General features: G+C 68.6%; 41 protein-coding genes and 1 pseudogene. 23 read left to right on the top strand and 19 right to left on the bottom strand.

Annotated features, from left to right (window positions below):
• Positions 1–59 precede the first annotated feature (59 nt).
• The 4 genes from ACFQ7F_RS26615 to ACFQ7F_RS26600 form a co-directional block, all read right to left on the bottom strand.
• Positions 60–650 (bottom strand): malonic semialdehyde reductase, encoded by a 591-nt coding sequence (locus ACFQ7F_RS26615; RefSeq protein ID WP_383274959.1) that lies wholly within the window; start codon positions 648–650, stop codon positions 60–62.
• A gap of 239 nt (positions 651–889) precedes the next feature.
• Complete coding sequence (locus ACFQ7F_RS26610) at positions 890–1,156, bottom strand: exodeoxyribonuclease VII small subunit (RefSeq protein ID WP_383274956.1); 267 nt, start codon at positions 1,154–1,156, stop codon at positions 890–892.
• Positions 1,157–1,250: 94 nt separating this feature from the next.
• Positions 1,251–2,519 (bottom strand): exodeoxyribonuclease VII large subunit, encoded by a 1,269-nt coding sequence (gene xseA / locus ACFQ7F_RS26605; protein ID WP_383274953.1) that lies wholly within the window; start codon positions 2,517–2,519, stop codon positions 1,251–1,253.
• Between the two features lie 549 nt (positions 2,520–3,068).
• Positions 3,069–4,481, bottom strand: coding sequence for an APC family permease (locus tag ACFQ7F_RS26600; RefSeq protein WP_383274951.1), 1,413 nt, complete (start codon positions 4,479–4,481; stop codon positions 3,069–3,071).
• An 84-nt stretch (positions 4,482–4,565) separates the two neighbouring features.
• Here ACFQ7F_RS26600 and ACFQ7F_RS26595 point away from each other — a divergent pair, with 84 nt between their 5' ends.
• Both ACFQ7F_RS26595 and ppgK read left to right on the top strand, forming a co-directional pair.
• The gene (locus ACFQ7F_RS26595; protein WP_383274948.1) at positions 4,566–5,549 is read left to right on the top strand and encodes a 4-hydroxy-3-methylbut-2-enyl diphosphate reductase; all 984 of its coding nucleotides are present in this window, start codon (positions 4,566–4,568) and stop codon (positions 5,547–5,549) included.
• 35 nt (positions 5,550–5,584) lie between these two features.
• Positions 5,585–6,331 carry a polyphosphate--glucose phosphotransferase gene (gene ppgK, locus ACFQ7F_RS26590; RefSeq protein ID WP_383274945.1) on the top strand — a complete coding sequence of 249 codons (747 nt, stop codon included), beginning with the start codon at positions 5,585–5,587 and terminating at the stop codon, positions 6,329–6,331.
• A 38-nt stretch (positions 6,332–6,369) separates the two neighbouring features.
• Here ppgK and ACFQ7F_RS26585 read toward each other — a convergent pair whose 3' ends face one another.
• Positions 6,370–6,993, bottom strand: coding sequence for a DUF6542 domain-containing protein (locus tag ACFQ7F_RS26585; protein WP_383274942.1), 624 nt, complete (start codon positions 6,991–6,993; stop codon positions 6,370–6,372).
• Positions 6,994–7,190: 197 nt separating this feature from the next.
• Here ACFQ7F_RS26585 and ychF point away from each other — a divergent pair, with 197 nt between their 5' ends.
• Positions 7,191–8,279 carry a redox-regulated ATPase YchF gene (ychF, locus tag ACFQ7F_RS26580; protein ID WP_383274939.1) on the top strand — a complete coding sequence of 363 codons (1,089 nt, stop codon included), beginning with the start codon at positions 7,191–7,193 and terminating at the stop codon, positions 8,277–8,279.
• Positions 8,280–8,624: 345 nt separating this feature from the next.
• Here ychF and ACFQ7F_RS26575 read toward each other — a convergent pair whose 3' ends face one another.
• Entirely contained in the window at positions 8,625–8,816 is a 192-nt protein-coding gene (locus ACFQ7F_RS26575; protein WP_383274936.1) for a DUF397 domain-containing protein, read from the bottom strand.
• A gap of 10 nt (positions 8,817–8,826) precedes the next feature.
• Positions 8,827–9,672, bottom strand: coding sequence for a helix-turn-helix domain-containing protein (locus tag ACFQ7F_RS26570; protein WP_383274934.1), 846 nt, complete (start codon positions 9,670–9,672; stop codon positions 8,827–8,829).
• 221 nt (positions 9,673–9,893) lie between these two features.
• Between ACFQ7F_RS26570 and ACFQ7F_RS26565 the strand changes: the two genes are divergently transcribed.
• The 3 genes from ACFQ7F_RS26565 (at position 9,894) to ACFQ7F_RS26555 (ending at position 12,605) form a co-directional block, all read left to right on the top strand.
• Positions 9,894–10,382 (top strand): ATP-binding protein, encoded by a 489-nt coding sequence (locus ACFQ7F_RS26565; protein ID WP_383274931.1) that lies wholly within the window; start codon positions 9,894–9,896, stop codon positions 10,380–10,382.
• A gap of 848 nt (positions 10,383–11,230) precedes the next feature.
• Positions 11,231–11,380, top strand: a complete 150-nt coding sequence (locus ACFQ7F_RS26560) for a helix-turn-helix domain-containing protein (protein WP_383274928.1) — start codon at positions 11,231–11,233, stop codon at positions 11,378–11,380.
• Between the two features lie 40 nt (positions 11,381–11,420).
• Positions 11,421–12,605, top strand: coding sequence for a tyrosine-type recombinase/integrase (locus ACFQ7F_RS26555; protein WP_383274926.1), 1,185 nt, complete (start codon positions 11,421–11,423; stop codon positions 12,603–12,605).
• A 41-nt stretch (positions 12,606–12,646) separates the two neighbouring features.
• On the opposite strand, the gene ACFQ7F_RS26550 is transcribed toward ACFQ7F_RS26555, so the two are convergent.
• Positions 12,647–14,632 carry an N-6 DNA methylase gene (locus tag ACFQ7F_RS26550; protein WP_383274924.1) on the bottom strand — a complete coding sequence of 662 codons (1,986 nt, stop codon included), beginning with the start codon at positions 14,630–14,632 and terminating at the stop codon, positions 12,647–12,649.
• Between the two features lie 1,019 nt (positions 14,633–15,651).
• Here ACFQ7F_RS26550 and ACFQ7F_RS26545 point away from each other — a divergent pair.
• The 3 genes from ACFQ7F_RS26545 to ACFQ7F_RS26535 are packed head-to-tail and all read left to right on the top strand — an operon-like array spanning position 15,652 to position 21,757.
• Positions 15,652–17,397, top strand: coding sequence for an N-6 DNA methylase (locus tag ACFQ7F_RS26545; protein WP_383274921.1), 1,746 nt, complete (start codon positions 15,652–15,654; stop codon positions 17,395–17,397).
• Positions 17,394–18,605 (top strand): restriction endonuclease subunit S, encoded by a 1,212-nt coding sequence (locus tag ACFQ7F_RS26540; protein WP_383274918.1) that lies wholly within the window; start codon positions 17,394–17,396, stop codon positions 18,603–18,605. Before ACFQ7F_RS26545 ends, ACFQ7F_RS26540 begins: the two co-directional genes overlap by 4 nt.
• Positions 18,605–21,757, top strand: a complete 3,153-nt coding sequence (locus tag ACFQ7F_RS26535) for a type I restriction endonuclease subunit R (protein ID WP_383274915.1) — start codon at positions 18,605–18,607, stop codon at positions 21,755–21,757. Before ACFQ7F_RS26540 ends, ACFQ7F_RS26535 begins: the two co-directional genes overlap by 1 nt.
• A 9-nt stretch (positions 21,758–21,766) precedes the next feature.
• Here ACFQ7F_RS26535 and ACFQ7F_RS26530 read toward each other — a convergent pair.
• Positions 21,767–21,947, bottom strand: a pseudogene (locus tag ACFQ7F_RS26530) (DNA-binding protein); the annotation flags it as partial.
• Positions 21,948–22,232: 285 nt separating this feature from the next.
• On the opposite strand from ACFQ7F_RS26530, the gene ACFQ7F_RS26525 reads away from it, so the two are divergent.
• Entirely contained in the window at positions 22,233–23,003 is a 771-nt protein-coding gene (locus tag ACFQ7F_RS26525; RefSeq protein ID WP_383274912.1) for a DUF234 domain-containing protein, read from the top strand.
• 57 nt (positions 23,004–23,060) lie between these two features.
• Here the strand turns inward: ACFQ7F_RS26525 and ACFQ7F_RS26520 are convergent, their stop codons facing one another.
• On the bottom strand, positions 23,061–24,104 hold the full coding sequence (locus tag ACFQ7F_RS26520) for a transmembrane transport protein (RefSeq protein ID WP_383274909.1): 1,044 nt from the start codon (positions 24,102–24,104) through the stop codon (positions 23,061–23,063).
• Positions 24,101–25,099 (bottom strand): ABC transporter ATP-binding protein, encoded by a 999-nt coding sequence (locus ACFQ7F_RS26515; RefSeq protein ID WP_383274906.1) that lies wholly within the window; start codon positions 25,097–25,099, stop codon positions 24,101–24,103. The genes ACFQ7F_RS26520 and ACFQ7F_RS26515 overlap by 4 nt, the downstream gene beginning before the upstream one ends.
• Positions 25,100–25,530: 431 nt before the next feature.
• Here ACFQ7F_RS26515 and ACFQ7F_RS26510 point away from each other — a divergent pair, with 431 nt between their 5' ends.
• Positions 25,531–26,727, top strand: coding sequence for a histidine kinase (locus tag ACFQ7F_RS26510; protein WP_383274903.1), 1,197 nt, complete (start codon positions 25,531–25,533; stop codon positions 26,725–26,727).
• Positions 26,724–27,380 (top strand): response regulator, encoded by a 657-nt coding sequence (locus tag ACFQ7F_RS26505; RefSeq protein ID WP_383274900.1) that lies wholly within the window; start codon positions 26,724–26,726, stop codon positions 27,378–27,380. The genes ACFQ7F_RS26510 and ACFQ7F_RS26505 overlap by 4 nt, the downstream gene beginning before the upstream one ends.
• A gap of 78 nt (positions 27,381–27,458) precedes the next feature.
• Here the strand turns inward: ACFQ7F_RS26505 and ACFQ7F_RS26500 are convergent, their stop codons facing one another.
• Positions 27,459–27,722 carry a hypothetical protein gene (locus ACFQ7F_RS26500; protein WP_383274897.1) on the bottom strand — a complete coding sequence of 88 codons (264 nt, stop codon included), beginning with the start codon at positions 27,720–27,722 and terminating at the stop codon, positions 27,459–27,461.
• Between the two features lie 159 nt (positions 27,723–27,881).
• Here ACFQ7F_RS26500 and ACFQ7F_RS26495 point away from each other — a divergent pair, with 159 nt between their 5' ends.
• Positions 27,882–28,157: a chaplin gene (locus ACFQ7F_RS26495; protein ID WP_383274894.1), complete on the top strand. Its 276-nt coding sequence runs from the start codon at positions 27,882–27,884 to the stop codon at positions 28,155–28,157.
• A 73-nt stretch (positions 28,158–28,230) separates the two neighbouring features.
• On the opposite strand, the gene ACFQ7F_RS26490 is transcribed toward ACFQ7F_RS26495, so the two are convergent.
• Genes ACFQ7F_RS26490 through ACFQ7F_RS26480 form a run of 3 tightly spaced genes read right to left on the bottom strand, consistent with a single transcriptional unit; the run spans position 28,231 to position 30,187 of the window.
• Complete coding sequence (locus tag ACFQ7F_RS26490; protein ID WP_383274891.1) at positions 28,231–29,103, bottom strand: tyrosinase family protein; 873 nt, start codon at positions 29,101–29,103, stop codon at positions 28,231–28,233.
• A gap of 38 nt (positions 29,104–29,141) precedes the next feature.
• Positions 29,142–29,576 (bottom strand): tyrosinase family oxidase copper chaperone, encoded by a 435-nt coding sequence (locus ACFQ7F_RS26485; RefSeq protein ID WP_383274888.1) that lies wholly within the window; start codon positions 29,574–29,576, stop codon positions 29,142–29,144.
• 17 nt (positions 29,577–29,593) lie between these two features.
• Positions 29,594–30,187 carry a vitamin K epoxide reductase family protein gene (locus ACFQ7F_RS26480; protein ID WP_383274968.1) on the bottom strand — a complete coding sequence of 198 codons (594 nt, stop codon included), beginning with the start codon at positions 30,185–30,187 and terminating at the stop codon, positions 29,594–29,596.
• A 201-nt stretch (positions 30,188–30,388) separates the two neighbouring features.
• Between ACFQ7F_RS26480 and ACFQ7F_RS26475 the strand changes: the two genes are divergently transcribed.
• Positions 30,389–30,607: a hypothetical protein gene (locus ACFQ7F_RS26475; RefSeq protein WP_383274885.1), complete on the top strand. Its 219-nt coding sequence runs from the start codon at positions 30,389–30,391 to the stop codon at positions 30,605–30,607.
• A gap of 124 nt (positions 30,608–30,731) precedes the next feature.
• Here ACFQ7F_RS26475 and ACFQ7F_RS26470 read toward each other — a convergent pair whose 3' ends face one another.
• The 4 genes from ACFQ7F_RS26470 to ACFQ7F_RS26455 form a co-directional block, all read right to left on the bottom strand.
• Positions 30,732–31,235: a DUF5949 family protein gene (locus ACFQ7F_RS26470; protein ID WP_383274882.1), complete on the bottom strand. Its 504-nt coding sequence runs from the start codon at positions 31,233–31,235 to the stop codon at positions 30,732–30,734.
• Positions 31,236–31,561: 326 nt separating this feature from the next.
• Positions 31,562–31,840 carry a hypothetical protein gene (locus ACFQ7F_RS26465; protein WP_383274879.1) on the bottom strand — a complete coding sequence of 93 codons (279 nt, stop codon included), beginning with the start codon at positions 31,838–31,840 and terminating at the stop codon, positions 31,562–31,564.
• A 266-nt stretch (positions 31,841–32,106) separates the two neighbouring features.
• Entirely contained in the window at positions 32,107–32,709 is a 603-nt protein-coding gene (locus tag ACFQ7F_RS26460) for a hypothetical protein (RefSeq protein ID WP_383274876.1), read from the bottom strand.
• A 188-nt stretch (positions 32,710–32,897) separates the two neighbouring features.
• The gene (locus ACFQ7F_RS26455) at positions 32,898–33,137 is read right to left on the bottom strand and encodes a chaplin (RefSeq protein WP_383274873.1); all 240 of its coding nucleotides are present in this window, start codon (positions 33,135–33,137) and stop codon (positions 32,898–32,900) included.
• A 347-nt stretch (positions 33,138–33,484) separates the two neighbouring features.
• On the opposite strand from ACFQ7F_RS26455, the gene ACFQ7F_RS26450 reads away from it, so the two are divergent.
• From ACFQ7F_RS26450 to ACFQ7F_RS26410, 9 genes are all read left to right on the top strand, one after another.
• Positions 33,485–34,588, top strand: coding sequence for a DUF3344 domain-containing protein (locus tag ACFQ7F_RS26450; protein WP_383274870.1), 1,104 nt, complete (start codon positions 33,485–33,487; stop codon positions 34,586–34,588).
• A 35-nt stretch (positions 34,589–34,623) separates the two neighbouring features.
• A complete protein-coding gene (locus tag ACFQ7F_RS26445; protein WP_383274867.1) occupies positions 34,624–35,778 on the top strand; it encodes a glycosyltransferase in 1,155 nt (384 codons plus the stop codon).
• Entirely contained in the window at positions 35,775–37,262 is a 1,488-nt protein-coding gene (locus tag ACFQ7F_RS26440) for a sugar transferase (RefSeq protein ID WP_383274864.1), read from the top strand. Before ACFQ7F_RS26445 ends, ACFQ7F_RS26440 begins: the two co-directional genes overlap by 4 nt.
• A 98-nt stretch (positions 37,263–37,360) precedes the next feature.
• Entirely contained in the window at positions 37,361–38,662 is a 1,302-nt protein-coding gene (locus ACFQ7F_RS26435) for an O-antigen ligase family protein (RefSeq protein ID WP_383274965.1), read from the top strand.
• A complete protein-coding gene (murJ, locus tag ACFQ7F_RS26430) occupies positions 38,659–40,344 on the top strand; it encodes a murein biosynthesis integral membrane protein MurJ (RefSeq protein WP_383274861.1) in 1,686 nt (561 codons plus the stop codon). The genes ACFQ7F_RS26435 and murJ overlap by 4 nt, the downstream gene beginning before the upstream one ends.
• A 61-nt stretch (positions 40,345–40,405) precedes the next feature.
• Positions 40,406–41,134 carry a polysaccharide deacetylase family protein gene (locus ACFQ7F_RS26425; RefSeq protein WP_383274962.1) on the top strand — a complete coding sequence of 243 codons (729 nt, stop codon included), beginning with the start codon at positions 40,406–40,408 and terminating at the stop codon, positions 41,132–41,134.
• Positions 41,131–42,273 (top strand): glycosyltransferase, encoded by a 1,143-nt coding sequence (locus tag ACFQ7F_RS26420; RefSeq protein ID WP_383274858.1) that lies wholly within the window; start codon positions 41,131–41,133, stop codon positions 42,271–42,273. The genes ACFQ7F_RS26425 and ACFQ7F_RS26420 overlap by 4 nt, the downstream gene beginning before the upstream one ends.
• A complete protein-coding gene (locus ACFQ7F_RS26415) occupies positions 42,270–42,941 on the top strand; it encodes a lipopolysaccharide biosynthesis protein (protein ID WP_383274855.1) in 672 nt (223 codons plus the stop codon). The genes ACFQ7F_RS26420 and ACFQ7F_RS26415 overlap by 4 nt, the downstream gene beginning before the upstream one ends.
• Positions 42,942–42,946: 5 nt before the next feature.
• Positions 42,947–43,982 (top strand): GNAT family N-acetyltransferase (locus ACFQ7F_RS26410; protein ID WP_383274852.1); only part of this gene is annotated, 1,036 nt, incomplete at its 3' end.

Here is a 43,982-nt window from a genome sequence, read left to right as displayed (position 1 = left end):
GGCGATATCGCCGGGGCCCTCACTCGTACTACCTGTCTGGCTACTTGTCTGGCTGAGCTTTAGACGGTCTCGATGACCTGGTCGAACTCGAGGCGCGGGGAGCGCGGGAACCAGGCGTTCTCGGCCGGCTTGCCGATGTTGACGACCATCAGCGGGGTGTGGTCGCCGTCCAGGAACTCCTTCTGGACACCGGCGGCGTCGAAGCCGGTCATCGGGCCCGCGGCCAGGCCGGCGGCGCGCACGCCGATGATGAAGTAGGCGGCCTGGAGCGCGGCGTTGAGCTGCGCGGCACCTTCGCGGGCCGGGCGCTCCGAGAAGAACACGTCCTTGGCCTGCGGGAAGTGCGGGAAGAGCGCCGGCAGCTCCTCGTGGAACTCGTTGTCCGCGGAGAGGATCGCGACGAGCGGGGCGGACGCGGTCTTCGGCTGGTTGCCCTCGGCCATGTGCTGGACCAGGCGCTCGCGGGCCTCGGGGGAGCGGACCAGCGTGATGCGCAGCGACGACAGGTTGAAGGCGGTCGGGCCGAACTTGACCAGGTCGTAGATCGCCTGGACCTGCTCTTCGGTGACCGGCTCATCGGTGAAGGAGTTCGCGGTGCGGGCCTCGCGGAAGAGCAGGTCCTGTGCGGCGGGGTCAAGGACGAGAGACATGGATCAACCTTCTCGGTGCGTTGCGTGCTGTGCGTGCGGGGAGCGTGGATCAGCTTCCGGGATCGACCGTACGACGTTGCGGTTTAAGTTTCAACCAAATCGGCCGCTTGGTGATCCGCTTCACAACGCACCAGGTCCGGGAGCAGGGGTGGGAGCGGGTGCAGGTGCAGGTGAGTGCAGGTGAGTGGGGATGAGTGGGGGTGAGTGGGGTGGGTGCAGGTCGCGGGGGAGGCCCGGCCTCAGGCGTCGCCCTCGCCCTTGTCCTCGCCCTCGTCGCCGTCTCCGTCGGGCCCCGCCAGGGCCGCGTCCAGGCGGGCGCGGGCGCCGTCCAGCCAGCGGCGGCACACCTTTGCCAGCTCCTCGCCGCGCTCCCACAGGGCGAGCGACTCCTCGAGCGTGGTGCCGCCCGCCTCCAGGCGGCGTACGACCTCGATGAGCTCGTCCCGTGCCTGCTCGTAGCCGAGTGCGTCCGCCGGGCTCGTGGCCTCGTCCGTCTTGCTGGTCATGTGCCCACCCTAAATGTCGGTTCGTACGGCCTGTGCGGCTTGCGTGGCCTGTGCGCGGCCCGTGCAGCCTGCGCGTCCTGCTCGGCGGGTTCGCCTACTGGGCCTTCTTCGCTTTCTTCGCCTTCTGGGGTTCTACGGCTACGGCTGCGGCTGCGGGGGCTACGGCTCGTACGGTGAACTCGCCGTCGGCGACCCGTGCCCGCAGCTCCTCGTCGGCGGCCACCTCTTCCGCGACCCGCACCACCGAGCCGTCCGCCTTCTGCAACACCGCGTACCCCCGCTGGAGCGTCGCGGCGGGGGAGAGGCCCACCACGCGCGCGTGGGTGTGCGTCAGCTCCGACTCCGCGCGGTCCAGAAGGTGCCCGAGCGTGCGGCGGCTGCGGTCGACGAGCGCCGAGACCTGCTCCTCGCGCTCCTCGATCATGCGGTGCGGGTTCTCCATGGAGGGGCGGGCAAGGGCGTGCGCCAGGCCGCGGTCCTCGCGGTCGAGATAGGCGTCCATGCAGCGCCGGGCCCGGTCCCGCAGCCACCGCACGCGCTCGTACTCCTCGCCGACGTCCGGCACGACCTTCTTGGCGGCGTCGGTCGGGGTGGAGGCGCGGAGGTCCGCCACGTAATCGAGCAACGGGCTGTCCGGCTCGTGCCCGATCGCGGAGACGACGGGCGTACGGCAGGAGGCGACGGCTCGCACGAGCTGCTCGTCCGAGAACGGCAGCAGATCCTCCACGCTGCCGCCGCCCCGCGCCACGATGATCACGTCCACCGCGTCGAGCCCGTCGAGTTCCTTCACGGCCTGCACGACCTGTGGCACGGCATGCACACCCTGGACGGGGACGTTGCGCACCTCGAAGCGGACGGCGGGCCAACGGTGCCGGGCGTTCTCGAGGACGTCCCGCTCGGCGGCGGATGCGCGGCCGGTGACGAGCCCGATGAGCTGCGGCAGGAAGGGCAGCGCCTTCTTCCGGTCGGCCGCGAACAGGCCTTCCCCGGCGAGGCTCTTCTTCAACTGCTCGATCCGCGCGAGCAGTTCGCCCACTCCGACGGGCTTTATCTCGACGGCCCGCAGGGACAGCTGCCCCCGGGGCGCGTACCACTCGGGCTTGGCGTGGACGACGACTCGGGCGCCCTCGGAGACGACGTCCGCGACGGCGTCGAACACCTGGCGGTAGCAGGTGACGCTGACGGAGATGTCGTGCGACGGGTCGCGCAGCGTCATGAAGACCACACCGGCGCCGGGCCTGCGGGACAGCTGGGTGATCTGCCCCTCGACCCACACGGCACCGAGCCGGTCGATCCACCCGCCGATGAGCCGCGACACCTCGCCCACGGGCAGCGGGGCATCAGCAGACGTGTTCAAAGCCATGCACCGAGCGTATCGGCCCCCTCTGACAGGACCGGTTTCCCGCTACGACGAAACCCCGCCCACTGCTTCCCGCGCGGGCGACAGGAACTCTCCCACCCACCCGCCCATCACCCCGCGTCAGCCCCCGCTGCCGCACGGGCGACACGCGCTTCCCCATCCACCCGCCCACTACCCCGCGTTGATCGCCGCTGCCGCGTGGGGGACACGCGCTTCCCCACCCACCCGCGCCCATTACCCGCGTCAGCCCCCGCTCCCGCGTGGGTGACGCGAGCTCTCCCACCCACCCGCCCATTACCCGCGTCAGCCCCCGCTCCCACGCGGAGGACACGCGCTTCCCCACCCACCCGCCCATCACCCCGCGTCAGCCCCCCGCTCCCGCGCGGCACTCGCTCCCCGGGCTGTGCGCCTTCCGCCGCTCCCACGCTCAGGACTCGCCCGCCGGCCTCCGGCCTCCTCACCCGCTCCTACGCTGAGGACCGGACACGGGGTGCCGGGTGGGCGGGCGGGAGACATCCGCCGCGAAGCGGCGGTCCAGGGCACCCGCCAGGCCTAGGACTCCCCGCGCCGGGCCCGCTGGCCCAACAGCACCGCGAGCCCCACGACGAACCAGATCAAGCCCACCACCTGCGCGGACCCCGCAGCCTCCACAATCACCGCGACGGTGATAGCCGCCCCCAGCACGGGGACCACCAAGTGCCGCCACCAGCTCACAGCACCCCCGTGCCGCTGAACGGCGAACCACCCCACCACGCTCGCGTGCAACAACACGAACGCCGTCAACGCACCGACATTGACCACCGAGACCAGGTGATCCATCCCGTCGTCCCGCCGAGCCGCCCACACCGCCGCCACCAGCGTCACGACAGCCGCGCACAGCAGCGCGAGCCGCGGCGTACCGGAATCGGTCTTCGACAGGGCCCCGGGAAGCCGCCGGTCACGCGCCATGGCGTACAGCAGCCGCCCCGCAGCGGCCTGCCCGGCCAGCGCGGCGAACGCCGCACCGATCGCCTTGCTGACGGCCACCAGGTCATGCAGCCAGTCCCCGACGGCCGAGTCGACAGCATCGTAGAAAGCGGACCCTTGGGCAGCGGGCTTGGCCGCGAGCTCCGCGGACGACATCGGCTCCAGAAGCGCCACCAGATACGTCTGGGCGATGAACAGCACACCGGCGAGCGCCAGACAGAACAGCACCGCCCGCGCCACCTTCGCCGAGCCCCCCGTCACCTCCTCCGCGAACGAGGCGATCGCGTCGAAGCCCAGATACGAGAGCACCGCGACCGACACCGCGCCCACGACGGCGGCCAGCGCGAACGAGCCCTGCGAGCCGTCTCCGCTCAGCGGCGAGAGCCAGTCCCGCTGCGCCCCGTCCCGCGCCAGGACGACGATCGCCGACACCACAAAGACCAGAAGAACCACGATCTCCATGGCGAGGACCAGGAACCCGACCCGCGCCGCGGCCCGTACTCCCCACAGGTTCAGCGCGGTCGTCACCAGGACCGCGATCGCCGTCCACACCCACCGGGAGACGGAGGGCACCAGGGCCTCCATCGCGATCCCGGAGAAGAGATAGGCGACGGCGGGGATGAGGAGATAGTCGAGCATCGCCATCCACCCGGCGATGAATCCGGGGCCGTTGCCGAGCCCCGCGCGCGCGTAGGCGAAGACCGAACCCGCCTGGGGGACGACCTTCACCATCTGGGCGTAGCTGAACGCGGTGAACGCCATCGCGATCGTGGCGATGATGTAGACGAGCGCCACGGCACCGTGCGACTTGGCGTCGAGCGTCCCGAAGACTCCGACCGGCGCCATCGGGGCGATGAACAGCAATCCGTAGACGACAAGATCACGGAAACCGAGACTGCGGCGCAGGCCGTCGCCCTCGTCGGCGGTGCCGGGATGGGCGCCACCGGCCGTCGTGCCTGAGCTGCCTGAGCTGCCTGAGGTGTCGGAGTAACCGGACATCGTGCCTCCGTAAGTGAACGCAGGCCTCCAGTCTCCCCAAGAAGGCGATCTTTGACGCGCTGGGCTCGGCCTTACGATGGGGGCATGACTGCTTCGACTCCTGCCCGCCGAGTCCTGCTCGCCGCCCCCCGCGGCTATTGCGCGGGTGTGGACCGTGCCGTGATCGCCGTCGAGAAGGCCCTTGAGCAGTACGGGTCTCCGATCTATGTCCGCCACGAGATCGTTCACAACAAGTACGTGGTGCAGACCCTCGAGAAGAAGGGTGCGATCTTCGTCGACCAGACGGACGAGGTCCCCGAGGGCTCCATCGTCATGTTCTCCGCGCACGGAGTGGCGCCGACGGTCCACGCGGAGGCCGCCGAGCGCAAACTCGCGACGATCGACGCGACGTGCCCCCTGGTCACGAAGGTCCACAAGGAAGCCGTCCGGTACGCCAAGGACGACTTCGACATCCTCCTGATCGGCCACGAGGGTCACGAGGAAGTCATCGGCACGTCCGGTGAGGCGCCCGACCACATCACGCTCGTCGACGGCCCCGATGACGTCGCGAACGTCGAGGTCCGTGACCCGGACAGGGTCGTCTGGCTCTCCCAGACCACGCTTTCGGTCGACGAGACCATGGAGACGGTCGACGCCCTCAAGACCAAGTTCCCGGGCCTGATCTCCCCGCCGAGCGACGACATCTGCTACGCGACGCAGAACCGTCAGATCGCGGTGAAGAAGCTGGCCGAGGACGCCGAGCTGGTCATCGTCGTCGGCTCCAAGAACTCATCGAACTCGATCCGCATGGTCGAGGTCGCCCTCGACGCGGGCGCCCCCGCGTCGCACCTCGTCGACAACGCCGAGGAGATCGACGAGGCGTGGCTCGAGGGCGTGACCACGGTCGGCCTCACCTCGGGTGCCTCCGTGCCGGACGTCCTGGTGGACGGCGTCATCGAGTGGCTGTCCGAGCGGGGCTACGGAGACGTGGAGACGGTGAAGACGGCCGACGAGTCGATCACCTTCTCGCTGCCGAAGGAGCTCCGCCGCGACCTGCGCGCCGAGGCCGCCGAGCTGTCACAGAAGTAACGCGGGGGCCGGACAGTGGCCGTACCGTGGGTCGCATGCAGATCTTCGGTGTGGACATCGGCGGATCCGGGATCAAGGGTGCTCCCGTTGACCTGGACCGGGGAGACCTGGCACAAGAGCGGCACAAAGTGCTGACCCCGCATCCGGCCACGCCCGACGGCGTGGCCGACAAGGTGCGTGAGGTCATCGAGCACTTCGAATGGAAAGGCCCCGTGGGTGCCACGTTCCCCGGTGTGATCACCGGCGGCACGGCACGCACGGCGGCCAACGTCGACAAGAGCTGGATCGGCACGGACATCCAGAAGCTGGTCTCGGACCGGCTCGGCGGCGACGTCCCCGTCACTGTCCTGAACGACGCGGACGCGGCGGGCGTCGCCGAGATGCACTTCGGCGCGGGCCGCGGCCACAAGGGCACCGTCATCCTGCTCACCCTCGGTACCGGCATCGGCAGCGCCCTGTTCACCGGCGGCCGCCTTGTCCCGAACACCGAGCTCGGCCACCTGGAGCTGCACGGGCACGACGCGGAGAAGCGTGCTTCGTCCAAGGCCAAGGAGGACGAGGACCTCTCCTGGGAGCACTGGGCGCACCGCGTCCAGAAGTATCTGGCGCACGTGGAGATGCTGTTCTCGCCGGAGCTGTTCATCATCGGCGGCGGCGTGAGCCGCAAGTCCCACAAGTTCCTGCCGCTGATCAAGGACATCAAGGCCGAGATCGTCCCCGCGGAGCTGCAGAACAACGCGGGCATCGTGGGCGCGGCGATGGCGGCGGCGGAGGCGGCGTAGCAAGCCCGCCTCTCCGAAGCCCGCCCGCCCCCTGGGCCCTACGCCGTCGGCATCCGCCGCTTGGGCCCTCGCGGCCCGGTGGCGGCGGGGGCGCCGGCCCGTGCCCGCCGCCGCTGCGCCATGAGCTTGATCCTGCGCACGGTCACGATGAGAGCGGCGACCAGCGTCCCGCCGTACAGCCACCCCGCGTGCATCGCGAGCGAGGTGATCAGCCCCATGAAGTGCCCGCCGAAGCCACCGCTGCCGCCCGAGATAGGCAGGAGCCCGACGGCGAAGGCGATCGGCGCGGCCACCGGCGCGGTCACCAGGTCGGCCGGGCGTACCCAGAGCGCGGTCAGCGCGCTCACGGGCAGGAAGAGCACGCCGTACGCGACGACCGAACTGCCGAAGAGCAGCCACAGCAGACAGGCGAGCAGGAACATCGTCGCGGCGCAGAAGAGCCCGCTGCCGAGCCCCGTGAGACGTGGGTTCGGCATGCCGCGCAGCGAGCGGTAGACCGGTAGCGCGTGCAGCTTGCGGATGAAGGGAGGGACGGGGCGGCCGGGGCGGGACGCGGCGCGGTAGACCGTCGCCGGATCGGCGGGCCTGCCCTGCGGGGGCAGGGGTGCGGTGCGTCGCGGCCGGGCCGGAGGCTGAGGGGGACGCGTCCTGTGTTGCTCCACCGGACCAACCTAGGTCGAGCCGTACCGATAATCCGGCCTGGGACACGCGCTTTGGCCGACCTTGGCCAAGCGTTCGATAGGAGAGCGATACGCCGACGAGTGCGGGGCCCGCACGCCGTAGACTGGGGGATCGCCCTACGGTCGCTCCGGCCCTCCGGGCCGTCCACCCCCAGCACTCACGTACGGGAAGTCGCAACGTGTCGCTCACGATCGGAATCGTCGGTCTGCCCAATGTCGGCAAGTCGACCCTGTTCAACGCCCTGACCAAGAACGACGTGCTTGCGGCCAACTATCCGTTCGCCACGATCGAGCCGAATGTCGGCGTGGTGGGCGTCCCGGACCCCCGCCTCACGAAACTGGCCGAGATCTTTTCCTCGCAGAAGGTCCTTCCGGCGACGGTCGACTTCGTCGACATCGCGGGCATCGTGCGCGGCGCGAGCGAGGGCGAGGGCCTGGGCAACAAGTTCCTCGCGAACATCCGCGAGTCGGACGCGATCTGCCAGGTCATCCGCGCCTTCAAGGACGAGAACGTCGTGCACGTGGACGGCAAGGTCTCGCCCAAGGACGACATCGAGACGATCAACACCGAGCTGATCCTCGCCGACCTCCAGACCATCGAGAAGGTTCTTCCCCGCCTCCAGAAGGAGTCGCGGATCAAGAAGGACGTCGGTCCGAAGGTGAAGGCGATCGAGGAGGCCCAGGCGATCCTGGAGAAGGGCGACACGCTCTCCTCGGCAGGCATCGTCCAGGGCTCCGGCCGGGAGGAACTCCTCCACGACCTCCACCTCCTCACGACGAAGCCCTTCCTCTACGTCTTCAACGTCGACGAGGACGAGCTGACGGACGACGAGTTCAAGGCCGCGCAGAGCGCACTGGTCGCCCCCGCGGAGGCGATCTTCCTCAACGCCAAGCTGGAGTCGGACCTCGTGGAGCTTGAAGAGGACGAGGCCCTCGAACTCCTCCAGTCGGTAGGCCAGGAAGAGCCCGGCCTGGCCACCCTCGCCCACGTCGGCTTCCGCACGCTCGGCCTCCAGACGTACCTCACGGCAGGCCCCAAGGAGTCCCGCGCCTGGACGATCCCCCAGGGAGCGACGGCCCCCGAGGCCGCGGGCGTCATCCACACGGACTTCCAGAAGGGCTTCATCAAGGCCGAGGTCATCTCCTTCGAGGACCTGGTCGAAACGGGCTCGGTCGCCGAGGCCCGCGCGAAGGGCAAGGCGCGCATGGAGGGCAAGGAGTACGTGATGCAGGACGGGGACGTCGTGGAGTTCCGTTTCAATGTATAGGCCACGCATTACCGTGGATCCGGCGGTTTAGCAAACAGCCAGGTCAGATGGGGTCGTCCTGATTTCGGGGCGACCCCGTTCGCGTACCCGCGGCTGGAATCTGGCTGGCTGACCTGACGGCTCATCACCTGTCGTCATCCGTCGTTCTCCGCACGGTGGCTGGATGTTGGCTGGGTGACGCTGAATGGTGAACCAGCGGGGGAGAGGTGTGCGGGGGCGGGGTGTACGCCCGTGTCGGCCGAGCGTTTCCGGCGTTCGCGCCAGGGGGTGTCGGGGTGCGTGAATGGCCCCCGGCGCCCCCGGGTGGGCCGCTGGGTGGGGTCGCGCGACCGTTACGCAGGACTGTTAGTCGCTATGGGAGGCCTTCGGCTTCATCAGGGAAAGGAGTGCGGAGAAGGCGGCGGGGGTGGCGGTGAGTATGGATTCACGGGGGTCGGCGGATTCGGTCACCTGGACACGGTCGGCGTCGACGGCGACATGAAGGCAGGCTTCGCCTTCGCCGCAATAGGACGACTTCTGCCAGTTACGAGTGGGCATTTGGGCTCCCTCACAGGTTGTGGACGATCGAGAGGATCAGGTCCCGCGAAGCGCTGGGCGACAGTGCCTTGTCCTCTATGCGGGCCAAGAGCATGCGGTATTTACCGAGTTGAGCCTCTGCGCAAATGAGGGCGGCGCCATGGGATTGATCCAGGTGCACGGTGTCGAGCTGAGGTACTGGCCCTTCGGCGTAGAGGATCGATTGTCCGGAGCCAGGGTAGGCACCTGCGGTGAAGGGGATTACTCCCACTTGGATGTGGTCCCGTTCACTCATGTCCAGCACATGTTGCAACTGGCGCGCTGTGACTGAAGGGCCGCCGAACTGCATGTGCAGGGCCGCTTCGTGAATGATCGCCTGATACGGCACCGGCGGCTCGCCGAAGAGGACGGCTTGCCGCTTGATGCGGAAAGAGAGTCGGTGCTCCACCTCGGGGGGCGACAGTTCCGGGACGACTTGGCGGAAGACTTCGCGGGCGTGGTCGTGGATCTGCAGGAGGCCGGGGATATGAGCGGTGATCCCGGCCCGCAGGCGCACCGAATGGTGCTCGACTTCGGCAAGGTCGAGCATGCCGTCGGGCAATAGCTCGCGGTACTCCTCCCACCAGCCGCGCGCCCGCCCGTTGGCGATTTCCGCCAGTGCATCGACCAGCGCCTCGTTCGAGCAGTCGTAGCGGCAGGCCATGGTGCGAACGCGCTCCGGGCTGACCCCGTGCCGACCGGCTTCGATGTTGCTGACCTGGTTCTGCTTGATGCCGAGGCTCTGTGCGGCCTCTGTGGACGACAATCCCGCCCGCTCTCGCAGCTTCCGTAGTTCGCTACCGAGCCGAAGTTGACGCCCAGTTGGGCTGCCCCGCATTGCCAATGTCGCTCACTCTTTCCGCCGCCGTGTCACCCACACGATGGAACGTCTAATGAATTCTAGCCTTTGGGTCTAATACCTTAGATGCCTCCGCTACCTTCGAAATAGGCGCCTCGCCCAGAAGCATCCCGCTCGACGGAGCGACCTGGTCACTGGGCACCGGCTGACGCGATCCACTCGGTCGACACTCCAACTCGCCCAATCGAACGGAGACTTCCATGGCCACCGTATCCCCGCTTCCGGCCAGCCCCGGCCTGTTCCCAGGCGCGTACACCCTCCAGCTTCCCCACGACCCCCGCGCCCCCGGCATCGCCCGCGCCCTCCTCCGGCTGGTCCTCGAAGCCCACGACGGGGCCGAACTTGTCGAGGACGCCGAGCTGTTGGGTTCAGAGCTGCTGACCAATGCGCACCTCCACACCAAAGGCCCATACGCCCTACGTCTCAGTCCCGGCGTCTCGGATCCGGGGCGGGTCCGCGTGGCGGTCTGGGACGGTGACCCGAAGATCCCTCCGGGGTTCAAGCGGGGCGGGCCGCGTGCCGACGCGTGTGCGGAGGGCGGACGTGGGCTGTTTCTGGTGCGGGCCTACGCGAATGACTGGGGCGCGTACTCGTTCCCGGGCGGGCACGGCGGCAAGCTGCTGTGGGCCGAGTGCGGTGACGCGGACCGATGGGGTGGTGGCGCCTGGGGCGGGGCCGCCCGGGGCTGATGATCGCGGCTTCGATCGGTCGTTGCGATCGGTGTCTGGTGAATCGGCCGGCACGGGTGCAGTGAGCAACCTGCGGACAGCTCCAGATCGACGGCGGGAAGACCGGATCGGCGGGCGTCGAAGTTCTTGATGCCCGACCGATCGGTTCGAGGATGTGACTGAGGGGCAGTGGGCCTTCTTGCAGAAGGAGGGCGTGGCCGTCTCCAGCAGGTCCCGCCCCTGGCTTCGCGAGCGAGACGGGGGAGGGTCCCGTTGCCTGCGCGGCGTCCGGCCCCTGCTCCTGTCACGGTCGTCCCGTCCGGCGTCCTGCTTGCAAGGGAGCACCCGCGGTGCCTCGTCTTCCCAGCTCACGGCCCGATCTGCCACACGAATCGAGGCCAGCCTGCATATCGGCGGAAGACTCTGTCCCGATCCGCTGTGGTCGGCCGCACGGCTGCGGGCACATGCGACGCCGGGTGATCGTGTGGCACACTCGACCGCTTTTTTCTCCATAGAAGGTATGACCCGAACACTCGCGCATGCCGTTCGTCGAGACACCCCGTGTTCCAGCGGCACTCGGATGCCCAGCCCCTTGCCGCCCGCATCGTCCAACTCGCAGCGGTGGGGGAGGGGGTGTGACTGTGCCGCGCAATAGCCGCCCTGTCGACGACGGTCCGCGCATACCCGTTCCCGCGCTTGACGGGACCGATGCCGTGGAGCGTCCATGGCCCACCCCCGGACAGGCGGCTGTCCCGTCGCCGCCTACCCCGCCCATCGCCAACTCCCGGAAAGGAACGGGCGGCGGACACCCCCGCCGCACCACGGATCGCGGATGCTCCGACACAGGCGGAGGCGATCGGCTGCTGACCGTGGAAGAGGTCGCGGAGTGGCTGCGGATCAGCCAGGCCACCGTCAGGAACAAGTACCGGCTGTGGGGCATCCCGCCGCAGAAGGTCGGACGCCTGCTGCGGTTCCGCGTACGCGACGTAACCCACTATCTCGACGAGCACTACGGCTGACGCGCGCCCGCGCCGGCCTGTGAGGAGGACACAAACGCCCGTGGCCACCATCTATCAGCGTTGCAAGAGCGACAAGCGCAACAGTAACTACCCGTGCGCGCAGATCCGTTGCAGTCACCCGTGGACCGTCCGCTACCGCGAACCGTTCGGCGCGCGCGCCGAACGGCAGCCGAGCTTCGAGAAGAAGAACCAGGCCGACGCCTTCGCCCAACGCCTGGACCGCGACAAGTACGAGGGCTTCTACCTCGACCCCAAGCGCGGCGACATCCCACTTCGCGACTACGCCCCCGACTGGCTGGACCGCCAGGTCGTCGCCGACGGCACCTGGCGCAACTACGAGAGCTTCCTGCGCATTCACCTACTCCCCGCCCTGGGCGACAAGAGTGTCATCGGGATCCAGACCAAGGACATCGAGACGTTCGTGGCCGCCCTCAGCAAGAAGCTCGCCGCCGCCACGGTCTGCGACCGCATGAAGATGGTGACCAGCATCTTCAAGACCGCGATGAAGGAGAAGCGGCGTCCCGACGACCCCACCGAAGGAATCAAGCTGCCGCGCACCGGCTCCCACGCGGTCGACGAGGACGAGATCCCCACCCTCCACGAGGTGGACCTCATCGCCAAGCAGATCGCGCCCCAGTACCGGCTCACCATCTATTTGCAGGCCGGGGCCGGGCTGCGGATCAGCGAGACCCTGGGCTTCTCCGCCGACAGCCACCGCGACGGCTTCATCCGCATCCGCCGCCAAGTCAGCGCCAAGGCCCACCGGAACGATTGCGTCACCCGGTTCACCCCGCTCAAGCACCGGGCCGAAGGCGAGTACCGGGACATCCCCACCCCCGCCTTCCTCGACAACGAGATCGAGGCCCATCTACAAACCTGGGGCACGACGACGGTCAAGGGCGTGGAGGTCCTCTTCGCCCCACGCGAGCGCGGCAAAGGGACCATGCCCACCGCCAACACCTACAGCTACCACTTCCGCAAGGCCTTGACCGAAGCCGGGATCACCAAACCCGACGGCAGCCCCAAGTTCACACCGCACGGCCTGCGGCACTTCTTCGCCTCCACCGCCCTCGCCCACGGCATCCCCATCCACGAGGTCTCCCGCTGGCTCGGCCACCGCTCCATCAAGACCACCGTCGACGTCTACGGGCACCTCGTCCCGGCGTCCTGGGGCCGCTGCCGCACGATCATGCAGAGCGCGCTGCGTCCCTTGAGCCCTGCGTGAGGGTCGACGCCGTAGCTTGACGCGTTTGCCAGTGTGGGCGGCTATGGCGTGGGCATGATGCCGCCGTTTAGGGCACCGCTTCGGATTTGCCGAGTCAGGTCGAGTTGCTCGCGCAGCAGGTGCTCATGTGCGTCAAGCTGAGCCATGGTGTCGGCGATCGCCTGCTGGGTCGCGAGGTCGGGCAGCACAACGGGCAAGTCGCTGAGTGCGCTGAGAGAGATGGTCTTCATGTTCATGCTCCCGGTTGAGTGTGACTCGAGCCATGTCCGTGCCTCTTGGCCGCGCAGGTATGCGGCGAAGTAGTCGGCGTCGAGCACAGCGGACGGACGTAGCAGGAAGCATCCGGTGCCGCACACCCAGCCGTGCTGCTCCTCGCGGACAACGGCGGCTCGCCCCAGCTCTCCGCGCCGGGCCAGGACAACGTCGCCCAGTTGGAGGCGGAAGCGCTCCAGCGCCGTGGCTTGTCGCTCACTGATGTGTTTGATGCTTGCGGTGCTGAAGCCGTTCCCAGTGAGGTCCTTGGGCATCACGACAGGGACACCACCAGCATCGACGTAGTGGTCGGCGCGGATCAGGCTTCCCGATGGCCCCGCGAGTAGCAGGCCAGGGGCCGGGGCGTCGAATGCTCCTTGCACGGTGCCCTCCACGACGGATCGGAGCGGCACTCGCGGCGTTTCGGTGACGCTATGGGCTGCGCGCTCGCTCAGGTCGAAGCTCCTACTCAGGCGGGGAGTCGCTTCGACTGTCGTCGCAGCTCTTTGCGTCAATTCGTCGAGCAGGTGCCGCGTGTCGAGCGCTGCGGCGGGTCGCTCCTGCGTTGGCGTTACGTACAGCCGGGGGTCGAAGGGACAGCCGTCGTTTTCCAGAATCTCGCCGTACGACACGGAACGGGAGAAGCCAGGTTCGTCTGCGGTCGCGCGGGGGGATCGCAGCCATGCGTGGAACCGGCTGACGATGTGTTCCCTAGCCGCAGTACCGAGCACATGCTCCTGTCGCGTACCCTGCACGCCGAGTCGACTTGCGTCTACAAAGAGCACGGAATCGGTTTCCCCGGTGGGCACGTGGCGGGTTTTGTCGCGGGCCAGCAGCCACAGGTGCACGGGAACGGTCGTGTGGGCAAAGAGATTGGCCGGTAGCGCGACGACGGCGAGAAGTGCGCCTCCCGTCAGCATCCTCTTGCGGATTTCCGCCTCTCGACCGCGTGCGGAGGCGGCGCCGGACGGCATGATCAGGGCTGCCTTGCCCTTTTTGCTCAGCCGGCTCCACGCAAGCTGGAGCCAGGCGAAGTTCGCGTTTGACTCAGGCGGTGACCCGAAGGGCCAGCCGATATGTTCAAGGTTTTGGACGCGCTGGTTGAACGGCGGGTTGGCCAGTACGTAATCAGCCATTCCGTTGCCCAGACTACGGAACAGTGCGGCAGGATCTGAGGCGCGGACCAGGGGCCGGTCGATGCCGTGGATGGCCAGGTTCAGCACGGCCAGGTCGGGGTTACGGTGATCCATGGCGTAGCCCTCGAACGAGGCGTCACTGACGGATCCCTTCTCCGCAATGTGCTGTGCGGCGGCGACGAGGAACCCTCCAGTTCCGCAAGAGGGGTCCAGCACACGATCGCCAGGCTGGGGCGACACCGAATCGGTAAGCAGGCGCGTGAGGGCGCGCGGTGTGTAGTACTCGCCTGTCGGGGCGGAGCTTTCCGTGACGTAACGCTCTATGAGCAAGTTGCTGACTTCTTCAAGTCCGGACTCAGCCGCTGTCGGGGGCTGTTGGAGTGCAGACAGAAAGGCAGCCGTCCATGGCAGGTCGCTCGTTGCCTCGTCGCCGTCGGGAAAGACATTCTCCAGATGCTCGACGGCGCGGGCGGGAAACTGATCGTTCCTGGCGGCGAGGTGAAGAGCGGAGCGCAGGTCCCTCAGGGGGGAATACCCGAGGGGCGCTTCTGCGACAGCTCTGTTCCATCGTTTGACGAGCTCGCCCTCCAGTTCGCTCGCCGAGGCGATGAATTTGGCGAGGATCAAGATCGCGAGCATCGCGGGGAGGTCGCGGTCCGTGCTCCGACCCCGCTGAAAGGGGACGTACGCCCGCCACAGTCGGTCAACAACTTCTGTGGCGGGGCTTCTCGCTTCAGCTGTTTCCATTGGCATCTCCTAGGTCCAGCGTCTCAATACAGTTGACTGATGACGTATGCGGACGCAGGGACCAGCATGAGCACGCACAGACGCACTGTGGTTCCTGTGCTCTGCATCGCCTTCCCCAGCAGATCGAAGAACGCCTTCATTTTCCGTAGCCCCCGCCCGTGAGTGGAACTGCGCAGTGTGCCTGCGCACTTTTGTTCTGCCGGGCTCCACCCTTCGAGTTGCGAGCGGAAGTCCTCGTGAGACGAAAGTTAGCAGTCGGAGGGAGCCACGTGTGCGTGTGTCGGAGTTGCAGGCCGACATACAGGCCAACTGCGCAGTGGTGCTGCGCAAGCGACTCTCGGAGATTCTCGCTGTTGGTGAGGTGCGGTTAAGTGCGGGAGCGGACGTCGAGTCAGCCGCAGGGGGCGTCGCGAGTGTGACGCAAGCCACGTCTGATGTGCTGGGGTGATCCCTATGGGGCACGGTGACCTGGTGTTCGCGGGCGGTCTGTTCCGAGCGTGCAAGGGAGGGACCGATGCCAGTCCGGCGTTCGCAGAGCAGGCCGTGGCTAGGCCTATCAGGCAGTCGGCGCCCCCGGCCGTCGGTGTATCGGTTCGTGACTACTGCCGGATCCTGGCTGGATCGGCGCCGGATTGATGCGTCGGCGCAGGTCCCAGCCGTGTCGTCGATGTTCCGGTTCCATGTGTAGCGGGTGACAGATCATCACGTCGATGATCTGGCAATCATGCAGGTCAGGTAGGGCCGGGCTCTTCGGAGTCGGGCCCTTGGGTTTTTCCCGTGCTGGGATTGTGCTGGGACCCGGATGCCCCGGCGGTGCTGGGACCACTCCGGTGAGTGGCTGAACCGTGGGACGGCGGCTGCTGGCTCTGGCAAAGTGATCGGCACTGCTAGACGATTCTCGTGAGGAACTTGTGAGCGCGCTCGGTAGCTTCATCTGGTCTATCGCTGACCAACTTCGGGGCCCCTATCGCCCCAACCAGTACGGGACTGTGGTCCTCCCGTTCACGATCCTGCGGCGGCTCGACTGCATCCTGGAGCCCGACCAGGCGACGGTGCGCGAACTGGCAGCGAAGTTCGAGAACCCGAACCGGCTCAAGGTCGAGGTCAAGAAGGCCACAGGGCGGACCTTCTACAACACCTCCAACTACTCGTTCGCGAACTTGCTGGAGGACGCGGACGGGCTGGCGGACAACCTGGCCGACTACATCGACCGGTTCTCCGCCGACGTGGACGTGTTTGAGTACTTCGACTTCAAGAAGGAGATCCTGGCTCTGGAAAAGGCCGGGCTCCTACGCGAGATCGTCAAGTCTTTCGGCAAGGTCGACCTCCACCCTGATGTGGTGTCGAACGCCGACATGGGCGATGCCTTCGAATACATCATCCGCAAGTTCAACGAGGCAGCGAACGAGACCTCCGGCGACCACTACACGCCGCGCGATGCGATCCGGCTGCTGGTCGACTTGCTCTTTGCAGAGAAGGACGTCGACCTCACCGAGGGCGGCATCATCCGATCGCTGTATGACCCCACCGCCGGCACCGGCGGCATGCTCTCCCTGGCAGAGGAGCACCTGCTCGCTGGGAACCCTGACGCGAAGCTGGGCCTGTACGGCCAGGAGTACAACCCGCAGTCGTACGCCATCTGCAAGTCCGACCTACTTGCCAAGGGCCACGACGCGACTTACATCGCCTTCGGTAACACGCTCACCGACGACGCCTTCAAGGGCCGCCAGTTCGACTACTGCATGTCCAACCCGCCTTATGGAGTGGACTGGAAGCAGTACGCCAAGGCGGTCAAGGAGGAGCGAGACTCTGCCGGCCCCTACGGCCGTTTCGCACCGGGCCTCCCTGCGACATCCGACGGGCAGATGCTCTTCTTGCTTCACCTGGCCCACAAGATGCGCGCACCCGAGGATGGTGGCGGCCGCGTCGGCATCGTCATGAACGGCTCTCCGCTCTTCAACGGCGCCGCCGAATCCGGCCCTTCCAACATCCGCCGATGGCTGCTGGAGAACGACCTCGTCGAAGCGATCGTCGCCCTGCCGACCAACATGTTCTTCAACACCGGCATCGCCACTTACATCTGGGTCCTGGACAACACCAAGCACCCCGACCGCCAAGGCAAGGTGCAACTGATCGACGGCACGTCGTTCTGGACCAAGATGCGCAAGAACCTCGGAGCCAAGGGACGCGAGATCAGTGACGCAGACCGGGCCAAGGTCCTGCGGCTGTACGACGACTTCGAGGACGCTGATCCCGAGCTCTCCAAGGTGCTGCGCAACGACGAGTTCGGCTACTGGACGGTCACTGTCGAGCGCCCCCTGCTGGACGAGGGCGGGAACGCTGTCGTCAACCGCAAGGGCGAACCGAAGCCCGATTCGAAGAAGCGCGACACGGAGAACGTGCCCTTCACCAACGGCGGCTCGACCGCCGGCGCGGCGGCGGAGCGCGAAGTCATCCAGGCGTACTTCGATGCGGAGGTGAAGCCGCACGTTCCCGACGCCTGGATCGACTGGGCCAAGACCAAGACGGGGTATGAGATCCCCTTCACGCGGCACTTCTACAAGTACGTTCCGCCTCGTCCGCTCGCGGAGATCGATGCCGACCTGGAGAAGCAGGTCGCTAAGATCCTCGATCTCCTCCGCGAGGTGGAGGGATGAGCGACTCCATCCGCCTCAAGTGGCTGCTTTCGGAATCCGACATCCGAGCGGGAATGAAATCCGAAATCTTGCCCCTTCTGTCGGTGTCGATCAGTTGGGGCGTTCGGCGTCGGGAGGCGACGGACACGACTACAAGAGCGGCGGCAGAGGATCTGTCCAACTATAAAATCTGCCGCGCTGGTGACCTTGTCATCAACCGTATGCGGGCGTTCCAGGGGGCCCTTGGTATCGCCCCGGAGGACGGTATCGTCAGCCCTGACTACGCCGTGTTGGGTGTCGGCCCCAGGATCGACACCCGTTGGCTGAAGTACTTTCTCACGAGCAGATCCACCGTGGCGACCATGGCCAGTTTGGTTCGAGGTATCGGCGGAACAGAGGCTGGGAATGTCCGAACTCCCCGACTGAACATCGCGGACCTGCTATCGATGACGGCGCCTGTCGTATCTGCTGAGGAGCAGAGTGCCATCGCCGACTACCTCGATCGCGAGACGGCCCGCATCGACACACTCATCGAGGAGCAGCAGCAGCTGATCGAGATGCTCCGCGAGCGACGGTGGTCGGTCGTTGAGCGAAGTGTGGTGCTCCTTGACTGGGACACGCCGTTGAAGGCAGTTACCGCCTTGATTCAGACAGGCCCGTTCGGTAGCCAGTTGAAGTCCGATGAGTATGAGGATGGCGGCACGCCGATCATCAATCCGTCCCATATCGTCGCAGGTGAGGTCGTCCCCGATCCGCGAGTCGCGGTCAGTGCTGACAAGGCAGCACAGCTTGCGCGCCATGCTCTCGAAGAAGGTGATTTGATCGCTGCCCGTCGAGGAGAACTGGGACGCTGTGCGGTCGTAGGGGCACCTGCAGTGGGTTTCCTCTGCGGGACGGGCTCGGCACTTGTCCGGTTCAATCGGGCCTTCATCGAGCCAGCGTTCGGAGCCGTCGTGTTCAGTAGCCGGCGCAATCGCGATGCACTCGCGTTGGCCTCCGTTGGATCGACGATGGACAACTTGAACTCCGACATCATTGGCTCCCTGCGCATTCCGGTTCCTTCGCTTGAAAAGCAGCGTGCGCTCGTGGCGGAGGTCGGTCATGCGACCGAGAAGATCGACGAACTCACTGAGGAGACCGAGCGGTTCATTGAGTTTTCCAAGGAGCGCCGGTCGGCGTTGATCACGGCCGCGGTGACTGGGCAGATCGACGTACGGGAGGCGGCGTGATGGCCGATCACAATGAGGCGGTCTTCGAGAAGGAGATCTGCGAGTACCTCGAGGCCCGCGGCTGGCTATACTCGGTGAACGACCACGACGGCGGCGAGTACGACCGCGAGCGGGCGCTGTTCCCGGCGGATCTGTTCGCGTGGCTGGAGGCGACGCAGAAGACGGCGTACGAGAAGGCGCTGAAGGCGGCGGGGTCACAGGCGAAGTTCCTTGACGTGCTAACCGCGGCGTTGGACAAGCCGCTTGAGCATGGCGGCGGGACGCTGAACATCCTGCGTAATGGGGTTCAGTACATTGGTGGCGGCCGGTTGAAAATGGCGCAGTTCCGGCCCGAGACGTCGCTCAACTCGACCACCGTGTCGCATTATGAGTCGATGCGGGTGCGGGTGGCGCGGCAGGTGCACTTCTCGACTGCCGACCAGCGCACCATCGATCTGGTGTTCTTCGTCAACGGTCTCCCGGTGGCCACGGTGGAGCTGAAGACCGACTTCACCCAGTCGTTGGACGAGGCGATCAACCAGTACAAGAACGATCGCAACCCGCTGACGAACGGGCGCCCGGAGCCGCTGCTGTCGTTCGGTCACCGGGCGCTGGTGCACTTCGCGGTCTCCAACGGCCTAGCTGCCATGACCACGAAGCTGGAGGGGGACAAGACCCACTTCTTGCCGTTCAACATCGGCTTCGAAAGTGGTGCCGGCAACCCACCTGGCGTGGACGACGGGTCGGCGACGGCGTACCTATGGGAACGCGTCTGGGAAAAGCATGCTTGGCTGAACGTCATCGGGCGGCTGATGATCGTGCAGACCAAGGAGGAATGGGACGTCACCACCGGCACCTCGGTGCGGCGTACGAGCATGCTCTTCCCGCGCTTCCACCAGTGGGAGGCCGTCACGAGCATTGTCGCCGCAGTGAAGGAGGAGGGTGTCGGGCACCGGTACTTGATCGAGCACTCGGCCGGGTCAGGGAAGACGAACACCATCGCCTGGACCGCCCACGGGCTGGCCCGACTGCATGATGCCGATGACAAGAAGGTCTTCGACTCTGTCATCGTGGTCGTGGACCGTACCGTGCTCGACTCCCAGCTGCAGGATGCGATTCGGCAGATCGACGGCAACAAGAAGATTGTCGCGACGATCAGCCCCGAGGACGTCCGCAAGGCCGGCGCGAAGTCGAAGTCGGGCCTACTGGCGCAGGCGTTGAAAAGCGGCGAGCTCATCATCGCGGTGACGGTGCAGACCTTCCCGCATGCGCTGGAAGAGATCCGGACCGACGCCGGCCTGAAGGGCAAGCGATTCGCCGTGATCGCTGATGAGGCACATTCCTCTCAGTCGGGGCAGATCTCCTCGAAGCTGAAGCAGGTACTAACGGCCGAGGAGCTCAAGGAGATCGAGGAGGGCGGGGATGTCGATGTGGAGTCGGTGCTGGCCTCGGAGATGACCGAGCGGGCCGAATCGGAGAACATCTCCTACTTTGCGTTCACCGCGACGCCGAAGAACAAGACCCTCGAACTGTTCGGCCGCAAGGGCCTCGACGGCAAGCCGCGCGAGTTCCACCTGTACTCGATGAAGCAGGCGATCGAGGAGGGGTACATCCTCGACGTCCTCAAGGGCTACCAGTCCTACGACACCGCGCTGCAGATCGCCGGCAAGGCCGAGGCCGGTGACGGAGGCGAGGTCGAGGAGGCTGCCGCCCGCAAGGGGCTGATGAGGTGGGTTCAGCTCCACCCGACGAACGTCACTCAGAAGGTGCAGATCGTCGTCGAGCACTTCCACGCCAACGTCGCCTACCTCCTCGAAGGCAAGGCGAAGGCCATGGTGGTGACCGACTCCCGCAAGTCTGCGGTGAAGTACAAGCTGGCGATAGATGCCTACATCGCTAAGCGCCGCGCTGAGGACGCCTCGTACAACTACCGCACCCTGGTTGCCTTTTCGGGCGGGGTGACCATGCCCGAGGACGAGACCTGGCACAGCGACTGGGGCCCACAGCCGTCGAAGGACGACGAATTTACCGAGGCCAACATGAACCCCGGCGCCGGGGCTGATCTGGCTGCCGCGTTCAAGGGCGATACTTACAAGATCATGCTGGTCGCCAACAAGTTCCAGACCGGCTTCGACCAGCCCCTGCTCTCGGCGATGTACGTCGACAAGAAGTTGTCCGGGGTCACCGCGGTACAGACGCTCTCGCGCCTCAACCGCACGCACCGCACCGCTGATGGGGAGCAGAAGCGCAAAACGTTCGTCATCGACTTTGCCAACAAGCCCGAGGACATCAAGACAGCCTTCGAGCCGTACTTCAAGAACGCCACTCTGGAGACCGAGACCGACCCGTATGTCGTCGTCCACCTGGCCAACAAGCTCGCCCAGGCCGGGATCTACACCGAGGACGACGTCCGCAAGGTCGCCGCACTGTGGGTGACACGGAAGGGCAACAATGCTCTCTCTGCGGCGATCAGCCCGGCGCAGCACGACTTCCGGCGCCGCTACGCGCGGGCGATCGAGGAGGAAGACAAGGTAAAGCTCCAGGAGCTCGACCTGTTCCGCAAGGACGTCTCCACCTTCGTAAGGCTCTACGACTTCATGTCCCAGATCGTCGACTACGGCGATCCTGACATAGAGATGCTCTCGATTTTCCTGCGCCTGCTGGAGAAGGTGATTGCCGAGTCCGCTTGGGCAGCCGACGTGGACCTCTCTGACGTGGTGTTAGTCGGGGTCAAGCACAACAAGGCGATCCCCGTCGACATCTCACTCGTGGGCGACGGACAGCTAAAGGGCATCAGCGCCGCCGGTACGGGAGAGAAGAAGGATCCGAAGTACGTCGCGCTTCAGGTCGTCATAGACAAGATGAACGACCTCTTCGGCGCCGAAACGTTCGCTGCCTCCCAGATCAGGGAGTTCGTACAGGGCCTCGTGCAGCTACTGCTCGCCGACCGGAACCTGGTCCAGCAAACCAAGGTGAACTCCAAGAAGCAGTTCCTGGAGTCACAGGACTTCCAAGCCGCCGTCACGCACGCCGTCGCGGACAACCAGGACGCCCACAACACGATGGCTGACTACTTCTTCACCGACGGGCCGGCCATCAACGCGATTATCGTCGCCCTAGCGGATGCCTTCTACGAAGCAGCAGTCGATCAGCAGGTGGATTCAACCGAGTAGACGCTGAGGTCAGACGTCCTTGATCTGTACGCGGTCGCCGCACAAGTTCGACCAGCCGTCGCGGCCCGAGGTCAGTACGAGGACGGGTGCCGGGGAGCGGAGCGGCATCGAGGGCGTCGATGGCGTACTTGTGACCGTGCGAGCCACCGGCGTCGCTGAGCGGCTGCACCGCGGTCAGGCTGTCCGCCTGGGTGGTGTCATCCACCGGGGCACCGACACGCGTGCTGCGTAATGATGTCCGGCCTCCCGTGTGTCGGTTCGTTACCGCCGCTGGATCCCGGCTGGATCGGCGCCGGGTTTGATGCATCGGCGCAGGTCGCAGCCGTGTCGTCGATGTTCCGCTTCAACGTCTGAGCGGATGAAGTAACACCACGTCTGCGGCCTGGCAGACATACAGGTCAGAAGGGGTCGGCTCCTACAAGGGTCGGCCCTTTTGCTGTCCTCCCGCGCACTCGATCCACCAGGCCGGGCGTTCTTGCAGGCTTCGGTCGCCAATCCACTCTCGCCCCTGCTGGTGGCCGGAGAGCTGTCCCTGCTGGGAGAGTTCCCCGAGGCTTCGCACTCGCGGGCCGTACTGGAAGCGGTCGGCAGTGGCGAGCGCACGTTCAGCGCGATCGCAGCCCAGGCGGGTGGCGCCAACGCGCTGCCGTCCGGCACGCTCTCCCCACTCCTTGCGATGCTGCAGGCAAAGAGAGTCCTGGCTGCTGATCTCCCTCTGTCCGCCAAGCCGGACAGCAAGAACAAGCGCTACCGGATCGCTGACCCGTATCTACGGTTCTGGCTGGCCTTCTTGGCACGCGCGATCCCACTCGTCGAGCGTGGCCGGGGTGACGTGGCAATGGAACGCATCGAGCGGTCGTGGACCACCTGGCGCGGTCGAGCGGTCGAGCCACTGATCCGCGAGTCCTTGCTACGACTGATGCCCAATGACGAGTGGCCCGAGACCGAAGCCATCGGCGGTTGGTGGAACCGTCAGAACAACCCCGAGATCGACCTCATCGGTGCGGACCGCGAGCCGATGGCCCGGCAGGTGCACTTCGTCGGGTCGGTCAAGTGGCTGGAGACCCAGCCCTTCGGGCGCCACGAGTACGACGCCTTGGTACGTGACGTGCTCGCCGTACCCGGCACCACCCCGGACACTCCGCTGGTCGCGGTCTCCCGCTGCGGGGTGGCGGATGATCTGCCGCTCTTCGCGCACTGGGGGCCGGAGGATCTCGTGCGGGCGTGGCAGCCCCGGTCGGACTGACGGAGGGGCCCACCCTCTGGGGTGGGCCCCTGGTCGGGCCGTAAGGTCAGCCGCCGGTCACAGGAGGCGCTTGCGGCCCCAGACGACGATGAAGGCGACGACGGCGGCAGTGATGGCGAACATGATGCCGGCGCCGAGCCACTGCATCGTGGCCATCTGCTCGAAGGGGATGTAGTCCTTGCTCCAGCCGACGACGTGCTTGGACTCCAGGCAGGCGGTGTGCGCCTTGTCGTTTCCCATCTTGTCGAGGCAGGTCATCCAGTCCAGGCGGTCTCCGGAGCTGGTGAGGAAGTAGGTGCCCTGTCCCTGCTCCACGGCCATGGCGGGCAGCTCCGGCTGCCTGGCACCGGGGCCGATACCCTTGTTGGTGCTGACCGACATGATGGTTCCCAGGCTCGACCGCATCTCGCCCCAGACGAACCCGATCGCCGTGACGATGCCGAGCGTGACCACCATCGACACCAGCGTGCGGCGCAGGAGCAGACCGACCGCGACACCCACGGTGAACGTGAGCAGGGCGTAGACCACCGGCACGATACCCGTCACATTGAAGATCGGGCCGGCGATCCAATCCACCTGTGTGACAAACCCGTTGACCGGGGTCCACCACCAGTTGAAGACGGCCGAGAGCACGCCGGTGGACAGTGCGACCAGTGCGGCGGGCATGGCGAGCTTCATGGTGAGCCAGCGCAGCCGGCTGACGGACTGCGAGGTCACCAGCTTGGCGGTGCCGGTCTCCAGGTCGCCCGCGATGAACGGGGCACCGAGGAGGACGCCTGCCAGGATGGGGAACCAGCCCAGGGCGCTCCCGACATCGACGATGAGATTGCCGTACGTGTCGAACTCGGGCGGCAGACCGCCGGGCCTCCTCTGCGTCGGTTCCAGGGTGCCCAGGTAGTCCATCATCTGCCCGCGCAGAACGACCATGGCGATCACACCCACGAGCGTGGCGGCGATGATGGTCCAGAACGCGGCGCGGTGCTGGCGCCAGACGAGCCAGGCCGTACCGCGGAGCCGGGGGATGACAGGCCAGGAGCCCCGTCCGTTCTGCGGGCCCTCGTCGGTCGTCGTGCGGGCCGGGTCCTGAGTGAGGGTGCTCATGCGTTCACAGCCTTCTGGCGGTCGCGGGTGATGATGTCGTGGATGTCGCCGACCTGGGCGCTGGGGGCGATCAGCGAAGGCGCATTCGGCGAACGCAGATAGCCGAGAAGCAGCTCTTCCAGGGTGGGCGGCTCGGCCTGCCCGCCGTACTGGATCGGTGCGCTGAGGCGTGCCAGGACGCCGGACCTGCCGTCGCCGGCGCCGAGGGTCTCGATGACCGTGTGCGGTGCGACGGCGGACTGCGCGCCGTCGCCCGCGGTGGCGAACAGGGCGTGAGCCGAGCGCAGCTCGTTTACCTCGCCCGCCAGACGCAGCCCGCCGTTCGCGATGACGAGGAGGTAGTCGCAGATGTACTCCAGCTCGGCGAGCATGTGCGAGGACACCAGTACCGTCGTGCCGTGCTCGGCCGCCTCCGCCTTCAGCGTGGCCATGAGCTCGCGGCGCACCAGTGGGTCGAGATCGGACATCGGCTCGTCGAGGATGAGCAGGTCAGGGCGCTTGCCGAAGGCCAGGGCGAAGGCGACGCGGGTGCGCTGACCGCCGGACAGCGTGCCGATCTTCGCCTTCATCGGCACCTGGCCCGCGTTGACGATGCCCTCGGCCACCTCCTGGTCCCAGAGGGGGTTGAGCTCGCGGCCCAGGCGCAGGGTCTCGGCCACGGTGAAGCGCTTGAACAGCGGCTTCTCCTGGGTCAGGAACGCGGTGCGCAGGACCGCCTCCGTCGACCCCGGTTCCGAGCCGAACACGCGCAGGGCGCCGGCCGACGGCCGGATCATGTTGGTGGCCATGCCCATCAGAGTGCTCTTGCCGGCGCCGTTGGGGCCGACAAGGCCGCATACCCGCCCGATCGGCAGCTGGAAGGAAACGTCCCGCAAGGCCCAGCCTCGCCGGTACTCCTTGCCGAGCCCGTGGGCCTCGATCGCAGGACCGTAGACGGGCGGCGGTCCGAATCCCGGTCCGTTTCCGGGTTGCGTCTCTGCGTAGGCGTTGTGCATGTGTGGCTCCTGTGCGTGTGGAGGGGCGGCCATGTGTGTGGGGGAGTGGCCGGCTGTGTGCGTAAGAGAGGGGACGAGCCGTGTGAGGCCTCGACCGCTGCCGTGAAACCGGCTATGCGGGCGGCCTGTGCACCCAGGGGGGAGGAAAAGTGAGGGGGGCGAGTGGAGAGCAGGACCCCGCCGACGTGCGCTCAAGCACCTGCGGGGGCTTCCCCGCTGCGGCGACGTCGGCCGTGATCATGGCATGCTCCTCGTGCGATGAAGATGAAGGGCGAGCGCCGCCCGGTGAGAACAACTCTCCTCTGCCGCGCCTTGCGGCGGATCGGGCGAAAGACAGATCATTCGTGGCCGGCTCCGACTTTCGGCCGGTCGCGAGAGGGATGGTGAGAGAGATGCTGAAGGCGGCGGACGCAGCGGCCACAGCCACAGCCTTGGCCACAGGGAGGAAGGACCGTTCGCGGCTCCTGCCCGCAGTGCTGTGGCTGCTGCTCGGGGGCCTGGTCGCCCTCGTCCCGCTCGACTTGGTGGTCGGCTTCTACTGGATCGCGGAATACGGCCCTGCCAAGCTGATCGGCGCCCTGCTTGCCGTCGGACTCGTCGTCGTTTCACCCCGGCTCAGGAGCAAGGAACTCTCCGTGGCCGCCTTTGTGCTCGCGGTCGGGTCGCTGTGCCTGTCGGTATGGATGCACATGGAGATGAGGGTGGGCGCGCAGGCGGCCGGGTACGCCGAACCGGCGGCACTGACGTGGCTCCTGCTGCTCGTCGCCCGCCGGGGGAAGTCGTCCTGGACGATGCTGGCCGCCCCGGCGCTGATGCTGGCGATCGTGCTGCGACCGGTGTCCGTCTCGACGCGGCAGTCCACCATCAACGTGGCGCTGCTCTACGCCCTGGCAGCGGTCACGGTGTTGAGCATCGGCCTCGGAATGCGCTTCCTCCTGGTGGACCGGCAGCGGCAGGCGGCAGCTCTCCGCCTTGAACAGCGGACCGAGTTCGCCAGGGACCTGCACGACTTCGTCGCCCACCACGTGACGGGCATCGTCGTACAGGCGCAGGGAGCCCAGGCGATCGCGGGCCGCAAGCCCGAACTGGTGCCGCCCGCGCTGCAGCGGATCGAACAGGCGGGCTCGGAGGCGCTGACCTCCATGCGGCACATGGTGGGGATGCTGCGCGACGCCGACGGAGAAGTGGCACTGACGCCGCTGTCGGGCATCGCCGAAGTGCGCTCGCTCGTCGAGGAGTTCTCGGCTGTCGGCGGCGCGCGGGCCGAGCTCGAGCTGGAAGGGACCTTCGACGACCTGCCGGTCGAGGTGACCACCACCGCACACAGGGTCGTGATGGAGGCCCTCACCAACGTACGCAAGCACGGCCACGGATGCACCGAAGTGCAGGTGCGCGTGAACCGCTCCGGAAAGCGGCTGACCGTACGGGTCACGGACGACGGACGGCCGCACCACGTCTCCGTCGGCGGCTTCGGCCTCAAGGGCCTTGCCGAGCGGGTGGGTCTGATCGGCGGAAGCGTCCAGGCGGGCCCGGTGACGGCCGGCGGCTGGGGTGTCGAGGCGACGCTCCCCGTGCCCCCGTCCGCGTCCCCGGCAAAGGTGCCCACGCCGAAGGCGACCGCGTCATGACGATCCGCGTCCTGATCGCCGACGATCAGGCCATGGTCCGTGCCGGGTTCACGATGATCCTCGGTGCGGAGGACGACATCGAAGTCGTCGCGGAGGCCACGGACGGGGTACACGCGGTGGAACTCGCCGAGCACCACCGGCCCGATGTGGTCCTCATGGACATCCGCATGCCGCGCATGGACGGCCTCGAGGCGCTGCGCAGACTGACGCGCCCCGGCACCGTGAACCCGCCGAAGGTCGTCGTGGTCACGACGTTCGACGACGACGAGTACGTCCAACGCGCCCTGAGCGAGGGTGCGTCCGGCTTCCTGATCAAGGACTCAGGCCCTGCCCTGCTCGTCGAGGCCATCAGGGCGGCCGCCTCCGGCGAGGCACTGGTGAGCCCGGCCATCACCGTCCGGCTGCTGCGGCGTTTCAACAGCGCCGTCCCGGCCTCTCGGGAGCCGCACACCGCGCTCTCCGAACGGGAGAAGGACCTGGTGCGTCTGGTGGCCAGAGGCCTGACCAACGCTGAGATCGCAGGCGAGCTGGTCATCTCCGTGGGCACGGTGAAGACGCATCTCGGCAACGTGCAGATCAAACTCTCCGCCCGCAACCGTGTGGAGATCGCCGCCTGGGCCTGGGAATCAGGTCTGGTGGACGGGCGAGGGTAAGCCCCGGCCGCGTGACAAAGCCGCGGTGGCAGCCCCACCCCCGGGGCTGCCACCGGTACCTCGCCTCTGTGCGGGTGACTACGCCCCGAGCAGCCCCGTGACCGGTGCGGCCAGGTCGGTCAGCTGGTGCAGCTCGTTCAGCTGGTAGAGCTCGTTGAGGCCGTTGAGCTGGCTGGTCACGGTCGGGAGCTCTTCCTGCTGCTCCGCCGGGATACCGGACATGGCGATCGAGTCGACCAAGCCGGTGGGGGAGATGGGTGCGGCGCTCGCGGAGGGGGCGGCCAGGGCGGTGGCTCCGGCGGCGAGAGCGAAGGCGGCGGCGATGCGTCGTGTTGAGATCATGTGATGCGCAACGGCTCGGGGCAGCGCTGGACACGGGCGCTCAGGCGATTTCACCAATGATGTACCGATCGGTGCCGTTACCTGCTGCCGGTGGCGCCGTTGAAGGGACAGTACAGCCGCGTACATGCGGCGGTACTCGTCAATTCAAAGGAGAACGTGATGTCTCGCATCGCGAAGGCAGCCGCTGTTGCCCTCGGCACTGGCGCCGTGGTGCTCAGTGGCACCGGTATGGCCATGGCGGACGCGGGCGCCGAAGCTGCGGCCGTCGGCTCGCCCGGCGTCCTCTCGGGCAACCTCGTCCAGGTTCCGGTCCACGTCCCGGTCAACCTGTGCGGCAACACTGTGGACGTCATCGGGCTGCTGAACCCGGCGTTCGGCAACCAGTGCGTCAACAGCGATGGCAACCACGGCGGCCACGGCGGCTACGGCGGCTGACCTCCCGTGCGAGGCCCCCGGCGGTCATGGACCTCCGGGGGCTCTGTCATGCGCCGTGTCATACGTGTACGTGTCATACGTAGCGGTAGATGCCGCGATGGCCGAGCAGCTCGTCCGGTGTCACGCCCCACGGCGGCATCGGCTCGAAGCGGGCGGCGATGCGGCCGTGCGGCGGGCCGTGGTCCGCGTCCGGCGGCTCCTCGGGCAGGTAGGGCGCGGAGCCGGGGTGCCGGGCCCGCCAGCGGTCCCACAGCAGGTCGACGAAGGAGTGGTTCAGCCAGAAGACGGGGTCGTTGACCGACGCGCCGCCGAGCATGTGTCCGCCGACCCAGCGGTGGACGCGGTTGTGGTTGCGCCACCTGTCGTTGCCGATGTTGGACGTCCACCCCTCGAGCTTGTTGCGGTAGCCCTTCGGCGAGGTGGAGTCCCAGGGCGGTGTGTCGTACACCGGGTCGCGCATGGCCCAGGCCAGTTGGCCCTCGGTGGGCAGCTCGGTCGGGTTCTGCGGTCTGCCGAAGTCGCGCATGAGGAAATCGCCGTCCGTCTCCCCTTCCTTGATGACCCAGTGGCCGTTCGTACGGGCGAACGGACCGGTCATGACCTGCCGGTCGGAGCGCCGCCCGTTGCCGCCCATGAGCCCGCGGCCCCAGAGCGAGGCATCCGGTGTCCTGTCCACGGTCCAGTCCCAGTACGGGACGGACACCGCGGAGTCCACCCGCTGCAGGGCCCGTTCGAACTCCAGCAGGAACCGGCGGTGCCAGGGCAGGAACGTGGGCGTCATATGGGCCACCCGCAGTCCGCTCTCCCCGTCGGACACGTAGTGCTCGATGTGCGTCCGGACGAACTCGTCGTACTCGCCCTTGCGTTTGAGTTCGAGCACCGCGTTGACGAAGCGCCGCTTCTCGGCGCTGGTGAGCCGGGCCTGGTTCTTGCGCGTGTAGACCACTTCGGTTCGCTCCTCCGGTCCGATGTACGGGGCAGTGATCAGGCGTCGCCGCCGCGCAGCTGCCGGCCGCGGCCGAGTTCGTCCACTGCTCTGCGGGTGGCGATGAGGGGCGTCGGATACGACTCGTAGTGGTCGATCATGCTCAGATAGCCGCCGTCGGCGCGCCGCATGAGGTGGAGAGGGCGGCCATCGACCGTGATGTCCCAGGAGGAGTCCGCGTGTTGATGGCCCGCGGCGGCTCTCGATCCGCGGATGTGCCGACCCTCGTACATCTCGTCGAAATCGGACGCGCCTTCACCGAGGTCGTCGGAAAGGTCGTCGGACGGACGGTCATGAGCCGTGTGCCGGGTCGACCAGAAGAGGGCGGCCGGCGCCGTCACGGCGGCGACGGCGACTGTGATGAGGCCACGCATCGTGGCGCGGCGCGTGAGCCGTTCCGTCCACGTACCGTCGCGCGCTGCTTCCTTGGCCACTGGTGATGTCTCCCTTCTCAGCTGGTCCAGAAGTCCCACCAGCGCGTGAGGATCAGCATGCCGATGATGCCGATGTGCAGAAGCGGGAGGACCCACGTGAACTCGCTGAAGAACGTGCGCAGCCAGGAAGGCGCGGGCAGCAGGCCGTTACGGACGTTGAACGAGGTCACGTACCAGAACATGGTGATCGTGGCGGCCCAGGCCAGGCAGCACCACAGGCACAGCGAGTTGATCTCGTAGAGCGACTGGTACATCAGCCAGCTGCAGAAGCCGACCCCGAAGAGCGTGCCCGCGTTCAGCGTCAGCCAGTACCAGCGCGGGAAGCGCGCCCGGCCCAGCAGACTCATGCCGACACCGATCACGACCGCGTACGCGGCGATGCCCAGCATCGGGTTCGGGAACCCGAAGACCGACGCCTGCTCGCTCTTCATGATGTTGCCGCAGGAGACCACCGGATTGAGGCTGCAGCCCGGCGTGAAGTTCGGGTCCTCGAGCAGCTTGAACTTGTCAAGGGTGATCACCCACGCCGCGAGCAGACCCGCCGCACCCGTGATCACCAGGAGCAGTGCGAACGCACGGCTCCCGCCCGTACCGCCGGATGGCGGGTCCATGCGGCCTAAGGGGGCTTCGGGCTTGCGGGCTTGGGGCAGGGGCGTGCTGGTGTCCATCGCTGCGGTCCTCACTCGGTTCTCGGGCTGCGGGGTCGACAGGGCTCGACACCCTTTTGCAGTAGTCGTGCGTCTCTCGGCAGGACAGGGTCTGTGGGCCTGATTAGCGTCGATCGCGTCCCCAACGGATCGAGGAGATCCCCCATGAAGATCACGCTTCGTCGTGCCGCAGCGACGGCCATACTCACCCTGGCCGTGGCGGTTCCGTTCACAACTCCCGCTCAGGCGGCCGGAGTTCCCGCGCAGCAGTCGGCGGCCTCCCACCCCTGCGACCACGGCGGCTGCTGGGGCGACGACCATCACCACCACCACGGCCACGACCACCACCTGCTGGACGCGGACCTGGGTCTCGGTCTGCTCTGACGCGGTGCGCTGAACCACTGCGTCACGTGGTGCGCCGAACCACCGTGTCACGTGTGCTGGGGTCCGCCGGTATGTCCCGACCGGCGGGCCCCAGTCGCGTGCGTGCGGGCCCTGTCGGCAACTCCTAGCCGCGCAGGCTCTTCGCGGTGAGCAGGCAGTGCGCGGCGTTGGTCATGGTCTCCTCGGCGCCCGCGAACGCCGCGAGGGCCTCCTCGGCGAGCGGAACCCCGGGCTTGGCCTCGGGCCAGGGGCGCGTGGTGAACATGAAGTAGGCGTGTCCGCGCTCGCCCACCGCGACGAGCCACTCCGGCGGTACGACGCACTGCGCGTTGAGGTAGGGCATGTTCAGTACCGCTTGGCCGGCCTCGACGAGGAGGGTGACGGGCAGGCTCGGGTTGCGGGAGCTCTCCACGACGGGGCCGCCGATGGGGAGTCCGTTGTTCCGCAGCAGGGCCTCGACGGCCGCGGTCGCGCCCTCGGGCCCGCCTTTGCCGTCGCCCAGCGAGTAGGCGAGCAGGAAGGGCATGTCCTTCTCGTCCTCGGGGTGTTCACCGCTCCAGGAGACCACGGTGAGGGTGCCCAGATCGGCGGCTCGGAAAGTGCGGGTTTCGCTCGATGTCGAGGTCATCCCGGAACCGTATCGATGCTTTTGGGTGCCTCGGGCCCGGTCGTCACTTGACTGGGTGAGTGCGGGCGAGCGATCACACGATCGGGGCACGCGCCGGTCGAACTCCGGGGCCCACCAGTCGAACTGAGGCCCTGGAAAGGCGCCGAAGGTCCGGGAACGCCTGAGGGCCGGTTCCGCTGGATGCGTCTGCGGAACCGGCCCTGCGGGTTCAAGGCGTCACGTCGATCAGGCGTGGTCCGGTACAGGGGCCGGGACCAGGCCCAGGCTGCCGGAGAGGACGTCGGGCGAGCCGACAGCCGCGCCCTCGGCGGTGGCCGGGAAGAGCCCTACGAGAGGGGAAGCCCGCCCAGCAGCTTGCCGGCGCCGCCACCCGCGTGCAGGTCCTTCGTGGCACCCGACACGGTGTTGATGACGGAGTCCTTGTTCTTGGTGTCGAGGGCGTTCGTGGCCAGCGGGGCCGCGTCCAGGTTCTGCGTCTGGCCGGCGATCGTGTCCAGTGCACCGTTCAGGCTGGTGGGCGTGAGGTCGGAGGCGAAGGCGGGTGCGGCGACACCAGCGATGACCATGGACCCGGCAACGACGGCGGCAGCCTTCAGGGGCTTCATCGTGTTCCTTTCTTGGGCGACAGACGGTCGCCAGAGGGGATCTTCACTTCTCCTTGGGTAACGAGCGCTGTGTACGGCGGAAACTCTGTGCGGCGGAAATTCCCGGAACCCACCCGAACGAAGGCGGTGTCTCATTCTCGTATGAGATGGCTGCGCCGACGGTGCAAAGGGGTCATGCGGAGGACGGGGACGCGGCCGGTAATGCGGGCATGAAAAGACCGCCGCGCCGACCATGAAGGCCGACGCGGCGGGCATGTGGCTGAAGTTCAGGAAAGCGCCGGTGTCTGGGGCAGCGCGGCCGCGCCGGCCGGCGGCTTGGGCAGGGCGGGCAGTCCCGCGAGGTCGGGTTTGGGGAGGCCGCCGCCGAGCAGCGTGGCGGCGACGACGTTGACGAGGCCGGTGAGCACGGGCGGAACCGCGCCCGCCACCTTGGTGACGTCGCCGCCGGTGGCCGCCTTGAGCAGGGCGTCGACCGAGGCCTGCAGTGCCTTCAGGGCATCGGCTGCCGGGTCGGCCGACGCCCTGATGTCGTCCGACAGCGCCTTGGGGGTCACTGCCGCGGCCTTCGTGATGGCGTCCTTCACCGGAGCGGCGAGCTTCGTGGCGTCCGCGGCGGGCAGTTGGCCCTTGTCGGCCTTCAGTACGGCGGTGAGCAGGCCGGTGACCGGGGTGAGCACACCACCGGCGTCGCTCAGGGTCTTGACCTGGGCGAGCAGCGCGTCAGCCTTGGGGACCGGCGCGCGGACCGCCTCCTGGGAGCTGCCGTGGGGGGAGTCGCTCTCGGCTGCCATGACGGGGCCGGCCGTCCCGAGGAGGAGCGAGGCGCAGAGGACGGATGTCGCGATACGCCGTACGGGCAGAACGCGCATGGATGTTCCCTTCGGTGATGCGTGGTGATGCGTCGGATCTTGTGTTCACCGTGAAAGCGGTTCACACCGGCCGCAACCGAGCGACTGCCATTTGGGGCATGGCGGCCGTTCGGGGCACACGCGGGAACGCACGACGGCCGTCCTCCTCGGGGGAGAACGGCCGTCGCTCAGTGCGTGCTGTCGAGGTGTCAGCTGTTGACGCAGGTGTTGCCGAACGCCGGGTTCAGCAGACCGATGACGTCGACGGTGTTGCCGCAGGCGTTGACCGGGATGTGAACCGGGATCTGGACGGCGTTGCCCGAGATGACACCGGGGGAGTTGGTGGCGGCCCCCTGGGCGCCGGCGTCGGCGGCGGCGATGCCGGCGCTGCCGGCCATGGCGGCCACGGCAACGGTGGAGAGGGCGAGGGCCTTCGCGGTACGCGACATGGAGAGTTGCTCCTTGGTCTGTTGATGCATCGGCAGGGCGGTGTGCCCGGCCCATGGATCAACGGAGTTCGCTCGCAGGGGTTGTGGGCCCAAAAGGGTGATCTGCTGGCGCGGGGTTCACGCAGCGGCCCCTCGGCCCGTACTCCTGGCGGCCCGGGAGCGTTACGCACTTCACGATTCCGACACACTTGTCAGCCTTCCTGGATTAATACAGAAAGCAGCTAGTGTTGCTCTCCTCCTGAAGCCATTTGAAAGAACAAGTGCGGGAAGTTACGAGTCGAGTGTGACTGTCGCATTTCAATTCTCCCTCCTGGTGCGGAACCTTTCCCGAAAGGGCAACGCCGGTCATGCGTAATTCCCTGCGCCCCCGTCTGCGTCGCTTGACGCTGTGCGCCATTTCCCTGGCGGCCGTCGTCACACCGGGCGGTCCCTCCGTGGCCGCGCCCGCTCCCCCCGCCGCCGCCGAAGCGGGGGGCATCGAGTTCGCGCAGCGCTATTACGCCCTCCAGTACGGCGGAATCACCCGCGCCGCCAACACGGCCATCACGTGCCGGAAGCCGATGGCCGCCCGCGCGGTGTCGTGTCCCTCCGCGCGGGGAGGCAAGGCAGCCGCCAACAACGACTTCGACATGTCCTACGTCGACGTCGACAAGGACCCGAACACCTACAACTCGAGCCGCGGAGAGGTCCGGCTCCCGCCGGGCTCCCGGGTGTCCTACGCGCGTCTCTACTGGGGCGGCAACCTCCGCGTCGGTGAGCAGAAGCCGCCCAAGGACAACGGCAGGGCCCTGATCGCCGAACCCGGCGGCCACTACAAGGACGTACGGGCCGACACCCTGGTCGGGCACCGCACCGCCGACGGGGCGGACGCCTTCCAGGCATCGGCCGACGTCACGTCCCTCGTCGAGGCCGGTGGCGAGGGGCTCTACACCGTCGCGCAGGTCAACGCCGCGACGGGACACTCCAGGGCCGGGGCATGGGGCGGCTGGACGCTGGTCGTCGCGTACGAGAACGAGGCCGCGCCGCTGCGGCACCTGACCGTGTGGGACGGCTTCGACTCCTTCGACGCGAGCAGGCGCAGCCATGCGGTCCGGCTCCGCGGCATGCCGGTCCCGGCCCGCGCGAAGGGAAGCGTGGGCATGGTCTCGTACAACGGCGACCGCGGAACGGCCGGCGACACGCTCACCGTGTCGACCGACCGGAGCAGGCCCGTGCGGCTCTCCGACGCGGCGAACCCCGCCCGCGACGTCATGAACTCGACCATCAGCGAGCCGGGCAGGCAGATCGCAAGGACGCCCGCGTACGCCAACACGCTCGGATACGACTCCGACATCTTCCGGCTCGACGGGGCCCTCAAGGCCGACCGAAAGGGCCTGCTCATCCGTCTCGCTTCGCAGCGAGAGTCCGCGTGGGCCGGTGTGCTCTTCGCCGCTGTGGACGCGAAGCGGTAGCGCACACCTTCTTCCCCCTGAGCAAGGCGCCGTGCATGCAACTGTCATCAACTGACCACCGGCTGAGCGTCCTTCACGTCGCCCAGCCCGTCGACGGCGGAGTGGCCCGTGTGGTCACCGACCTGGTGAGGTCCCAGCTGTCCGCCGGGATGCGGGTCGACGTGGCGTGTCCGGACGGCGGCTGTCTGCCGGATGCCGTACGGGGTCTGGGAAGCGGCACCCACAGGTGGGCGGCGACCCGCTCCCCGGGGCCGGGGCTTCCCGGCGAGGTGCGGCGCCTCGCCCGCATCGTCGACGCGCTGCGGCCCGACATCGTGCACGCGCACAGCGCCAAGGCCGGGCTCGCCGCCCGCCTCGCCCTGCGCGGCAAGGTCCCCACGGTGTTCCAGCCGCACGCCTGGTCCTTCGAGGCGGTCGGCGGCGCGACCGCGCGCCTCGCCCTGCGCTGGGAGCGCTTCGGGGCCCGCTGGGCCACGCACGTCATCTGCGTCAGCGAGGCGGAGCGGCTCACCGGGCAGCGGTCCGGGGTCGACGCGCGCTGGTCCGTGATCCCCAACGGGGTGGACGTCGAGCGCTTCCGTCCGGTGGCCGCGCAGGCGGCGCGGACCGCCCTCGGCCTCTCCGGGCAGGCGCCCGTGGTGGTGTGCGTGGGCCGTCTTTGCAGGCAGAAGGGGCAGGACGTCCTGCTACGGGCCTGGGCCGCGGTCACCGAGCGGATGCCGCTCGCCCGGCTCGTCCTCGTCGGCGACGGGCCCGACGGAGCCGGTCTTCGCGAACAGGCGCCCGCCTCCGTGCGGTTCGCCGGAGACGTGGAGGACGCCACCCCCTGGTACCAGGCGGCCGACCTCGTGGTCCTGCCGTCACGGTGGGAGGGCATGGCACTCGTACCCCTTGAGGCGATGGCCTGTGCCCGCCCCGTGCTGGTCACCGATGTGGACGGCGCGCGCGAGAGCCTGCCGCCCGAACTCGTGCCCCACGGCCTTGTTCCCGCGCAGGATCCTCAGGCCCTGGCGCGAGCCCTCGTCGCACTGCTCGGCGATCCGTCCCTTCGTGAATCCCTCGGCCGTGCAGCGCACCGCCACGTATCGAACACCCACGATGTGCGGCACACCGCGGACGCTGTGGCGGCCGTGTACCGCGAGCTACTGGGCGTGGGGCCCATCAAGTGCAGGGAGTCCATCAACCCGTGAGTGCGGAACGAACTGTCACCACGCCTGCCGCGCAGCCACGGGCGGCCGACCACCATGCCGTCGCCACCGCCTCGGTCATCCCTCCCCGCGGGGCCGGGAGCGGCCGCAGGGCGAGCAATGCCTGGGGCTCGTCGGCACGCCGCTCATCGGCGGCCTTCCCCCTCTTCGCCGTCGACTGCACCGCCGCCCTGCTCGGCACGGTGCTGCTCACGGGGCCGCAGCGCCACCCCCTCCTTGTGGCCCTGCTCCTGGCCGCCGTCGCCCTCATGAACGCGCGCGCCGCGCTGTACCGCCCGCTCGCCGCGCCCCGCGCCCTCGACGAACTCCCCTCGCTCGCCTGGCAGGCCATGCTGAGCTGGTGCGCCGTGGGGCTCGTCGCCGCGAGCTTCTCCGCCCTGAGTCCGCTCACCCTCACTACCGCGTCCACGGCGGCGGCACTCCAGAGCGTGCTGTGCTGCGCGGGCCGCGGCGCCCTGTACCGGTGGGCGCGCAGAGCGGCGCTCCGGCAGCCGCGCCCAGCCCTGGTGGTGGGCCCCGGCGCCGTGGCCCGGCGCGTGGCGGAGGCGGTCCTGCGCCATCCGCAGGCCGGGGTGCGGCCGGTGGGCATCGTGGGCGACGCGCCCGCCGAGCGCACGGAGACGGAGGGCGCCGAACTGCCGGTGCTCTCCACCATCGAGGAGTTGCGCCGTGCGGTCATCCAGAACGCCGTACGCACCGTCCTCGTCGTCGGTCCGACGCCGGGCCCCGAGCAGATCGGGTGGCTGCGGACGCTGAGCGGCTCGGGCTGTGACGTATGGGCGATCGACGCGACGCAGCCGCCGGGTTACGACGCGCCGGGGCGCCAGGCCAGGTCCGGGCAGCTCGCCGGGTTCCCCTGCCGCCCGCTCGTACCCGCACGGCGCCGGCACTTCAGCGTCAGCAAGCGCGCCCTCGACCTCGTGACCTCGGGGGTCCTGCTGCTGCTCATCAGCCCGGTGCTCCTCGCGTGCGCCGCCGTCCTGCGGGCCACCGACGGGCCTGGGGTGATCTTCCGTCAGGAGCGCATCGGCAGGGACGGGCGGCCGTTCACGCTCCTGAAGTTCCGCACGCACCGTCCCGCCGACCCGCACGAGGCGGCCACCCGGTGGTCCGTCGCGGGCGAGCAGCACATGAGCCGGTTCTGCCAGTTCCTGCGCCGTACGTCGCTCGACGAGCTGCCCCAGCTGTGGAACGTCTTCCTCGGCGACATGAGCCTGGTCGGCCCGCGCCCCGAACGCCCGTACTTCGTCGGCCAGTTCAGCCAGAAGTACCCCGGCTACGCGGAGCGCCACCGCATGCCGACCGGCATCACCGGGCTCGCGCAGATCCAGGGCCTTCGCGGCGACACATCGATCGAGGACCGCTGCCGGTTCGACAACGCCTACATCGACAGCTGGTCGTTCTGGCAGGACCTGTGCATCCTGCTGCGCACCGCTGCCTCTCTCGTACGTCCGACGGGGAGCTGACGCGGGTGAACGGTGCCTCGATCACGCTCTTCCCGGCGGGCTCACCGGCCGCCGCACTGTCGTCGGCCCTCCGCAGCGCCGGACCCGTACTGCCGGTCATGGCCGTGGTCGCCCTGCTCGCGCTCCCCGTGCCGCCGCACGACGGCGGCTCCGGCGGCGGCACGGTCGCCGACGCGGCCTCCGCCGTGGTGGTGCTCTGGTGCGTGGCCCGCACCGTGCGCGGGGCGCGTCGGCCGCTGACGCGGACCGCCGCCGTCGTGCTCGGTCTGCCGGTGCTCGGCATCGCGGTCGCGGCGGTCGGCGCGAGCACCGCGTCCGCCGGAATGACCGGCCTGGTGCGCTACCTGCAGATCTTCGTCCTCGTACCGGCCGCGATCCTGGTACTCGTACGCGACCGCCGCGACTTCCGCCTGGTGGCTTGGTCCCTCATCGGCCTCGCCCTCTTCCAGGGCACGCTCGGCGTCTATCAGTACGTCACGGCGACGGGCGCCAGCTACATGGGCTCGGACGTCAGGGCCGTGGGCACCTTCGGCCCGACGGACGTCATGGGAATGGCGACCGTGGTGTCGTACGGAGTGGTGTGCGCCCTCGCCCTCGCGCTCGGCCCGGCATCCCCGAAGCAGCGTCAGGCGGCGCTTGTGTGCGCGCTGCTCCTCGTCGTTCCGCTCGCGCTCTCCTTCAGCCGCGGCGCCTGGATCGCCACCGTCGTGGCCTGCGGGGCGCAACTGGGGCTCGCGGGGGTGCGCCGCGCGCTGCGGACCCTGGCGGTCGCGGCCGCCGCTGCCGTCGTCCTCGTGGGCGGGTTCGGGATCGGTACGCAGCTGCTGCAGGAGCGGATCACCAGCATCACGCAGGTCACCGACGCCCCCGACCAGTCGGTCACCGACCGGTACACGATGTGGGCCGCCGCGGTGGACATGTGGCGTGACGAGCCGGTGTCGGGCGTGGGGCTCAAGGCCTTCCCCGACCACCGCGACAGCCACGCCTCGCTGGCACTCTCGTCGGCGAGCGACACCGGAGGGGCGGGCGCGCAGTTCAGCCGCCAGCCGCTGCTCTCCCCGCACAACATGTATCTGCTCGTCCTCGGCGAGCAGGGGCTGCTCGGCCTGTGCACGCTGGTGGGCAGCTGGGCGGCCTTCCTGCTGCTCGGCCTGCGGCGTCTTGCCCGGGTGCGCGGGGGCGCCGGTGCGGACTGCGCGCTCGTCGCGTGCGGGCTCCTCGTGTGGCAGCTGGTGGACTTCTCGTACGCCGACATCGGTGGTCCCTCGACGGTGCTGATGGCCGTGGTCCTGGGGCTTGTGGCCTGGTGGGCGCTGTCGGGCCGTGCCCTGTCGGCGTCGGTGCCGCGGTCGGCGTCGGCGCCGGGGTCGATTTCGGCGTCGGGGGAGGTGTCGCGATGAGCTCGACCACCCACCCCGCAAACACCGGCGCCGGCACCGGCCCGGTCGGCAAGGTGCCCGCTCCGGCCGTCGAGGCCGAGCCCGTCAAGGGCTCCGACCCCTCCAACGGCTTTCTCGCCAAGGCCGCTCTGATCACCGCGGTCCTCACGGTGGCCGGATCGGTGCTCGGGCTCGTGCGCGACCAGGCGCTCGCCCACTTCTTCGGGGCAGGATCCGAGACCGACGCCTTCCTCGTCGCGTGGACCGTCCCCGAGCTCGCCACCACGCTGCTCATCGAGGACGGCCTCGCGTTCGCCCTCGTTCCCGCCTTCAGCATGGCCCTCGCCCGCCGGGGCATGGGCGCGCGCCGCGACCCGGTCCGCGCGCTCGTCGCCGCATCGCTGCCGCGCCTGATGCTGGCATCGGGCGCCGTCGCGCTGCTCCTGATGGCAGGGGCGCCGGTCCTTGTGGACGTCCTCGCGCCGGGTCTGCCCGACCCGCGTCTCGCCGTGGACTGCACGCTGCTCACCGCCACCTGCGTCTTCACGTTCGGCCTCGCCGGGTACTGCAGTGCGGCGCTGCGGGCCCACCGCCGGTTCGTCGCCCCCGCCGCCATCTACGTCTTCTACAACATCGGCATCATCACCGCGGTGTTCGTCCTCGCCCCCCGCTACGGCGTCCGCGCCGCGGCCCTGGGCGTCGCGGTCGGCGGCGTACTCATGGTGCTCGTCCAGGCACCCTCGCTCTGGCGGCAGCTCACCCGCGACACGGCGGACGTGCCGCACGAAGGGAAGGAGGGCGGCTCGGCCCCGGCGCTGATGAGCAGCGCCCTCATCGCCACCGTGCTCCTCTTCGCGCTGTGCAGGCAGTCGCAGGTGCTCATCGAGCGCTTCCTTGCGTCCTCGCTGCCCGCCGGGGCCATCTCGCACCTCAACTACGCGCAGAAGGTGGCGCAGGTGCCGATGGTCCTCTCCCTGATGCTGTGCACGGTCACGCTCCCCGTCGTCGCGCGGGCCCTGGCCGAAGGGGACGTCGAGCGGGCCAGGTCGCGCGTCGAGCGGGACCTGGGACTTGCCGGCTGCGTGGTGCTTCTTGGCACCGCCGCGGTCATCGCCTGCGCGCCGCAGTTCATCCAACTCCTCTTCCAGCGCGGCGCGTTCACCGCACAGGACACCGTCGCCACCGCCGCCGTCATGCGCGTGTACGCCCTGGGGCTCCTGGGCCACACGCTGGTGGGGGCGCTCGTCCGCTCCTACTTCTCCGGCGGGCGCGCCACGTGGTTCCCGCTGGGCGCGATGGCGGTCGGGGTCGCGTCGACCGCCGGGATCGGCAGCTGGGCGGTGGACCTGTGGGGCGTACGCGGCATCGCGCTCGCCAACGCGGCGGGGATCAGCGTCACGGCCTTCGTGCTGCTGTGCGGGATGGGTCCGCGCAATGTGCCGATCCGGGTCCGCAAGGTGGTGGGCGAACTGGCCAAGCCGGTGGCCGCGACGGTGTGCGCCACCGGGGCCGGCTGGTTCATCGCGAGCCGCTTCGACTCGCCGTTCATCGCCTTCGCCGCCGGTTGCGCGGTCGTCGTCACCGTCTTCTTCCTGGGGCTCTGGGCCCTGAGGGCCCAGGCATTCGCCCCCATCATCCGAGCCGCCAAATCTTCCGTCACATCCGTCACCTCCGCCACACGAAAGCTCACGCATGTCCGTTGACACAGCACTTGGTGAGACCTCCCGTTCGCGGAGCTTGCGGCACTGGCTGCCGCAAGCTCCGATGTGGGTGGCGATGTACCACTCCGTGGACAACTGCGCGGAGGACCCGTACAAGATCACCGTCTCGCCCGAACGCCTCGCGGCCCAGCTGCGCTGGATGCGGCGGCAGGGGCTGCGCGGGGTGAGCATGACCCGGCTCCTGTCGGCGCGCGCCCGTGGCGAGGGGCGTGGCCTGGTCGGCCTCACCTTCGACGACGGGTACACCGACTTCGTCGACCACGCCCTGCCGCTCCTGCACCGCTACGACTTCGACGCCACCGTCTTCGTGCTCCCGGGCCGTCTCGCCGGGGACAACGCGTGGGATCCGCTGGGCCCGCGCAAACCGTTGCTGGGCGCGGCGGGCATCCGCCATGCCGCCGCCGAGGGGATGGAGGTCGCCTCGCACGGCCTGACGCACGTCGACCTCACCCAGGCGGACGACCGGCTGCTGTGGCAGGAGACGAGCGGCAGCCGCAGCGCGCTCTCCGATCTCATCGGCCGCGAGGTGGAGGGCTTCTGCTACCCGTACGGCACCGTGGACCAGCGCGTCGCCGACACCGTACGAGCGGCGGGCTACCGCTACGCGTGCGCCATCTCCCCGGGCCCGCTGACCGGTGTCCACGCCCTGCCCCGCGTCCACATCGGGCAGGAGGACACCGCCCTGCGGCTCCAGCTGAAGCTGCGGCTCAACCGCCTTCGCCGCCGTACGGTCCGCGAACCGGCAGTGCGCGAAGCGGCGGTGGCCGAATGAGAGCCCTGCACATCATCACCGGCCTCGGAGTCGGCGGCGCCGAGCAGCAACTGCGCCTTCTGCTGCGCCATTTGCCCGCCACCTGCGACGTCGTGACGCTCACCAACCCCGGCCCGGTCGCCGAGGGGCTGCGGGCCGACGGAGTGCGCGTCATCCACCTGGGCATGTCCGGCAACCGCGACCTGGGCGCCGTGCCCCGCCTCGTGAAGGTCATCCGTGGCGGCGGATACGACCTCGTGCACACCCACCTGTTCCGCGCCTGCCTGTACGGGCGCATCGCCGCCCGCCTCGCGGGGACGCGCGCGGTCGTGGCCACCGAACACTCCCTCGGCGACTCGCAGATGGAGGGGCGGCCGCTGACGGCGGGCGTCCGCGCGCTGTACCTGACCGGGGAGCGCCTGGGGCGGGCCACGGTGGCGGTGTCCCCGTCCGTCGCCGAGCGGCTCAGCCGGTGGGGAGTGCCCCGGCAGCGTATCCACGTCGTACCGAACGGCATCGACGTGGAGCGGTTCCGTTTCGACCCGCGGGCCCGGGCCGCCGCCCGCCGTCAACTGGGCATCCCGGACGAGGCGTTCGTCGTCGGAGGCGTCGGTCGCCTTGCCCCGGGCAAGCGCTTCGACGTCCTGCTGGAGGCCCTGGCCGCGCTGCCGCAGGACGTACGCGTACTGCTCGTCGGCGGCGGCACCGACGAGGACAGGCTGCGCGCGACGGCGGACCGCCTCGGTGTCGCGGACCGGGTGGTGTTCGCGGGGGAGCGGCCCCATCTGTCCGATCTGCCCGAGGAGGGGGCCGACCTCCCGGCGCTCCTCGCCGCCATGGACGTCCTCGCATCGCCCTCGCCCGAGGAGGCCTTCGGCCTTGCCGTCGTGGAAGGCCTCGCCGCCGGTCTGCCGGTGCTCTACGTCAGGTGCCCCGCCGTCGAGGACCTCCCGCCGGACGCGGCCACCGGCGCCGAGCGCGTCGCGGGCGACCCGGATTCCTTCGCGCGGGCACTGCTGCGGGTCCGGGCGGCGGGGCCTCGGCCCCGCATCGCCCCGGAGGCAGCCCACCGCTACAGCATCACCCGCAGCGCAGCCCAGCTGATGCACGTATACGAGGCAGCTGCCTCCGGCTCGACCCCGAGAGTGAGTTCCCGATGACCGAAACCCTCAGCAGGCGGCTTCGTCCGGCCGGTCACCCGGCCCCGATCCTCGCCCGCGTGAAACGACTCCCCGTGTGGTGGCTCCTGCCGGCGGGAGCCGTGCTCGGCGCCCTGACCGGCAGCCTGTACGGCGCGGTGAAGACCCCCGAGTACACCGCGACGAGTTACGTGATCGCCGTACCGCAGAAGGGTTCCGACCCCACCGCCGCGCTCGGCTTCGCCACGGCGTACGGCCGGGTCGCCACGCAGCTCGCGGTGCTCGGCGACGCCCAGGTGGAGTCGGGTGTCTCGCCGCAGACACTGCGCGAGAGCGTGCAGGCCGCCACATCGCCCGACGCCCCGATGATCTCCATCTCGGCGTCCGCGGCCAAGCCGGGCAAGGCGGCCGACATCGCCAACGCGGTCTCACGCTCCCTGACCAGCAACGCGAACCACACCAAGGGGAGCACGCAGGTGCGCCTCCTCCAGCTCTCGCGCGCGGTCGAGCCGCAGGACCCCGCGTCGGCGACGACGCCCATGACCGCCCTGGTGGGCGGCTGCGCGGGAGGCCTGCTCGGCGGGCTCGCCCTCCTCGTGCGCCCCCGGCGCGGCACGGACGGCGAGGACGGCGCACCGGCCACGGTGCCTGCCCCCGCGCAGTCCACCGACGTCAACCGGGACAGGTGATGGGGGTGACCGACACCGTCGTCACCGCCGACACCTCCCTGACCGTTGAACTCTGCACGGACGAGGGAGAGTTCGGGGAGCTCGCCGCGGCGTGGGCCCGGCTGCACCGCAGGTGCCGCACGGCGACGCCGTTCCAGAGCCACGCGTGGCTGCACTCGTGGTGGCTCTCCTACGGCACGCGCGGGCGGCTACGCGTGGTCCTCGTGCGCAGGGACGGCGAGCTCGTCGCGGCGGCGCCGCTGATGCGCGTGTACGTACCGCTCCCCGCGCTCGTGCCCCTCGGCGGCGCGATCTCCGACTTCACCGATGTGCTGCTCGACGACGCGTTCGCCGACGAGGCGGCCCGGGCACTGGCCGACGGCCTTTCAGAACTGGCCCGCGGCGCGCTGATCGACTTCCGCGAGGTCCGCTCCGGAGCCGCGGTGGAGCGCATCTACGAAAGCTGGCGCGGGCCCCGGCTCCGCCTCGTGGACTCGCTCTGCCTGGAGCTGCCCGCGGCGTCGATGGAGGAGCTGCTCGGGCGGCTGCCCGCACCGCGGGCCCAGCGGGCGCGCGCCAAGATCCGGAAGATGGACGCGATGGGCGTCGAGCGGCGGATCGTACGGCACGACGAGGTGGACGCGTCGGTGCGCACGCTCCTGCGTCTGCACCAACTCCAATGGCAGGGACGCAAGGTGACGTCCGAGCACCTCCAGCCGCGGTTCTCCGAGCACCTGATCAGGTCGGTGGGGCTCATGGTCAGGGCGGGCGACGCGGTGGTCACCGAGTTCCGGCTCGACGACGCCGTGGTGGCGGCCGATCTGACCCTCCTCTCGCCCCACCTGGTCGGCGGCTATCTGTACGGGGCGCATCCGCAGCTGCGGGAGCGGAAGGTGGACGTGGCGACGATGCTCCTGAACGCCTGCGCGGAGCACGCCGAGGGCGACCGGAGCCGCGTCCTGAGCCTCCTGCGCGGCAACGAGCCGTACAAGCACCACTGGCGCCCCGAAGCGGTCACCAACCACCGGCTGCTCCTCGCCCGCAGGCGCACCGCCCCCGTGC

The organism is Streptomyces sp. NPDC056486, from assembly GCF_042795295.1.
Lineage (GTDB): Bacteria > Actinomycetota > Actinomycetes > Streptomycetales > Streptomycetaceae > Streptomyces.
Note: the sequence above shows the minus strand (reverse complement) of the source record. Positions and strands in the feature narration are given on the sequence as shown.

Excerpts from the sequence above, each read along its gene's own strand:
- ACFQ7F_RS26460 (WP_383274876.1), bottom strand. The coding sequence starts at position 32,709 with ATGCGCGTTCTGCCCGTACGGCGTATCGCGACATCCGTCCTCTGCGCC.
- ACFQ7F_RS26450 (WP_383274870.1), top strand. The coding sequence starts at position 33,485 with ATGCGTAATTCCCTGCGCCCCCGTCTGCGTCGCTTGACGCTGTGCGCC.
- ppgK (WP_383274945.1), top strand. The coding sequence starts at position 5,585 with ATGCAGATCTTCGGTGTGGACATCGGCGGATCCGGGATCAAGGGTGCT.
- ACFQ7F_RS26455 (WP_383274873.1), bottom strand. The coding sequence starts at position 33,137 with ATGTCGCGTACCGCGAAGGCCCTCGCCCTCTCCACCGTTGCCGTGGCC.
- ACFQ7F_RS26570 (WP_383274934.1), bottom strand. The coding sequence starts at position 9,672 with ATGCGGGGCAGCCCAACTGGGCGTCAACTTCGGCTCGGTAGCGAACTA.
- ACFQ7F_RS26505 (WP_383274900.1), top strand. The coding sequence starts at position 26,724 with ATGACGATCCGCGTCCTGATCGCCGACGATCAGGCCATGGTCCGTGCC.
- murJ (WP_383274861.1), top strand. The coding sequence starts at position 38,659 with ATGAGCTCGACCACCCACCCCGCAAACACCGGCGCCGGCACCGGCCCG.
- ACFQ7F_RS26575 (WP_383274936.1), bottom strand. The coding sequence starts at position 8,816 with ATGCCCACTCGTAACTGGCAGAAGTCGTCCTATTGCGGCGAAGGCGAA.
- ACFQ7F_RS26500 (WP_383274897.1), bottom strand. The coding sequence starts at position 27,722 with ATGATCTCAACACGACGCATCGCCGCCGCCTTCGCTCTCGCCGCCGGA.
- ACFQ7F_RS26465 (WP_383274879.1), bottom strand. The coding sequence starts at position 31,840 with ATGAAGCCCCTGAAGGCTGCCGCCGTCGTTGCCGGGTCCATGGTCATC.
- ACFQ7F_RS26425 (WP_383274962.1), top strand. The coding sequence starts at position 40,406 with ATGTGGGTGGCGATGTACCACTCCGTGGACAACTGCGCGGAGGACCCG.
- ACFQ7F_RS26415 (WP_383274855.1), top strand. The coding sequence starts at position 42,270 with ATGACCGAAACCCTCAGCAGGCGGCTTCGTCCGGCCGGTCACCCGGCC.
- ACFQ7F_RS26595 (WP_383274948.1), top strand. The coding sequence starts at position 4,566 with ATGACTGCTTCGACTCCTGCCCGCCGAGTCCTGCTCGCCGCCCCCCGC.
- ACFQ7F_RS26420 (WP_383274858.1), top strand. The coding sequence starts at position 41,131 with ATGAGAGCCCTGCACATCATCACCGGCCTCGGAGTCGGCGGCGCCGAG.
- ACFQ7F_RS26480 (WP_383274968.1), bottom strand. The coding sequence starts at position 30,187 with ATGGACCCGCCATCCGGCGGTACGGGCGGGAGCCGTGCGTTCGCACTG.
- ACFQ7F_RS26520 (WP_383274909.1), bottom strand. The coding sequence starts at position 24,104 with ATGAGCACCCTCACTCAGGACCCGGCCCGCACGACGACCGACGAGGGC.
- xseA (WP_383274953.1), bottom strand. The coding sequence starts at position 2,519 with ATGGCTTTGAACACGTCTGCTGATGCCCCGCTGCCCGTGGGCGAGGTG.
- ACFQ7F_RS26610 (WP_383274956.1), bottom strand. The coding sequence starts at position 1,156 with ATGACCAGCAAGACGGACGAGGCCACGAGCCCGGCGGACGCACTCGGC.
- ACFQ7F_RS26615 (WP_383274959.1), bottom strand. The coding sequence starts at position 650 with ATGTCTCTCGTCCTTGACCCCGCCGCACAGGACCTGCTCTTCCGCGAG.
- ACFQ7F_RS26535 (WP_383274915.1), top strand. The coding sequence starts at position 18,605 with ATGGCCGATCACAATGAGGCGGTCTTCGAGAAGGAGATCTGCGAGTAC.
- ACFQ7F_RS26470 (WP_383274882.1), bottom strand. The coding sequence starts at position 31,235 with ATGACCTCGACATCGAGCGAAACCCGCACTTTCCGAGCCGCCGATCTG.
- ACFQ7F_RS26565 (WP_383274931.1), top strand. The coding sequence starts at position 9,894 with ATGGCCACCGTATCCCCGCTTCCGGCCAGCCCCGGCCTGTTCCCAGGC.
- ACFQ7F_RS26600 (WP_383274951.1), bottom strand. The coding sequence starts at position 4,481 with ATGTCCGGTTACTCCGACACCTCAGGCAGCTCAGGCAGCTCAGGCACG.
- ACFQ7F_RS26515 (WP_383274906.1), bottom strand. The coding sequence starts at position 25,099 with ATGCACAACGCCTACGCAGAGACGCAACCCGGAAACGGACCGGGATTC.
- ACFQ7F_RS26540 (WP_383274918.1), top strand. The coding sequence starts at position 17,394 with ATGAGCGACTCCATCCGCCTCAAGTGGCTGCTTTCGGAATCCGACATC.
- ACFQ7F_RS26495 (WP_383274894.1), top strand. The coding sequence starts at position 27,882 with ATGTCTCGCATCGCGAAGGCAGCCGCTGTTGCCCTCGGCACTGGCGCC.
- ACFQ7F_RS26435 (WP_383274965.1), top strand. The coding sequence starts at position 37,361 with ATGGCCGTGGTCGCCCTGCTCGCGCTCCCCGTGCCGCCGCACGACGGC.
- ACFQ7F_RS26550 (WP_383274924.1), bottom strand. The coding sequence starts at position 14,632 with ATGCTCGCGATCTTGATCCTCGCCAAATTCATCGCCTCGGCGAGCGAA.
- ACFQ7F_RS26475 (WP_383274885.1), top strand. The coding sequence starts at position 30,389 with ATGAAGATCACGCTTCGTCGTGCCGCAGCGACGGCCATACTCACCCTG.
- ACFQ7F_RS26445 (WP_383274867.1), top strand. The coding sequence starts at position 34,624 with ATGCAACTGTCATCAACTGACCACCGGCTGAGCGTCCTTCACGTCGCC.